Source organism: Micromonospora sp. WMMD1076 (genome assembly GCF_029581475.1).
Lineage (GTDB): Bacteria > Actinomycetota > Actinomycetes > Mycobacteriales > Micromonosporaceae > Micromonospora > Micromonospora aurantiaca.
Genome location: NZ_CP120862.1, coordinates 2,824,535 through 2,882,205, shown reverse-complemented (window position 1 = coordinate 2,882,205; position 57,671 = coordinate 2,824,535). Strand labels below are relative to the sequence as shown.

The window sequence follows — 57,671 nt, the reverse complement described above, 5'->3', positions numbered from 1 at the left end:
GGTTGCGGGAGCAGCTCAACCGCCGGGAGCTGCCCCCGCCCCGCTGAGCCGGGTCAGCCGGTGGCGAGCGCGCCGTCGACCAGCGCCTTGGCCTCCTCCTGGATCCGGGCCAGGTGCTCCGGGCCCTGGAACGACTCGGCGTAGATCTTGTAGACGTCCTCGGTGCCGGACGGGCGGGCGGCGAACCAGCCCGACCCGGTGGTCACCTTGAGGCCGCCGATCGCGGCGCCGTTGCCGGGTGCGGTGGTGAGGATCGCGGTGATCGGCTCACCGGCCAGTTCGGTGGCGGTCACCTGGTCCGGCGACAGCTTCGCCAGGACGGCCTTCTGCGCCCGGTCGGCCGGGGCGTCGATCCGGGCGTACGCCGGTGCGCCGAAGCGGTCGGCCAGTTCGGCCCAGTGCTCGCTGGGCGTACTGCCGGTGGTGGCGATGATCTCGGCGGCGAGCAGGCAGAGCAGGATGCCGTCCTTGTCGGTGGTCCAGGTGCCGCCGTCGCGGCGCAGGAACGACGCGCCGGCGCTCTCCTCGCCGCCGAAGCCGACGGTCCCGTCGAGCAGGCCAGGCACGAACCACTTGAACCCGACCGGCACCTCCAGCAGCGGGCGGCCGAGGTCGGCCGCGACGCGGTCGATCATCGAGGAGGAGACGAGCGTCTTGCCCACCGCCGCGGCCGGGCCCCACTGCTCCCGGGTACGGAACAGGTGGCCGATCGCCACGGCCAGGTAGTGGTTGGGGTTCATCAGGCCGCCGTCGGGCGTGACGATGCCGTGCCGGTCGGCGTCGGCGTCGTTGCCGGTGGAGACCGCGTAGTCGTCCCGGGCGGCGATCAGCGAGGCCATCGCGTTCGGCGACGAGCAGTCCATCCGGATCTTGCCGTCGCCGTCGAGCGTCATGAACCGCCAGGTCGGGTCCACCAGCGGGTTGATCACGGTGAGGTCGAGGCGGTGCCGTTCGGCGATCTCGCCCCAGTACGCCACGCTCGCCCCGCCCATCGGGTCGGCGCCGATGCGCACCCCGGCGTCGCGGATCGCGTCGATGTCCAGCGCGGCGGGCAGGTCGTCGACGTACCGGGCGAGGAAGTCGTACTCCCCGGTGGTGGCGACGGCGCGCGCCCGCGCGTACGGGATGCGTCTCACCTCCTTGAGCCCGGCGGCGAGGATGGCGTTCGCGCGGTCCTGGATCCACCTGGTGGCGTCGGTGTCGGCGGGCCCGCCGTGGGTGGGGTTGTACTTGAACCCGCCGTCGGACGGCGGGTTGTGCGACGGCGTGATGACGATGCCGTCGGCGAGGCCGCTGGTGCGCCCCCGGTTGTGGGTGAGGATGGCGTGCGAGACGGCGGGCGTCGGGGTGTAGCCGTCGCGGCTGTCGCGCAGCACCGTCACGTCGTTGGCGGCGAGCACCTCCAGCGCGTCGGCCTCGGCCGGGGCGGAGAGCGCGTGGGTGTCCCGGCCGAGGAACAGCGGCCCGGAAAGGCCCTGCTCGCGCCGGTAGTCGCAGAGCGCCTGGGTGACGGCGAGGATGTGGTCGGAGTTGAAGGCGTTGCGCAGGCTGGATCCGCGGTGCCCGGAGGTGCCGAAGGAGACCTGCTGCGCCGGGTCGTCCGGGTCCGGGTGCTCGGCGTAGTAGGCGGTGACCAGCCGGGGCACGTCGACCAGGTCGGCGGGCTGGGCGGGCTGGCCGGCACGGGGGTGGGCCACTGCGGGATCCTCCTCGGTGATGCGGTGCGGACTGCTCAGGGCTCGACGCGCTGGCCCTTGCCGATGACGACGATGCCGTTGTCGGACACGGTGTAGCGCTGGCGGTCCTTCTCCAGGTCGACGCCGATCTCGGCGCCCTCCGGGACGTGGACGTTCTTGTCCAGGATCGCGCGCCGGACGACCGCGTGGCGGCCGATCTGGACACCCTCCATCAGCACGGCGCCGTCGACGTGCGCCCACGAGTGGACCTTCACCTTCGGCGCCACGATCGAGTTCTCCACCAGCGAGCCGGAGATCACCGAGCCGGGCGAGACCATCGAGCTGACCGCGCGGCCCACGCGCTCGCCCCAGGCGTGCACGAACTTGGCCGGCGGGTACGGCGGCTGCTCGGTGTAGATGGGCCACTCGAAGTTGTAGAGGTTGAACACCGGATGCACGTTGATCAGGTCCATGTGGGCGTCGTAGAACGAGTCGAGCGTCCCCACGTCCCGCCAGTAGCCGCGGTCGCGGTCGGTGCTGCCGGGCACCTCGTTGTCCTTGAAGTCGTAGACGTTGGCCTCGCCGCGCTCGACGAGCATCGGGATGATGCTGCCGCCCATGTCGTGCTTGCTCGTCTTGTCCGCCGCGTCGCGCTCGACCGCCTCGCACAGCGCCCGGGTGCTGAACACGTAGTTGCCCATCGAGGCGTAGATCTCGTCCGGCGCGTCGGGCAGCCCGACCGCGTCGGTGGGCTTCTCCCGGAACGCGCGGATGCGCTTGCCGTCCTCGCCGACCTCGATCACGCCGAACTGGTCGGCCGTCGACAGCGGCTGCCGGATGCCCGCCACCGTCACCCCGGCGCCGGAGGCGATGTGGTCCTCGACCATCTGCCGGGGATCCATCCGGTAGATGTGGTCGGCGCCGAAGACGATCACGTGGTCGGGCTGCTCGTCGTTGATCAGGTTGAAGCTCTGGTAGATCGCGTCGGCCGAGCCGGCGAACCACCACGGGCCGCGGCGCTGCTGCGCGGGCACCGGCGTGACGTAGTTGCCGAGCAGCGTCGACATCCGCCAGGTCTTGGTGATGTGGCGGTCCAGCGAGTGGGACTTGTACTGGGTCAACACGACGATCTTGAGGAAGCCGGCGTTCGCCAGGTTGGACAGGACGAAGTCGACCATGCGGTACATCCCGCCGAAGGGGACGGCGGGCTTCGCCCGGTCGGTGGTCAGGGGCATCAGGCGCTTGCCCTCCCCGCCGGCCAGGACGATCGCGAGCACCTTGGCAGCCATGCTCAGACGCTAACGACCCGGAACCGACTTCACCACTCGGACGCCCACACTTGCGCACCGGGTGCGAGGTGGCGCTCTGCACTAGGGTGCGGGCATGGCACCGATGCGCGTCGACCTGCTCACCCGCGAGTACCCGCCGGAGGTGTACGGCGGCGCCGGGGTGCACGTGGAATACCTCGCCCGCGAACTGCGCCGGCTCGCCGACGTGCGGGTGCACTGCTTCGGCGCGCCCCGCGACGAGCAGGGCGTCACCGCGTACACCGAGCCGGCCCCGCTCGCCGCCGCGAACGCCGCGCTGCGGGTCATGGGCGTCGACCTGGAGATGGCCGCCGGCACGGCCGGCACCGACGTGGTGCACAGCCACACCTGGTACGCCAACCTGGCCGGGCACACAGCGAAGCTGCTGCACGGCGTACCGCACGTGGTGACCGCGCACAGCCTGGAGCCGCTGCGCCCGTGGAAGGCCGAGCAGCTCGGCGGCGGGTACGCGCTCTCCTCCTGGTGCGAGCGGACCGCGTTCGAGGCGGCCGACGCGATCATCGCGGTGAGCGCGGGCATGCGCCGCGACGTGCTCACCGCGTACCCGGCGGTGAACCCCGACCGGGTACGCGTGGTCTACAACGGCATCGACACCGCGCAGTACGCCCCGGACCCGGGCACCGACGTGCTCGACCGGCTCGGCATCGACCCGGCGCGACCCAGCGTGGTCTACGTCGGGCGGATCACCCGGCAGAAGGGCCTGCCGTACCTGCTGCGGGCGGCCCGGGAACTCCCCGCCGACACCCAGCTCGTGCTGCTCGCCGGCGCGCCGGACACCCCGGAGATCGCCGCCGAGGTGGAGGGTCTCGTGGCGGAGCTGCGGGCCACCCGGTCCGGGGTGATCTGGGTGGCGGCGATGCTGCCCAAGCACGAGGTGATCCAGGTGCTCACCCACGCCACCGTGTTCGCCTGCCCGTCCGTCTACGAGCCGATGGGCATCGTCAACCTGGAGGCGATGGCCTGCGAGACCGCCGTGGTGGCGACCGCCACCGGTGGCATCCCGGAGGTGGTCGCCGACGGCGAGACCGGGCTGCTGGTGCCGATCGAGCAGGCCGGTGACGGCTCGGGCACCCCGCTGGACCCGGAGCGTTTCGTGGCCGACCTGGCCGCACGCATGAACGAGCTGCTGGCCGACCCGGAGCGGATCGCGGCGTTCGGCGCGGCGGGGCGGCGGCGAGCGGTGGAGCACTTCTCCTGGGACGCGATCGCCCGGCAGACGATCGAGGTGTACCGCTCGGTCGGCGTGTAAGGAAGGGCACCTTCTTAACGCCTCCGGTAGAGGAAGGGCCCCTTCTTAACAGCCCGCCCGAGGCACGCCGCAGACGTCGCCCGCTCGCGGGCGGCGGGCCGTACCGTCGTGGGCGTCGACCCGGCCGGGGCGTCCCTCGCCGTCGCCCGGTCGGAGGGACCGGGAAGGCCGCGTCCGCTGGATCCACGGCGACGCCACGACGCTGCCGCCGCTGCGCGCCGACCCGGCCGTGATGACCGGCAACGTGGCGCAGGTCTTCCGCACCGACGACGACTGGGCACGCACTCCCGGGCGGACCAGCCGCGCGGAGAGGGTGCATCCGGGTCGCAGCCGAGCGCGAGAGGATCTCGCGCAGTAGGTTGAGCGGGTGACTGGACGGTTCCCGATCGAAGACGTCTCCCCCGTCGTCTCCTGCGGTCGCTACCCGGCCAAGGCGGTGGTCGACGAGGTCGTGCCGGTGTCGGCGCGCGCCTACCGCGAGGGCCACGACGCGCTCGGGTGCAACGTGGTCTGGCTCGGCCCGGACGGCGCGGCCCGCCCGTTCACCCGGATGCGCCCGGGTGAACCCGGGCAGGACCGCTGGCACGCCACCATCCGCCCGGACACGGTGGGCCTGTGGCGCTTCGCCGTGGAGGCGTTCCAGGACCCGTACCTCACCTGGCAGAACGCCGTCACCAAGAAGCTCGCCGCCGGCCAGGGCGCGGCCGAACTGGCGAACGACCTGGCCGAGGGCGTACGGGTGCTCACCGCCGCGCTCGACCTGGTGCCGAGGGCCGACCGTGCTCGCGTACACGAAGCCGTGCGGACCCTGGCCGACGACGGCCTGGACCTGCCGCGGCGGGTGAGCGCGGCGCTGGACCTGGCCGACCTGCTCTGGGAGCATCCGGTGCGCGAGCTGGTCACCACCGGCGAGGAGCGCACGCTGTGGGTGGACCGGCCGCGGGCGCTCTTCTCCGCCTGGTACGAGTTCTTCCCCCGCTCCGAGGGCGCGATCCCGGCGACTGTCGACGCGCCCGCGCGTTCCGGCACGTTCGCCACCGCGACGGAACGGCTGCCCGGTGTCGCGGCGATGGGTTTCGACGTGCTCTACCTGCCGCCGATCCACCCGATCGGCCGGGTCAACCGCAAGGGCCGCAACAACGCGCTCACCGCCGGGCCGGACGACGTGGGCTCGCCGTGGGCGATCGGCGCGGCCGAGGGCGGCCACGACGCCATCCACCCCGATCTGGGTACGCCGGAGGACTTCCGTGACTTCGTCGCCGCCGCCGCCGAGCAGGGGCTGGAGGTGGCGATGGACCTGGCGTTGCAGTGCGCGCCGGATCACCCGTGGGTCACCGAGCACCCGGAGTGGTTCACCACCCGGGCCGACGGCAGCATCGCGTACGCGGAGAACCCGCCGAAGAAGTACCAGGACATCTATCCGCTGAACTTCGACAACGACCCGGAGGGCATCCGGGCCGAGGTGCTGCGGGTGGTGCTGCACTGGGTCGGCGAGGGCATCCGGATCTTCCGGGTCGACAACCCGCACACCAAGCCGTTCGACTTCTGGCACTGGCTGATCGGCGAGGTCAAGAAGGTCGACCCGGACGTGCTGTTCCTGGCCGAGGCGTTCACCCGGCCGGCGATCATGCACGGGCTCGGCAAGATCGGCTTCACCCAGTCGTACACCTATTTCACCTGGCGCACGACGGCGGCCGAGATGCGCGAGTACTGCGAGGAACTGGTCGCCTCGGTCGACTGGATGCGGCCGAACTTCTGGCCCAACACGCCGGACATCCTGCACTCGTCGTTGCAGCACGGCGGCCCGCCGATGTTCAAGATCCGGGCGGTGCTGGCGGCGCTGCTGTCCCCCTCCTGGGGCATGTACGCGGGGTTCGAGCTGTTCGAGCACGTGGCGCGGCCGGGCGCCGAGGAGTACCTGGACAACGAGAAGTACGAGTTGCGGCCCCGGGACTGGGACGCCGCGCTGGCGCAGGGCCGGTCGCTGGCGCCGTTCGTCACCACGCTGAACCGGGTACGCCGGGACAACCCAGCCCTGCACCGGCTGCGCAACCTGCGGTTCCACGACATCGACAACCCGGCGCTGCTGTGCTGGTCGAAGCACGACCCGGAGACCGGCAACACGGTGATCGTGGTCTGCTCGTTCGACTCCCGCGAGGTGCAGTGGGGCAACACCACGCTCGACATGCCGGCGCTCGGCCTGGACTGGCACGAACGGTTCACCGTGCGCGACGAGCTGACCGGCGCCGAGTACGACTGGGGGCAGCGCAACGCGGTACGCCTCGACCCGTACCTGCAACCCGCGCACGTGCTCACGGTGCGCCGCCCGGCCGCACCGGAGGCCGTCGCCGAACCGGAGCACCCGGCGGCGCCCGACCTCACAGTCGAAGACGTACCCGCCGACCTCTCCGGCGGCACCGCCCCGACCGCACCGCCCGACAAGGACGACGCCCGATGGACCAGCTGATCACCGGCGAGGTACACGACCCGCACGCCGTGCTCGGCGCGCACCCGGCCGACGGGAGCACCACGATCCGCACGCTGCGCCGGGGCGCGGGCGAGGTGGCGGTGCTCGCCGACGGCGAACGGCACCCGATGAAGCGGGTGCACGACGCCGGTGTCTTCGAGGCGATCCTCCCCGGCGAGGTGCTCGACTACCGGGTCGAGGTGGACGGCACGACGCACGACGACCCGTACCGTCATCCGCCCACGCTCGGCGACCTCGACCTGCACCTGATCGGCGAGGGCCGGCACGAGCGGCTCTGGGCGGCGCTCGGCGCCCGCGTGTCCGACGAGGGCGTCGCGTTCACCGTCTGGGCGCCCAATGCCCGCGCCGTGCGGCTCGTCGGCGACGTCACCGGCTGGGCGCCGGACGACGGGTGGCCGATGCGGTCGCTCGGGTCCAGCGGCGTGTGGGAGATCTTCGTGCCGGGCATGCCGGTGGGCAGCCGCTACAAGTACCGCGTCCTCGGCGCCGACGGCCGGTGGCGGGACAAGGCCGACCCGATGGCCGCGCGCACCGAGGTGCCGCCGGCCACCGCGTCGGTGGTGCACGAGTCACGGTACGAGTGGGGCGACGCGGACTGGCTCGCGCGCCGGTCCCGGCAGGCGCCGCACCAGGAGCCGATGAGCGTGTACGAGGTGCACCTGGGCTCCTGGCGGCCCGGCCTCGGCTACCGGGAGCTGGCCGAGCAGCTCACCGCGTACGTGCTGGAGATGGGCTTCACCCACGTGGAGTTCCTGCCGGTGATGGAGCACCCGTTCGGCGGCTCGTGGGGCTACCAGGTCACCGGCTACTACGCGCCGACCGCCCGGTTCGGCGACCCGGACGACTTCCGTCACCTGGTGGACCGGCTGCACGCCGCCGGTATCGGCGTGCTCCTGGACTGGGTGCCGGCGCACTTCCCGAAGGACGAGTGGGCGCTCGCGCGTTTCGACGGCACCCCGCTGTACGAGCACCCCGACCCGCGTCGCGGCGAGCACCCCGACTGGGGCACGTACGTCTTCGACTTCGGCCGCAACGAGGTGCGCAACTTCCTGGTCGCGAACGCGCTGTACTGGCTGGACGAGTTCCACGTCGACGGGCTGCGGGTGGACGCGGTCGCCTCGATGCTCTACCTGGACTACTCCCGGTCCGACGGGCAGTGGGCGCCGAACGTGCACGGCGGCCGGGAGAACCTGGAGGCCATCGCGTTCCTCCAGGAGGTGAACGCCACCGTCTACCGGCACCACCCGGGCGTGCTCATGATCGCCGAGGAGTCCACCGCCTGGCCCGGCGTCACCAGGCCGACGTCGGAGGGCGGCCTCGGGTTCGGGTTCAAGTGGAACATGGGCTGGATGCACGACACCCTGCTCTACACCTCGAAGGACCCGATCTACCGGCAGCACCACCACCATCAGCTCACGTTCTCGCTGGCGTACGCGTGGAGCGAGAACTACGTGCTGCCGATCAGCCACGACGAGGTGGTGCACGGCAAGGGCTCCCTCACGGGCAAGATGCCCGGCGACACCTGGCAGCGGCTGGCCACGGTGCGGGCGCTGCTGGCGTACATGTGGGCGCACCCGGGCAAACAGTTGCTCTTCATGGGCTGCGAGCTGGCCGACGACAGGGAGTGGAGCGAGGAACGCGGCCTCGACTGGTACCTGACGCACGATCCGGCCCGCGCGGGCGTGCAGCGGCTGGTCGCCGACCTGAACCGGGTCTACCGGGAGAGCCCGGCGCTCTGGGCGCAGGACACCGACCCGGCCGGCTTCCGCTGGATCGCCGGGGACGACGTCGCCAACAACACGGTGTCGTTCATCCGGATCGCCCCGGACGGGCAGACGCTGGTGTGCGTGGCGAACTTCTCCGCGCTGCCGCTGGAGGACTACCGGATCGGCCTGCCCGCGGCCGGTACGTGGGCCGAGGCGCTGAACACCGACGCGCACCACTACGGCGGGTCGGGCGTGGGCAACCTGGGCGAGGTGCACGCCGAGAACATCCCCTGGCACGGCCTGCCCGCGTCGGCGTCCCTGCGCATCCCCCCGCTGGGCGTCCTCTGGCTCACCCCCCGCTGACCCCCGGCTGACCCCCAGCCGGAGAGGCCGAGAGGCCGGGGGACGGGGAGGTCCGGGGGAGGTCAGACCAGGTCGGCTTCTCGGAGGAGCTTCCAGAGGCCGGCGCCGTCGGGGGCGCTCAGCCACTTCTGGCCTATCGGGCCCGACGAGGACCGGCCGGCCGGCGCCGGGAGGCTACCGGCCAGCACCGACTGGGTCGGGGACAGCCGCCGGATCGCCACCCCTGCCACGTTGTCCGGGTGCGCGGCGGCGAACTCCCGGTAGATCTCCGGGTCGTGCTGCCCGTCGTCGCCGATCAGCAGCCACCGCACCTCGGGGAACTCGCGGGACAGCCGGGCCAGCGTGGCCCGCTTGTGTTCCCGGCCGCTGCGGAACCACCTGTCGGCGGTCGGCCCCCAGTCGGTGAGCAGCAGCGGCCCGGCCGGGTAGAGGTGCCGGGACAGGAACCGGGTGAGCGTCGGCGCGACGTTCCAGGCGCCGGTGGAGAGGTAGAAGACCGGGGCGCCCGGGTGGGCGGTGGCCAGCCGCTCGTACAGCACCGCCATGCCCGGCACGGCGGTGCGGGCGTGCTCGTCCAGCACGAACGTGTTCCACGCGGCCAGCAGCGGCCGGGGCAGCGCGGTCACCATGACGGTGTCGTCGATGTCGGAGAGGATGCCGAAGCGGACCGCCGGGTCGAGGATGCGTACCAGCGCCTCCACGGGTTCGGCGCCGGCGACGCTGAGGCGTACGCACCCCCAGCCGGGAGCGAAGCCGGCCTCGATCACGGTGTCGACGAAGCCGCTGCGGTCGGCGGTCACCTCCTGGCGCACGCCGTCGGCCTCGATGGTCACCGTGATGTGCTTGGCGGGCAGCGTGGCGAAGCTGCGCCAGCCCCGCACCTTGTCCAGCCGGCCCCGCCGCCGCGTGTCCGGACGCCCGAGCAGCACCCGGCAGAGCACGCGCGCCCAGCCCGGGGCGCCGTAGCCCGCGTACGCGATGATGTTGGGCTGCCACCCGGTGCGCCGCAACCGGCGCTCCACCAGGCCGTGCACGGCGTCCTCGAAGCGCGCGGCGCGGTGCAGTTGCGGTACGGCCAGCTGGTCCGGTGGTGTGGGCGGCACACGGCAACAGTGCCACAACCGGCCCGGCCGGGCCACGCGAGTGATCCACGCCGATCCGCCCCGGCGCCGGGCGCCGCCGTGACAGACTGCGGTCGGGACGACGACGGGGGCGTTGGTCGTGTCGACGACGAAGCGGAACCCGGTACGACCGCGTCCGGACGCGCCGGCGCTGGTGGCGCTGCTGCTCGGCGCCGCGGGGGTCGGCTACCGGCTGGTGCTGACGCTGCTCACGGTGCCCGCGTCGAACAGCGACGAGGCCACGTTCGGCTTGGCCGCACTGCACATCGCCGCCGGTGGTGAGCGGCCGGTCTTCCTCTACGGCCAGCGCTACATGGGCGTGCTGGAGTCGTATCTGGCCGCGCCGCTCGTCGGCTGGGCCGGGCCGAGCTGGCCGGTGCTGCGGCTGCCGCTGCTCGCGCTCTTCGCGGTCTTCCTGTGGCTGGCGTACCGGCTGACCCGCGGCCTGTTCTCCCCCTGGCTGGCGGTCGCCGTGGTGGGCCTGCTGGCGCTCGGCTCGGAGCGGGTGGTCCGCGACCAGCTAACTGTGGTCGGCGGCCGCCCGGAGGCGAAGCCGGCGGTGCTGGCGATGCTGCTGATCGCGGTGGCCCTCGGCGGCCGGCGGATCCGGCACCGCTGGCTGGCCACCGGCGCGTTCGGGCTGCTCGCCGGGCTGGCGCTCTGGTCGGACTGGCTGATCGCGCCGTACCTGCTGGTGGCGGCCGTGGTGCTCGCGGCGGCGGTGCCCCGCGATCTGATCGGCTGGCCGGGCGTGCTGCTGGTGACGGGCTTCCTGGCCGGGATCGCCCCGGTGGTCAAGGACAACCTCGTCGCGCCACCAGGGCAGGACTCGCTGTCGGTGCTGCGCGAGATCAGCACCAAGGAGGGCGTCGCGCCGTCACTGGCCGAACGCCTGCGCGGCGGACTGCTGGAGGGGGTGCCGCTGGCGTCCGGCCTGTGCCCGATGGACGGCTGCGCGCGCTGGGCGCAGTGGTTCGGCGTGCTCTACCCGGTGCTGCTGGTGGCCGCCGCCGCGCTCGGGCTGCGCGCGTACCGCCGGGCCGCCGACCACGCCGCGCGGGTCCGCGCCGTGGCGATCCTCGCCCTGGTCGTGGGCGCGGCGCTGACACTTCTGGCGTACGTGCGCAGCCCGCTCGCCGCGACCGACCCGCTCGGCAACGCCCGCTACCTGTCGGTGCTCCAGATCTCGCTGCCGGCCGTGCTGTGGCCGCTCTGGCTGGCCGCCGCGCACGCGCTGCGGGCCACCACCGGGTGGGCGGCCCGGCTCGGCGGCACCGCGGCGGCGGTGGTGCTGGCCGGGCTGACCGCCGCCACGGTCGCCGGGACCGTGGCGTTCCTGACCGGTGTGCCGGGCGTACGGGACGAGGAGCGCACGGCCCGCCGCCTCGCCGACACGGTGCGGGAGGCCGGTCTGCACGAGGTGTACGGGGACTACTGGACCTGCAACCGGCTGATCTTCAACACCGGGGAGACCGTTGCCTGCGGTGTGCTCGACAGCGCGCTGACGCCGGGGCAGAACCGCTATCCGGCGTACTGGCAGCGGGTGGGGCGCGCGCCACGGCCCGGGTACGTGGTGACGGTCGGCTCCCCGGCCGAGCGCACACTGCGGCGGCTGCTGGGCGACCGTGCCGACGCGGCGGTGGTGGCCGAGGTGGGCGGCAGTCGCGTGTACCACCCCGACCGTGCCGTGCGGCCGTGGCGCTGACCCCGGCCCGTACGCTGTGCCGGTGCTCATCCTGCTGCCCCCGTCGGAGGGGAAGGCCGAGGCCGGCACCGGCCGCCGGCTGGACCTGTCCCGGCTGTCCCTGACCGAGCTGAACCCGGCCCGGGAGGCGGTCCTGACCGCGCTCGCCGACCTGTGCGCCGGGCCGGACGAGACGGCGGCCCGGACCGCGCTGGGCCTCACCGAGGGGCAGCTCGGCGAGCTGCGGCGCAACGCCCGGCTGCGGGAGGCGGCTACCGCACCGGCCGGACGCCTCTACACCGGGGTGCTCTACGAGGCGCTCGGCCTGGACACGCTGCCCCCCGAGGCGCAGCGGGCGGCCCGCCGCCAGGTGCTGATCAGCTCCGGCCTGTGGGGCGCGGTACGCCTCGCCGACCGGATCCCGCCGTACCGCTGCCCGATCGGGGCGCGGCTGCCGGGGCTCGGGGCGCTGTCGGCGTACTGGCGGGCGGCGCTCGGCCCGGTGCTGGAACCCGCCGCCGGGCGCGGCCCGGTGCTGGACCTGCGTTCCGGCGCGTACGCGGCCACCTGGACGCCGCGCGGCGCGCTCGCCGAACGCACGGTGACGGTGCGGGTGCTGCACGAACGGATCGTGGACGGCACGCCGGCCCGGTCGGTGGTGAGCCACTTCAACAAGGCCACGAAGGGCCGGCTGGTGCGGGATCTGCTGCTCGCCGACGCCCGGCCGCGCACCGCCGACGCCCTGGTGGGGGCGCTGCGGGAGCTGAAATACACGGTCGAGGAGGCGCCCCGGGCGGCCGGGCGGCCCCGGCAGGTCGACCTGGTGGTCACCGAACTCTGAGCCGCGGGCTTCCCGCAAATTTTGCTCAAGGCTGGGGCGCATCCGTTCCCGGCCCGGCGCTCGGCAGCGACGGTAGAGGCACCCCGACTCTGACCGAGGAGCCGCGCCGATGCCCACCACGCTGCTCGACCGCCCGCGCCCGTCGCCGCCGCTGGACTGGCTGACCCTGACCGACGCCTTCGAGATCGCCTGCATGGTGCGCTGCACGCCGCCGCCGGCCACCGACGTCCGCCGTCTCGACTCCGGACCGCACCGGGGCGGGATCGCCGAGTTCAACCGCGAGGACGCGGCGCAGCGGATGCGGCAGTTGCTGGGACGCCTCGACGTGCCGGTGGAACACGAGCTGACCACCGGTGGGCTGCGCCGCCGCTACGAGCTGCACCGGCTGTCCGTGCCGCCGCAGCACCGGACGGCGTACGCGAATCTGCTGACCGCGGGCTGGCGGCAGGGCCGCCGGGAGCTGCTCGGCGGGCCGTTCCCGGGCGCATCGGCGCCGCGGCGGCTCTGGCGGCCCCGGCTGGCGGCGGCGGCCTGGCGGGCGGCGCTGCTCGCAGGCGGCCGGCACGTACGCCGGCACTGCCTCGGCATCCGGCTCTCCGACCGGGACCTGGCGGCGGTGCTGGTACGCGGCGCGGCGCTGCTGGACGTGCCGGCGGCGCTGCGGCCCGGCTCGGGCTGTTTCCTCGTGGTGGTGCCCAACGGCGAGTACCGGGAGCGGATCACCGAGAGCGCGGAGCTGTCCGCGGCGAGCTGACCGGCCCGACCCGAGCCCGCGCGGCGGTGCGTGGGCTTGCGCCGCGGCGGGTGCACGGCGCAGAGTGCAGCCCGTGAGCCGACACTGGCCTGTGCGCGCCGCCGCCCCCGTGCTGGTGCTCCTGCTCGTCGCCGGGCTGGCCGGCTGCCGGGACGAGCCGTCCGAGGCGACCCGCATCCGCATCGCCACCGGCAGCCCGACCGCCGTCTACCACGCCTTCGGCCAGTCGCTCGCCGCGCTGCTCAACCGGGAGCTGCCCGGCGTACGGGCCGAGGTGGTGGTCACCGCCGCCTCGGCGCAGAACGTCCGGCTGGTCGGCGCCGGGGAGGCCGAGCTGGGCTTCACCCAGGCCGACGTGCTGCCGCCGCGCGAGCCCGAGCATCCGGCGGTGCTCGCGGTGGCCCGGGTCTACGACGACCTGCTGCACCTGGTCACCCGCGCCGGCGGGCCGATCCGCACGCTCGGCGACCTGCGCGGCCGGCGGGTGTCGGTGGGCGCCGACGGCTCCGGCACGGAGATCACCGCCACCCGCCTGCTGGCGGTGGCCCAGCTCGGCGGCGACCGGGTAGGCCAGGAACACCTGGGGCTGGACGACTCGGTGGCGGCGCTGCGCGAGGGGCGGATCGACGCGTTCTTCTTCTCCGGCGGGCTACCCGTGCGCGGCGTCGCCGACCTGGCCGAGCGGACCTCGCTGCGGATCGTGGACCTGGGCGACTGGACCGAGCCGCTGCGCCGGGCGTACGGGCAGGTCTACGTGACCCGGGACGTGCCGCGCTCGGTGTACCGGGCCGACCCGGTCAGCACGGTGGCGAACCCGAACTACCTGGTCGTCCGCGCCGACCTGCCCGCCGCCCTGGTGCGGGAGGTGACCCGGCTGCTGATGGACCGCCGGGAGGAACTGGCCGCCGCGCACCCGGCGGCGGGACGGATGAGTCCCCGGTCGGCGATCGTCACCACCCCGCTGCCGCTGCATCCGGGCGCGGCGCAGTGGTATCGCGCCGCGAAGCCCTGACGCGGGTCAGCACCGGACCGGCACGTCGGCGGGCGCCGGGAACCACAGCTCGGCGACCAGGCCCCGGGGCTCGCCCTGACGCATGGTGAGCCGGCCGTCGGAGGCGTCCACGAGCACCGCCGCGATGGTCAGGCCGAGGCCCGCGCCGTCCACGTTCTGTGCGTCCGGCGCCCGCCAGAACCGCTCGGTCGCCTGGTCGAGCTGACTGGTGGTCATGCCCGGGCCGGTGTCGCCGACGGTCAGCGCCGTCCCGCCGTCGGCGGCGCGTACGGTCACCGTCACCTCTCCCCCGCTGCCGCTGAACTTCACCGCGTTGTCGATCAGGGCGTCCAGCGCCTGGTCGATGGCGGTCGGCACGGTCCGGGCGTACACCGGCGCGGCCCCGGCGTCGAGGCGGAGCGTGACCTCGCGATGCCGGGCCAGCGGCAGCCAGGCCGACACCCGGGACGCGGCGGTGGCGGTGGCGTCCACTGTCACCCGCTCGTTCTCCTCCCGCTCGGCGCGGGCCAGGGTGAGCAGCGCGTCGAGCACCGTGGCGAGCCGGTCGGTCTCCTCCAGCGCCAGCCGGTGCTCGGCACGTCCGTCCGGGTCGGTGAGGCTGGAGCCCAGTTCCTCCACCCGCAACCGCAGCGCGGTGAGCGGATTGCGGAGCTGGTGGCTGGCGTGCGCGACGAAGGCGCGTTGCCGGTCCATCACGTCGGAGACGGCGTCGGCCATGTCGTTGAAGCTGGTCGCCAGCCGGCGCAGCTCCGGCGGACCGAGTCCGGCGCGGACCCGCGCGCCGCGGCGGCCCTCGGCGATCTCGTGGGTCACCGCGTCCAGCGCGGTGACCGGGCGCAGCACCCAGCCGGCCAGCCCGAACGCGGTCGAGACACAGGCCAGCACCGCCAGCAGGCCGATGCCCGCGAGCAGCAGCCACCACACGGCGACGGCGCGGCGGACCCCGTCCGCCGGGCTGGTTGTGACCACGGCGCCGAGCACCTCGCCGCCGTCGTTGATCGGCACGGCCGTCACCACCGGCCCGCTGACCCACGGCCACACCGGCTCCGGGCCGCTGAACTGCTGCCCGGACAGCGCGGTGTCGAGCGCCGGGCCGGTGCCCGGGCCCGGCTCCCACCCGGACGAGGCCACCACGGTACGGCGGTCCCGGTCCACCACCGCCGCGCCGATGCCGTAGAGCGCGTCGTAGGCGGCCAGTTCCCCGTCCAGCGGGCCGGGACTGCCACCGCGCAACGCCGGCCCGGCCAGCGAGGCGAAGCGGGTGGCGTCGGCGAGGCGGTCGGCGCGCACCCGGTCGGTCTCCCGGGTCGCGAGCGTGGCCGCCAGCGGGGTCTCCAGGGCGAGCAGGACCAGCACCATCAGCAGCAGGTAGCTGATCACCAGCCGGCGGCGCACGGGCCCCTCCTCACGCGTCGCGGAGCCGGTAGCCGACCCCGCGCACGGTCTCCACGAGCGTCGGGTCGCCGAGCTTGCCGCGCAGCGACCCGACGTGCACCTCCACCGTGTGCCGGTCGGCCCAGGTGGTGCCCCACACGTCGAGCAGGATCCGCTCGCGCGGCACCGCCACCCCCGGCTGACGGGCCAGGGACAGCAGGATGTCGAACTCCTTGCGGGTGAGCGTCACGTCGCGGCCGGCCACGTTCACAGTCCGGCCACCCACGTCGATGCGGACCGCGCCGGCCTCGATCAGGTTGCGCTGCGGCGCGGTGTGCGCGGCCCGGCGCAGCACCGCCTCGATCCGCGCCTGCAACTCCACCATCGAGAACGGCTTGACCACGTAGTCGTCGGCGCCCAGCCGCAGCCCCAGCACCCGGTCGCGTTCCTCACCGCGCGCGGTCACCGCGATGATGCCGAGCCGGCTGCTGCGCCGGCGCAGCTCGCGGCACAGGTCGGTGCCGTCGCCGTCGGGCAGGCCGAGGTCGAGCAGCACCAGGTCGCAGGGGGCGGCGGAGAGCGCGGCGGCCACTGTCGCGGCGTGTTCCACCTGGTAGCCGCGCCGGGTCAGCGCTGACGACAACGCCGCGGCGACCCGGAGGTCGTCCTCGACCAGGAGGATCCGCACCCGTGCCTCCCTCCGCTCGACGTGTTGCCCTGCGAATGGTGGCAGACGCGCCGCGCGGGCGCGAGGCCGCTCTAGGCTGCTGCCGTGATCTACAAGATTCTCTCCGACGACGAGTGGGCGCAGGCGCGGGCGGACGGGCGGTTCGCCGGCACCGCGATGGACCGGCAGGACGGCTACGTCCACCTCTCCGCCGTCGACCAGGTGGTGGAGACCGCCCGGCGCTTCTTCGCCGGGGTCACCGGCCTGACGGTGCTCGCCGTGGACGAGACCCGGCTCGGCGACGCGCTGCGCTGGGAGGTGTCCCGTGGCGGCGCGCTGTTCCCGCACCTGTACGGCGCACTGCCGGTGGACGCGGTGGTCGCCGCGCACCCGCTGCCGGCCGATCGCCCCGCCGCCGACGCGGTGGCCGAACTGCTCGCGTGAGCGCTCGTTATGCTGCGTCGAGCCCGCCCGACGGCGCGACGCGCCCTGGCATGATGCGAGTAGAGATGACTGACAGCAACGACCGGTCCGCCTCCGTCTTCGTCCACCCGACGGCCGACGTGGAGTCCGGCGCCCAGGTCGGCGACGGCACCAAGGTCTGGCACCTGGCGCACATCCGGTCCAGCGCCCAGGTCGGCGCCGGCTGCGTGATCGGCCGCAACGTCTACGTCGACGCGGGCGTCACGGTCGGCGACCTGGTGAAGATCCAGAACAACGTCTCGGTCTACCAGGGCGTGACCATCGAGGACGAGGTGTTCGTGGGCCCGTGCGCGGTGTTCACCAACGACTTCCGCCCGCGCGCCCAGAATCCGGACTGGACGATCACCCCGACGCTCGTCCGCCGGGGCGCGTCGATCGGCGCGAACGCCACGCTCGTGTGCGGCATCGAGGTCGGCGAGTACGCGATGATCGCCGCCGGCTCGGTGGTGACCCGCGACGTCGAGCCGTACCAGCTGGTGGCCGGCAACCCGGCCCGCCCGAAGGGCTGGGTCGACGCCAGGGGCGAGGTCGTCTCCCGCGACGTCGACAACCCGCCGCACCAGGGCTGACCAGACGTGCAGGGGCGACGACCGGCGCGGTCGTCGCCCCTGCTCCGTCGGTGAGCCTCAGCCGCAGAGCCGGCCGATCTCGTCCCGGAACCGGTCCATCGGGTTCGACCCGGCCGGGCCGAGCAGGTACTCCTTCAGCTCCCGCCGCGCCCCGGTCATCGGGTCGTCCCCGGCCCGGGTCACGTCGAGAATCTTCGTCAGCTCGCCGCAGTCCGCCGAGAGCAGGTACGCCGCCCGAGCGGTCGGGAACTGCCGCCGGAACTCGTCCTCGGGCAGGCCGGCCGGATTCGCCACCACGTACGGGCGCTCGCTCTGCACGAAGTCGGAGACCACGCTGGACACGTCGCTGACCAGCAGGTCGGTGACGTTGAAGCAGTCGAACAGCCCCGGCGTGCGGCCGGTGACCACCAGGTGCGCGGTGCCGTCCAGCGAGGACGGATCGGTCTCACCGCCGGCGGCCTTGAGCCGGGACACGATCCGCTCGTGCACGGCGCGGGCCCTGGGCGAGCGCGTTCCGGTCAGCGGGTGCGGCTTGTAGATCACCCGCACGTCCCCGGCTGCGAGCAGGCCGGACACGATCCGTTCACCCATCAGCACGAGCGACGTGTGGTACGGGTCGTCGTCGAGCCAGCCCTCCCAGGTCGGCGCGTACAACACGGTGAAGCGGTGGTCGGCGGCGCCGGAGCCGAACGTGTGCACCCCGGCGAGCTGCGGGCGGCCGACCTCCACGATGTCGCGGTCCAGCACGCCGACGTCGGCCCGGGCGTACCGTTCCCGCCCGGCCGGCCCGGCCACCCAGACCTCGTCGTACACCTTGCTGTACGGGTTGACGCTCGCCTGCTTGTCGCTGTCGCCGTGGCCGACGAAGACGTGCTTCACGCCCGGCTCCCGCAGCAGGTGGATGTTGGCGCCGACGTTCGCGGCGTACAGCGCCACGCGCAGCGAGCCCAGGTCCAGGTTCATGAAGTCGACGCCGGCCGGCACGCAGATCACCGGCAGCCGGGTGTCGGCGAGCTGCTCGAACGCGTCCGCGGCGCGCAGCAGCACGACCGCGCGACGGCCGGTCGCCTCCACCGGCGCGAGCCACATGTTGGCCTGGTAGACGTCCTTGGCCGGGCCGGCGAAGTAGAGCGCCACCTCGGGCCGTTCCCGGGCCATCCAGTCGTGCACGGCGGGCAGCACACCCGGGGCCTTGCCCCGGCCGCGCAGCGCGGTGAGCGCCAGCACCGCGGCGGTGACCAGGCCGACGGCGAGTGTGACCAGGGCGGTGAGCACCACCGGGGCGACCCGATCGAGCGCGGCGGCCACCACTGCGGCGGGCACCAGCAGCACGTTCAGCAGCGGCATGCGCAGCCCGGCCAGCCGCCGTGCCCAGGCCGGCGGCACCGGAACCCGCCGCAGCGCGCCGAGGTCGATGTTGCGGGTGTACGCCGGGGGGTCGACCCGGCCGTCGATCACCTTGGTCACCGCGTTGGTGGCGACGGCCACGGTCCACAGCGCGGCGGGCAGCAGCAGGACGGCGACGGTGCCGGCCACGCCGGGACGCACCGCGGCGACCACGAGCAGGACCACCGACAGGTCCCGCACCAGCCGCCGGAACGTCTCGCCCAGACCGGCCTTGTCGAGCAGCGTGGCGGTCTCGGTGTGCCGCCCGGCCAGGGCCAGCTCACCGGCGACGGCGACCACCGCGGCCACCGCGTACGGGACCACCAGGCCGAGGACTCCGGCGAGGACCATGACCGCGTAGCCGAGGAGTGTCGCGCCGACCGCGGCGAGACCCTGCTGGCTGCGTACTCTGCTGAACAACGACACGCTCCCTTTCTGCCCCACCGATGTCGGTGCGAGTCGATTTCCGACGGCTGCGACCCTAAACGGATCACATGACACAAGTATTGCCGGGGTGTCCGGCAGGTGAACTCCGCACGGCGTGATCCCGGTTCATTCCGGCGGCGGAACGCGACGGGCCCCGGCCGTTCGAGACGGCCGGGGCCCCGTGGAGCCGGTGGCGTCAGCCCCCGATGACCACCCGGCGCACGCCGGTCCAGCGCGCCGGGTCGGTGACCCGGCGGCCGTCGACCAGCACCGTCACACCCGGCAGGTCGGCCGGGGCGAGGGTACGGTACTCGGCGTGGTCGGCCTGGATCACGGCGGCGCCGACCGGCTCACCGTCGTACCCGGGCAGGCCGTGCGCGACCAGTTCCTCGTTGGTGTACATCGGGTCCGAGACGTACGGCACCGCACCCCGGCGGCGCAGCGCGTCCACGGTCGGGAAGACGCCGGAGAACGCGGTCTCCTTGACGCCACCCCGGTAGGCGGCGCCCAGCACCAGCACGCCCACGCCGGTCAGGTCGCCGTACGCGGCGGCGAGCAGGTCGACCGCGTACTCCGGCATGGCCGCGTTGGCCTCGCGGGCCGAGCGGACCACGGTGGCGGCCGGGTCGTTCCACAGGTACATGCGCGGATAGATCGGGATGCAGTGGCCGCCGACCGCGATGCCCGGCGAGTGGATGTGGCTGTACGGCTGCGTGTTGCACGCCTCGATGACCTTGGTGACGTCCACGCCGACGGTGTCGGCGAAGCGGGCGAACTGGTTCGCCAGGCCGATGTTCACGTCCCGGTAGGTCGTCTCGGCGAGCTTGGCCAGCTCGGACGCCTCGGCCGAGCCGAGGTCCCACACGCCGTTCGGGCGGTCCAGGTCGGGGCGCTCGTCGAAGTCGAGCACCGCCTCGTAGAACCGCACGCCGTGCGCGGCCGACGCCTCGTCGATGCCGCCGACCAGCTTCGGGTAGCGGCGCAGGTCGGCGAAGACCCGCCCGGTGAGCACCCGCTCGGGGCTGAACACCAGGTGGAAGTCGGTGCCGGCGGTCAGGCCGGAGCCCTCGGCGAGCATCGACGCCCACCGGTCACGGGTGGTGCCGACCGGCAGCGTGGTCTCGTAGCTGACCAGCGTGCCCGGCTTCAGCCCACGGGCGATGGACCGGGTGGCGTCGTCCATCCAGCCGAAGTCCGGCACGCCCTCGGCGTCCACGAACAGCGGCACGACCACGACGACCGCCTCCGACTCGGCGACCGCGGCGGCGGTGTCGGTGGTGGCCGACAGCAGGCCGGCGGCCACCGTCTCCTTGAGCTTGACGTCCAGGTCGGCCTCACCCGGGAAGGGCACGGCACCGTCGTTGACCAGCTGGACGACCCGCTCGGAGACGTCGGCGCCGATCACCCGGTGCCCCTTGGACGCGAACTGCACGGCCAGCGGCAGACCGATCTTGCCGAGCGCGACGACGCAGATGTTCATGAACTACTTTCCTCCAGAGGGCCAGATTCGGCGCAGGCGGGCAAGGAACCGACCGGGGGTCACCGGCGTGATCGCGACGATCACCTGGCCCTTGTGGTTCGTGGTGGGTGTGACGAGGTGCCAGCGGACACCGCGCCGGGCCACCAGCCGGGGTGCGGCGACGGGGCGGTCGGTGCGCAACGGCGCCGAGCCCGTCCCGCCCAGGGCGGAGACCTCGGCGCGTACGATACGACGCTCGCCTGTCCCCGCGACGACCGCCAGCAACCGGTCCACCGCGAAGTCCGTTCGTACGACGGTACCGCTGCCGGAGGACTCGGCCGACGTGACGCCCGTCAGATCGCCCACACTGACCCGCAGCGCCTCCGCGCTCAGCTCGGCCAGCTCGGCCCAGCGGCTGCGGGCGGTGACCACCAGGGCCCGCGCCCCGGCGGCGTCGCGTCCCCAGGCCAGCCCGGTCGCGGTCAGCTTGGCCAGTATCGCGGCGGCCCGCTCGGTGACGTCGTACCAGTCGTCCGGGTAGCCGAACGCCGGGTCGCGGAAGCCGACCTGGTCGGCGTACCAGCGGTCGCCGTCGACGACCACCTCGGGCAGCGACCGGTCGGACTGCTGGCCGATGAGCGTGCACAGCGCGTCCAGGTCGCCGTCGCGCGCCACCGCCACCCGCAGCCGCTCCTCGGACGCCATCCGGGCGGTCACCCCGTCGGTCAGGTACGCCTCGGCGAGCTTGCGGATCCGGTCGTGGACGTGCCGCTGCACGTCCGGGGCGAGGGCGAGGAACTCCGCGCGGAGCAGCTTCGCCACCTCCCAGGTGAAGTGGCGCACCAGCACCGCGTCCCGCCGCGGGCCGGGCTCGATCAGGCCGGCGACGAACCCGACGAGTTCCTCGGCGCAGCGCAACCGCTCCTCGAACCGGCTGGCGTACGTGATGTTCTGGGCGTTGTCCCGCTTGACCGCGTAGTAGAACTCGTAGTCGCCGAGGACCGACACCTTCTTCGCCCGGAAGCACGCCTCCAGCGTGAACGGCTGGTCGCTGCCCATCCGCATGTCCGTACGGAACCGCAGGCCGTGCCGCTCGATCAGGTCCCGGCGGAACAGCTTGGTGTTCGACAACGACCAGGGCAGGTCGCTGTCGAACAGGTCGAGCCGCTCCCGGGTGGTGGCGTAGACGGCCTGGTGCACGTAGCGCTTGTTGGTGCCGACCATCCGGCCGAGCACCACGTCGGAGTCCCACCGGTCGGCGGCGTCGACGAGGCGCTCCAGCGCCTCCGGGCCGAGGTGGTCGTCCGAGCCGATGAAGAAGACGTACCGGCCGCGGGCGTGGTCGAGCGCCAGGTTGCTCGGCGCCGCCGGGCCACCGGAGTTGGCCTGGTGCAGCACCCGGACCGTGCCCGGGTACCGCTCGGCGTAGCGGTCCAGTTCCGCGCCGCTGCCGTCGGTGGAGCCGTCGTCGACGGCGACGACCTCCAGCCGGTCCCGGCCGATGGTCTGCCCGACGAGCGAGTCGAGGCAGGCGGTCAGGTACGGCATGGTGTTGTAGACGGCGACCACCACCGTCACGTCCGGCCCGTTCACGCGCCCACCTCCACCTGTGCCGGCTCCACCGCGGCGTGCGCCGGCGGCGTCGGCCGGGGCGGCGCGTCGGGCAGCAGCCGGGAGTAGACCTCGTCGAGCACCCGCGCCTGCGCCTCCCAGGTCCAGCCGGCCAGCAGGCCCGGCCGGTCGTACGCGGCGCGGTACCGCTGCGGGTCGGCGAGCACCGCGGTGACCGCGCGGACGAAGTCGGCCACGTCCTCGGCGCGGAACACCTCGCCCTGACCGGTCTCCCGGACGGTCTCGGCCATGGTGCGCACGTCGGAGACGACCAGCGGCAGGCGGGCGTGTGAATACTCGAAGAACTTGGTGATCAGCGCGATCTCGTGGTTCGGCCAGTGCTGGATCGGGATGACGCCGACCTGCGCGCCGCCGAGGTACCGGACCACCTGGTGGTGCGGCACGTACGGCAGCACGTGCACCCGGTCCACCACGCCAAGCTCGCCGGCCCGGGTGACCAGGCCCCGGACGTACGCCGAGTCGGGCTTGTTGACCACGAACGCGACGTGCGCGCCGGGCAGCCGGGGCAGCGACTCGACCATCACCCCGAGACCGCGCTTGGCGGCGGCCACCCCGCTGTAGACCAGCAGCGGCTCGTCCGGCCCGAGCCCGCAGCGGGCGCGGATGTCCGGCGCCGGCCCGGCCGGATCCGCGGGCAACTCATCCACAGCCGGGGCGTTGAGCACGACCGCCGGCCGCTCGGTCAGCCCGTGCTCGCTGCGCAGCAGGTCGGCCAGGCCGCCGGAGACGGTCATGGTGGCGTCGGCGTACGGCACGTACTCCCGCTCGTGCGCCACGTTGCCGGGCAGCCAGCGGGCGTTGTCGCGCCACGGCTGCACGCCGGGCAGGTACTCGTGGGCGTCCCAGAGCAGCGCGATCCGCCGGCCCTTCGCGGCGGCCCGGACCTTCGCGCGGGCGCCGACGCCGAGCATCCGGAAGTCGTTGGCGTGGATCAGGTCCGGCGCCAGCTCGTCGACCACCGGGCCGTAGGCCAGCTCGTAGTCCCACAGGCCCGGTTCCAGGCGCCGCCACGCGCCGTCGCCGCGCAGCTTGCGCCAGAACAGCGTGTACGCGCGGTCCCAGGGGCCGTCCAGCTTGCGGCCCTTGCGGGCCCGGGTGAGCTGGCGGTTGCGGAAACCGACCCACTTGCGGGTCAGGCCGGACAGCTTCTCCTCGGCGCGCAGCGCGACCCAGGGCAGCCCGCCCGGCCGGCCCGCGCCGGACCCACTGGCCGCGACGGTGAGCGCCGCCCGGCGGACCGCCAGGTCCGCGCGCCAGGCCTTCACCGCCTGGGTACGCTGCGCCGCGATGCCGCTGGGCGGATAGGCAAGCGGGTGCCGCAGCCAGGCCCGGCGGAACTCGTGCCGGCGGCGGGCCAACGGCTCGGGCATCGGCACGAGGCGTACCTCGGCGGCGCCGAGGCGCCAGCTCTGCGGGCTGCCGACCGGCGCGCGGCCGAGCAGCACGACGTCCCAGCCGGCGTCGGCGGCGGAACGGGCCGCCTTCTGCACCCGGGAGTCCCCGATGACCCCGTTGTCCACCAGCATCACGACCCGTCCCCGGGTGCCCGCCGCTGCGGTCGTGCCGTCAGATCCCATTCCTGCCCGTTTCGTCGTCGCCAGCACCGCGCCCGCGGACCCGAGCGAGTCTACGACAGCGGATCGGGCTCGAACGCCCGCCGCCGCCGGTGCCCCACGACCTGGTGTGACGGTTGCTACCCTCCATCCTGTTCAACGACCGGCGCCCGCTCCGGGTCGTTCGCCGGGTCGCCGGCCGCGCCACGCGGGCCGCCGGACAATCGCAGCTCAGCGCGAACGGGACCGCACAATGGACGTGGTGACCACCGAGGAACCCAGCCGGCCCGCACCAGCCCCGCCGACCGGCCCGGCCCCAACCGCCCGCGTCCGGCCCGGCCCCGTCCGGCGGCTGCGCGACGCCGCCCGGGACGCGACGCCCGCGCTGGCGTTGTACACGGTGATCCGGCTGATCGGCGTGCTGACCGTGTACGTCTGGGCCCGGTCGCTGAACCTCTCCCCGGTGCGCGAGCTGACTCTGTCCGACGCGACGTACTACCTTGCCATCGCCCAGCGGGGCTACGACGGGTACGAGCAGGTGCAGAGCGACTTGGCGTTCTTCCCGCTGTACCCGGCCCTGATCGGCGTGGTGGAACGGCTCACCCCGCTCGGCCCGCGCACCGCCGGGCTGGCGGTGGCCACGCTCGCCGGCGTGGCGGCGGCCTGGGCGCTGTACGCGATCGGCTCGTACCTGCACGACCGCCGCACCGGCGTACTGCTCGCCGCGCTCTGGGCGGCGCTGCCGCACGCCGTCGTGCAGTCGATGGCCTACAGCGAGACGCTGTTCACCGCCCTGGCCGCGTGGACGCTGTACGCGCTGCTGCGCCGCCACTGGCTGACCGCGGGCGTGCTCTGCCTGTTCGCCGGCCTGACCCGGCCCACCGCCTCGTCGCTGATCCCGGTGGTCGGCCTGGCCGCGCTGCTGGCTGTGGTCCGGCGCCGGGACGGCTGGCGGCCATGGGTTGCCATGCTGCTCGCCCCGGCCGGATGGCTCGGCTACCTGACCTGGGTGGGCGTCCAGACCGGGCGGCCGGACGGCTGGTTCCACATCCAGTCCGCCGGCTGGCGCAGCCACTTCGACTTCGGCGTCGACACGTTCCAGCGGGGGCGCGAGGTGCTGGCGATGTCCGCGACGCCGCAGATGTTCGTGGTGAGCGTGGTGCTGCTGCTGGCACTGATGTTCTTCGTGCTGAGCGTGATCGACCGCCAGCCCTGGGAACTGCTGCTGTTCAGCGGGCTGATGCTCGTCACCACGCTCGGCGCGGCGGGCTACTACCACTCGAAGGCGCGGTTCCTGCTGCCGGCGTTCGCGCTGCTGCTGCCGGCCGCCGTCGGCCTGGCCCGGGCGGGTCGGGCCCGGGCCGTCACCGTTCTGGTCACGCTCACCGCGTTCTCGACCTACTTCGGCGGCTACCTGCTGCTCATCTGGACCAGGTCGCCGTGACGCTCAGCGGGTGAGCGGGCGGACGTCCCACAGCCACACGTCCGCCACCCGCCGGCCCGGCCCGTACAGCGCGTCCAGCACCACCTTGAGGTCGTCGTGGCGGCGTGCCCGGTCCGGCAGCGCCACCGCGTCGGCCTTCCAGTGCCGCACGTCGGCGCGGGCCTGCTCGACGTCGGCCGGGCCGACCGCGGTGTCCCGCTGGCCCCGCGACACGGCGGTGAGCAGCTTCGCGGTCGGCTGCGGCTCGACGCCCCACCGTCCGGTGTTGTCGGTCTTGGAGACGGGTGCGAGGAAGTACCCCTCCGGGACGGCGAAGCCGGCCAGCGCGGCGGAACTCCAGTACAGCGACGTCATGCCGTCCACCGGAACCGGCACCAGGGTGCGGCCGGGGGCGACGTGGTCCTTCCAGACGCCGGCGGTGACGAAGTCCGGCACCGGGTTGCGCCCGCGCGCCTCCAGCGGGGTGGGCAGGATCGGCAGCAACGCGGCGAGTAGCGCGACCGCGGCCAGGCGGGGAACCAGCCGGGACCGGCCGGCCTCGCCTGCCCGTACCCGGGTCACCCGGTCTCCGGCGACCGCGAACAGCACGCCGAGCGCCACCGTGGTGATCAGCGCGAACCGGGAGACCACCACCGAGTCGAACACCGGCAGCTCGGACACCAGCGCGAACGGCGCCGGCACGTCGGTGCGCCGGGTACCGGCGGTCCAGGTGGTGCCGATCGAGAACACGGCCGAGATCAGCGCGACCACGGCGAGCACCCGGACCACGACCTCGCGGCGCAGCCACCAGGCGGCGCCCAGCGCGAGGATCACCACCGACCAGCCGTAGAAGCTGGCCTGCTCGGTGGTGTTCGGGCCCCAGCGCAGGGCACTGGTGGGGCTGCCGGCCACGGACTCGGTGGCGTACCGCACGAACGACCCGAGGGTCAGCGCGTAGACGTCCGGGTTGCCCGGGTGACCGACCCGGTGCTGCGGGCCGGCGAACTGCATCCACAGCGGGTACGCGGCGGCAGCCCCGACGAGCACACCTGTCACGGCGAGCCCGCCGAGCATCGGCCCGGCCCGGCGCAGCGCCTCGCGCGGCCGGAAGATCACGTAGCCGATCACCATCATCAGACAGCCGAGCGCGGTCAGGAAGAGGATCTCCAGACTGACGAAGAACTGCGCCACCACGAGCGCGCCCAGCACCAGGCCGTTGCGCACCGGGCGGCCGTCCCGGGCCAGCCTGACGACCTGCCACAGGATGAACGGCACCAGCCACTGGGCCGTGATGTGCGGGTGGCCGTTGCTGTGCGACACCAGCGCCGGCGCGAAGGCGCAGAACAGGCCACCGGCGAACGCCGCCGCCCGCGACGAGACCAGGTTCCGGGACAACACGTGGTACCAGGCGTACGCCGTACCGGCCAGGTTGAGCGTGATGAACAGCAGGTACGCGAACGGCGCGCCGAACAGCAGGGTGACCGGGGACAGCACCAGCCCGGGCAGCTGCATGCCGACGTTGGTCATCAGGTTCACGCCGTCCGGGGCGTTCTGCAACGTGGTGAAGAACGGGTTCTCCAGGTTGCTGACCGCGTGCGCGGCGTACGCCAGCATCCACTCGTTGAAGCCCTGGTCGTTCGGGCGGCTGCCGAGGAGCCGGCCGTCGGGGTTCATCCAACCCCGCGCGGTCACCCAGAACGCGCCGGCCAGGTAGATCGCCGCGACCAGCAGGTCCGGCCGCATCCGGTGCCACCGCCCCGGGCGGTCGGCGCGCTCCGGCGCGGCCGCCTGCGCCTGCTGCTGCGGCGCGGCGTCGGCGGGCCGGTCCGCGCCCTCGGAGGCCGGCGGCTTCGGGGTCTCGTCAGTGGCGTCGGCCACCGACCCACCTGCGTCTGCGGTGCGGGTACGGGTCTCGGGCCCGGGGGCGGTCATGGCGCCGTAGTGTACGCAAGCCGGACCGCGGCCCCGGGCCAGGCTCGCCCGGCCCGGTGAAGAGTCGGCGACGATCCACCGACGGCGGGACGTCCCCGCGGTGACCGGGCGGCGCCGCCGCGGGCACCCGCCCCCGGCCGGGCACCCGGCGGATCGGGGTGATCCGGCCGGTTCGGTTAGGCTGGTCCCTCGTGTCCCGTTCCACGCCACCGGTCACCGTGCTCCCCGTCGGGGCGGCGGCGTCCGGTGACGAGGGGTGGCCCGGCCCACCATCACGTGCCGGCCACGTCCGCGTACGTCGTCCGGTGCCGGACGGGGCACTACTATTCCTAGGGCCTGCGGGCACCGGCCCGGCCACGTGGCCGGGGTCCACGGCCTCCCGACTCGGGCAGCGGCCGGTCCGCACCGAGAATCCGTCGCAGATCACGAGGAGTCACGTGTGAAGGTCGTCAGCATCGTCGGCGCCCGACCGCAGTTGGTGAAGCTGGCGCCCATCGCGGCGGCGTTCGCCGAGGACGGGTGCGAGCACGTGATCGTGCACACCGGTCAGCACTACGACGCCGACCTGTCCGACGTCTTCTTCTCCGGTCTCGGCATCCCCGACCCGGACGTGCACCTGGGGATCGGCTCCGGCAGCCACGGCGTGCAGACCGGCAACACGCTGGCCGCCCTGGACCCGGTGCTCGCCGCCGAGGCGCCGGACTGGGTGCTGGTGTACGGCGACACCAACTCGACGCTGGCCGGCACTCTGTCGGCGGTGAAGCAGCACCTGCGGGTGGCGCACCTGGAGGCCGGACTGCGGTCGTTCAACCGGCGGATGCCGGAGGAGCACAACCGGGTGCTCACCGACCACGCCGCCGATCTGCTGCTGGCCCCCACCGAGGAGGCCGTCCGGCACCTGGCCACGGAGGGCCTGGCCGCCCGTACCGAGCTGGTCGGTGACGTCATGGTGGACGTCTGCCTGCGGGTCCGCGACGACGTGGCGCGGGGCGGACAGCCCCGCCCGGCGCTGCCCGGCGGCATCGACCCGGACGCGCCCTACCTGCTCGCGACACTGCACCGCGCGGAGAACACCGACGACCCCAAGCGGCTCGCCATGCTGCTCGACGCGCTCGCCGACCTGCCCGTGCCGGTCGCGCTGCTGGCCCACCCGAGGCTGGTCGCCCGCGCCGACGAGCACGGGCTGAAGCTCAACCGGGGCGCGCTGCACGCCGGCCGGCCGCTGCCGTACGCCGCGATGGTGGCCGCGGTGGTCGGCTCCACCGGCGTGGTCACCGACTCGGGCGGCCTGCAGAAGGAGGCGTACCTGCTGGACCGGCCGTGCACCACGCTGCGCACCGAGACGGAGTGGGTCGAGACGCTGGCCGACGGCTGGAACGTGCTGGTGCCGGATCCGCGCGAGCTGGGCAACCGGTGGGCGGCCACGGCGACCCGGCCCGTCCCGGAGGTGCCACGCGGCACCCCGTACGGTGACGGCCGCGCGGCCCGGCGGGTCGCCGAGACGCTGCGGCGGCACCTGGCATGACGACCCGCGCCCTCCTCACGATCGGTTATCCGCGATGACCAACCGCACCGTCCCGCTCTCGCGCTCGCGCGGCGGGAAGCGGCCGCACGCCATCTACCTCGCCATCGGCTTCCCGCCCGCGGCGAAGAGCAGCGCGTACCGGCTGCGCGAGACGGCGAACCAGTTCGTCGCCCAGGGCTGGGACATCACCGTCATCACGATCTGCCAGCAGGCGTGGGAGCGGGAGTACGGCCTGGACCACACGCTCTCCGAGAAGGTCGACCCGCGGGTGCGGGTGGTCGAGTTGCCGCTGATCCGGGAGGACCTGGAGACCGACATCCGGGTGTTCTCCGAGGAGCGCTCGCTGGACCCGGCGGGCTGGATCAAGCGGTTGCGCAAGCGCGAGCAGAAGGCGTTCCCGGAGCCGGTGTTCGGCGGCTGGCGGTACGAGCTGGAGAAGGCGGTGCTGCGGCTGCACCGCGAGCATCCGGCCGACCTGCTGCTCGCCTCCTGCGCCCCGTACGTGAACCTGGCGGCCACCTGGAAGCTGTGGGAGGAACACAAGATCCCGTACGCGGTCGACTTCCGCGACGGCTGGTCGCTCGACGTGATCGGCGGCGGCGAGGCGTTCACCCGCGACTCGGTGTCCGGCCGGTGGGAGTCCACGGTGCTGGAGCACGCGCAGGCGGTGTGGTGCGTCAACGACCCGATCGCCGGCTTCTACCGCGAGCGGTACCCGCGCCTGGCCGAGCGGGTGCACGTGGTGCGCAACGGCTACGACGAGGACAGCCTCCCGGACATCTCCGGCCGCTCGCCGGACCCGGCCGCCGGGCTGACCTTCGGCTACCTGGGCTCGGTCAACTTCAGCCCGGCGTTCCTGGAGTCGGTGCTGGACGCCTGGCGGATCGCCCGGCGCGACGACCCGCTGCTGGCCCGGTCCCGGTTCGAGGTGCGCGGGCACATCGGCGCGGGCGCGGCGCGTGAGGCCAACCGGCACATGGACCTGCTCAAGGAGGCAGCTGTCGACGGGGTCAGCTTCGGCGGCCCGGTGCCGAAGGCCGAACTGGCGGCGACGTACGGCTCCTGGGACGCGCTGGTGCTGATGCTCGTCGGCGGACGCTTCGTCACCTCCGGCAAGGTGTACGAGTTCATGGCCAGCGGCCTGCCCGTGCTCTCAGCCCACGACGTCGACCACGACGCGAGCAACGTGCTGGCCGGCCATCCGCTGTGGACCGGGGCGGTCGGGCTCGACCCGCACCGGCTCGCCGGCTCCTTCGTCGAGGCCGGCCGGATGGCCCTCAAGGCGACGGACGCGGACCGGGCCGCCGCCCGGGAACTGGCCCGCCGCTTCGCCCGGCCGGCCGTGCTGGCCCCGGCGGTCCGCCGCCTCACCGAACTCGTCCGGCCGAGCGGCGCCGGCGCGGCCACCCCGGCCACGACCCCCTCGACGGGAGATGCCCGACCGTGACCACAGTGCTCATCGTGGCCGCCGCCGCGCCGAAGCAGCCGGCCGTGCTGATCGAGGCGTTGGAACGCTTCCGCAGCCGCGGTGCCCGCGTCACAGTGGCCTGTTTCTTCGACGCCGAGGAACTCCCGATCGACCCGGCGCTGGCCGAGGTACGGTCGTTCGTCGTACCCGCCGAGAAGCGTGACGCCCGGCTGCGGCGGGCGCTCGGCCGGGCGCAGGCCAACCGCAAGATCTGGCTACACGCGCAGCGTCACGCGTGGCTGCGGCAGCGTTTCCGGTCCACCGACCTGCTGGTGGCCCTCGACCCCCGGTCGGTCTACACGGTGTGGGAGATGGCCCAGCGCAACACCCGGGCCGGTGCGCACTACGGGCTCGTGCCGGCGCAGCGGGCGCTCGACGCGCCCCGTGCCGAGCCGGTCGGCAAGCGGCTGGAGCGGCAGGTCGCGGCGGCCGCCGGCATCGGCACCCGGGGCGCCAAGCGGGCGGCGGTGGAGACCGTGCGCACCACCGTCCAGAAGGCGACCGGCCAGCGGATCATGAGCAACCCGGCCGGCGCCTGGTTCTGGTCCCGCGCGGTGGCCGCGCCCCGCGTACCGGACCGGCTGCGCAGCAAGCTCGCGGTACGGCTGCACGACAGCGCGGTCAAGGCGGGCCGCCCGGCGGTCGCCGCCCGGACCGCCGCGGCCGCGGTCAGCCGGATCAACAGCGCCGCCACCCGGGCGGACGTGCTCACCAAGGCCGCGCAGGGCGAACTGGCCCTCGGGCACGTCCCGTCCGGCCTGCACGACGCGATCCGCGCCCAACTCGCGCTGGCCGACGCCCGGCTGGCGAAGGACCCGAAGAAGGCCGCCGCGGCGGTGTCGCGGGCGTGGAGCCTGGCGTCCAACCGGGTGCTGCACTTCGACCGGCTCTCCTCGCCGATGAGCGACGATCCGGGCGCCTTCCTGGCGCCGTTCCGGGAGAGCGCGGCGGCCCGGAAGCTGTCCGAGCCGCGAGGCCGGCTCGCCCCGGCCGCCCCGGCGCCCACCGACCGGCCGCTGCGGCTGCTGGTCACCACGCTGATCAACGACAACTTCCTCCAGGAGATCCTGGAGCGCTACCGGGCCATGCCGAACGTGGAGGTCCGTTTCCTGGATCTGTACGAGGACCCGGTGACCCGTCCGCTGGCGCTCAGCGGCAGCACCGTGATGGAGTACCTGCTCGGCGCCGAGTCGACATACGGGGCCAAGATCGAGGAGTGGCTGCGGCCGCACCTGGACTGGGCCGACACCGTCTTCGTCGACTGGTGCCAGGCCACCGCCGCGCTGTTCACGCTGCACGACCCGGGGACCGCCCGGATCATCGTCCGGCTGCACAGCTTCGAGGCGTTCAACTTCTGGCCCCACGTGGTGGACTTCTCCCGGGTCGACGACGTCGTCTTCGTCTCCGAGCACCTGCGGGACCTGTCCACCGCCGTGCTGCCGCAGCTCGCCGGCGAACGCGCCCCGCGCCTGTGGGTGGTCGACAACGCGATGGACCTGCAGCGCTGTCCCCGGGCCAAGTCGGCCGACGCCCGGTTCACGCTGGGGCTGGTCGGGTTCAGCTCGGTGGCGAAGGACCCGCGGTGGGCGATCGACGTCCTGCGGAAGCTGCGCGAGCACGACGAGCGGTACCGCCTGACGCTGATCGGCAGCAACTTCAACAACCGGACCAGCAAGCCGGCGAAGGACTACGGCCGGCTGCTTGCCAAGGACCTGGCCGAACTGGAGCCGCTGGGCGCGGTCCGGCGTTACGGGCAGACCGACGACGTGCCGGGCGCGCTCCAGGAGGTCGGCGTCATCCTCAGCACCTCGGTGCGGGAGAGCTTCCACTGCGGTCTGGTGGAGGGCGTGGCGAGCGGCGCGGTGCCGGTGGTGCGGGACTGGCCGTTCTTCGCCGGCAAGCCGCACGGCGCCCGTACCCTGTTCCCCGCTGACTGGATGGTGGACAGCCCGGCGGAGGCGGCGGAGCGGATCCTGGCCGTCACTGCGACCGAGCAGGCGTGGGCGGAGGCCGGCCGGGCCGCCTCGGAGCACGTGCTGAAGACCTGGGACTGGGCCGTCACCCAGGCCGACTACGACCGGCTGCTGCTGGGCGACTGAACACGGTGACGCAGCGGGGCCCGGCCGACCGGCCGGGCCCCGCTGTCGTTCCCCGCCGGTCAGCGCACCGGCACCGCCGTCCGCTGGTTCGGCACCGCCGTGACGGCCGTGTCCGCCTCCGCCGGCCGCACCGGCCCGGGGTGGTTCGGCAGCAGCCGGGTGTAGACCTCGTCCATCACCCGGGCCTGCGCCTCCCAGGTCCACTGCTCCAGCACGCCCGGCCGGTCGTACGCGGCCCGGTACCGCTGCGAGTCGGCCAGCACGGTACGCACCGCCCGGACGTAGTCGTCCAGGTCCTCGGCCCGGAAGACCTCGCCGTGCCCGGTGGCCCGGGTCGCCTCGGCCATCGTCCGCACGTCGCTGACCACCATCGGCAGGCCACCGTGGGCGTACTCGAAGAACTTGGTGATCAGCGCGATCTCGTGGTTCGGCTTGTGGTGGATCGGGATGACGCCGAGGTCGGCCGGGGAGACGAACGCCGACACCTGCCAGTGCGGCACGTACGGCAGCAGGTGCACCCGGTCGGCCACGCCCAGCTCGGCGGCCAGCTCCTCCAGCTCGTCCATGATCGGGGCCCTGCCGTTGGGGTGCACCGAGACCAGCGCGACGTGTGCCTCGGGTATCTCGGTGAGCCCACGGATCATGATGTCCACGCCGCGCGACGGGTTGATGCCGCCACAGTAGACGAGCAGCGGTGTGCCGGCGTCGATGCCGCACATCGCCCGGATGTCCGGTACCGGCGTGGCCCGCTGTTCGGCGGTGAGCGACCGCGGCGGCGCGTTCAGCACCACGGCCGGCCGCTCGGGCAGGTCGTGGCTCTCCCGCAGCAGGTCGGCAAGGGTGGACGAGACGGTGATGACCGCGTCGGCATACGACGCGTGCTCCCGCACGTAGGCGATCTGGGCGGGCAGCCAGCGCAGGTTGGCCGGCCGGCCGATGATGCCGGGGACGAACTCGTGCGCGTCCCAGAGAAGCTTGACGTCCCGGCCTCCGGCCCGGGCCCGCACGACCGCCCGTGCGCCGACGCCGAGCATCCGGAAGTCGTGCGCGTGGATCAGGTCCGGCCGCAGCTCGTCCACCACCGAGGCGAAGGCCAGCTCGAAGTCCCACAGTTCCGGATCCAGCCGGCGCCAGGCCCGGTCGCCGTGTACCCGCTGCCAGAACCGCAGCGCGGCGCGGTCGAGCCGCGAGTTCGGGTCCTGCTGGCTCTCCTGGAGCCGCTGCAGCTCCGCCGAGCGGAACTTGACCCACTGGAACGCCGTCTTGTTGAGGAAGTACGGCACGGCCAGCCTGGCCTTGCCGGCCAGTTCGGCCCAGCGGGGGCCGCCCGCCGCCCGGTTAACCTTGATCTCGGAGAGACGGAACGTCAGGTCGTCCCGGCGGGCCCGCAGCGTGTTCAGCCGCCGCTTGGCGTCCGGACCCGGCTTGTACGCCAGCGGCCGGCGCAGCAGCGCCCGGCGGTACGCGACCGGGTGCGTCAGCCGCCGGGGCATCCGGATCAGGCGGACCTCGGCGTCGCCGATGCGCCAGGTGTCCTCGGTCACCGCGCCCTTGAGTATGCCGACCAGGATCACCTCCCAGCCGGCCTCGGCGGCGGAGCGGGCGGCCTTCTGCACCCGGGAGTCGCCGTTGACCCCGTTGTCGACCAGCATCACCACCCGTCCCCGGGTCGGTCGGGCATCGCTACTCGGGACAGCTTGCATCGGGTGCTTCTCCTCGTTGGCGGGGCGGTGCACGGACGGTCGGCGGGTTACCGGAGGAAGGCGTCGAATGCCTCGGCGGTCCGCCGGCCGTCGTGGTGGTCACGGACGTAACGCGCGCCCTCCGCGGCCAGGGCGACCGCGGCGGGCCTGTCGTCGAGCAGCGACTCGATCGTCTTGACGAGCGTGCCGGGTGTGGCGTTGGCGATCGGCGGCCGGACCCCGGCGGCCCGGTGCGGTCCTTCGCTCACGTACGCCACCACGACCTTGCCGGCGGCCATCCCCTCACAGGAGAAGGTGCCGTAGCTGCCCATCACCAACTGGTCGACCACGATGTCGCAGTCCTGCACCAGGCGGTGCATCTCGCTGTGCGGCAGACCCTCCACCAGGCGCAGTTCGATGATCCGTCGATCGTGCAGCTCCTGCAACCGGGGCAGGAGCCGGTCGGTGCCCTTGGTCCAGCGGTTGGACGGGGCGTGCAGGACCACCGGCCGGGTGCGTTCCAGTACCGGGCGGTCGCAGGCCCAGGCGTCCACGTCCACGATCAGCGGCGCCCAGGTGGCGAACGGCACGTCGTCCAGCAGGTCCGGCGTGGTGACGAAGAACGGCAGGCCGCTCTCCTCGGCGGTGCGCCGGTTCCGCTCGGCCACCACGGTGAGCCGCTCGCGCAGCTCCTCCGGCGCGTCCCGGAACGCGGACTCGGCGTGCCGTTCCAGGTGCGCGCCGGGGTGGCGGATCTCACTGCCGTGCGCCAGCAGCGCGACCTTGAGCCGGGCCCGGCGCAGCGCGGGCAGGTCCGCGGCGATGTCGTCGCCGTTGAGCCGGCCGAGCACCGGCCGGAACGCGTCCACGATCAGGTGCGTGTACCAGCCGAGCACCCGCGCGGCCTGCTGCACCTGCACGTCGAGCCGGTGCTCGCCGGGGAAGTGCAGATACCGGTCGGCCGGGTACCGGTAGGTGGCCGGTGGCTTGGCCACGACCAGCTCGATGCCGACGTCTGCCCGCGCGGCGCTGATCGCCATCGCGAGGGCGGAGAGCTGCCCGGCGTAGTTCGCCGTGCCCAGACCCAGCCGGACCGGTCCGGCGCCGAGCGCCCGCCACCGGCCCGGGGTGCCGGCCTCGACCGGCGCGACCGCCGGCTCCTGCGGCTCCGGCACGTCGTCGCCCCGTTGCCAGGCCCGTTCGACCGCCTTGGCGAAGGAGGGCACCGAGCCGGGCGCGTAGAAGTCACCGGCCCGGTGGCGGGCCAGGTGCTCGCGGACCACCCGGTTGTCGGCGGCGACCACCCGCAGCCCGGCGGCGAGGCAGGTGTCGAGCAGCCCGAGACCGGCGTCCGGGGCGAACCCGAACACGGCCACGTCCCCCGAGGCGAGGAACGCGGCCGTCATCGTACGGGGGCGCGGAACAGGGTGGACTCGGCGTCGGGCCTTGCCGGCCCGGCGGACCAGGTCCTGGGCGGCCGCCTGCTCCGCCGGGTCGCAGACCAGCGCCAGGTGGAACTCGGGCAACCGGGCCAGGGCGCGCAGCACGCCGGCCAGCGCCCGGTCGCCGGTGATCCCGCCGGCGTGCACCAGCAGCGGCGTGCCGGCGGGAAGTTCACACAGTTCACGTACCGAAGGGGTCTCCCAGGGGCGCGTGCCGGCGGCGGCCCGGCGGAGCGCGATGCGCCACCGCCGGGGAATCCGCCGCCGTACCGCGGAGACCGTCCGCCGCACCGGCGCCGGGCTCATCGCAGTGCCGGCTCCGCGTCGCTGCCGCTGGCCGCGACGGACACGACCTTGCCGTCGGCGGACGACTCCAGCAGGGCGGCCGCGACCTGCACGGTACGCAGACCCTGCCGCAGCGTGACGATATCGCTCTGCTTGCCCTCGACCGCGTCCCGGAAGCGCTCGTGCTCGACCAGCAGCGGCTCCCGCTTCGGGATCGCGTAGCGGACCATGTCGCCCTCGGCCACGCCGCGGAACGCGCGCAGCGCCTCCCACTCGGTGTCGATGGCGGCGTTGGCGTAGAAGGTCAGGTCGGCGGTGAGCGTGTCGGCCACGAAGCAGCCCTTGTCACCGGTGACCACGGTCGACCGCTCCTTGAGCGGGCTGAGCCAGTTCACCAGGTGGTTGACCATCGTGCCGTCGGCGAGCTGGCCGACCACGGCGACCATGTCCTCGTGCAGCCGGCCGCTGCGCGAGACCGTGCGGGCGGCGACCGAGCTGTACTGCTGGCCGGTCACCCAGGCGGTCAGGTCGATGTCGTGGGTGGCCAGGTCCATCACCACGCCGACGTCGGCGATCCGGTGCGGGAACGGGCCCTGGCGCCGGGTCACGACCTGGAACACCTCGCCCAGCTCGCCCGCCTCCAGGCGGGTGCGCAGGCTCTGCAGCGCCGGGTTGTAGCGCTCGATGTGCCCGACGCCGGCGACCAGGCCGGCGTTCTCGAACGCCTCGACCAGCCGGGTGGCGGCGTCGACGGACTGGGCGAGCGGCTTCTCGATGAGCGCGCAGACGCCGTTGGCGGCCAGCTCCATGCCGATCGGTTCGTGCAGCGCCGTCGGGCAGGCCACCACCGCGTAGTCGACGCCGAGGGCGAGCAGGTCGCTCAGCTCGGGTACGACGGGCGCGCGCAGCGTGCCGGTCACGTCGCCGGCCGGGTCGACCACGCCGACCAGCTCGACGCCGTCCAGGTTGGACAGCACGCGGGCGTGGTTGCGGCCCATCGCGCCGAGGCCGATCAGGCCGGCCCGCAGCTTCCGTCCGCCGCCGCTCATCGGGCACCGCCGGCCAGGTTCGCGCCCTCGGCGATCCGCTCCAGGTCGGCGGGACTCAGCGACGGGTGCACCGGCAGCGAGACCACCTCGGCGGCGGCCCGCTCGGTCTCCGGCAGGTCCCACGCGCCCGGCTTGCCGTCGGCGTCGAGGTACGGCTTGAGCCGGTGGATCGGGGTCGGGTAGTAGACCGCGTTGCCGATGCCCAGCTCGGTGAGGCGGGCCTGGGCGGCGTCCCGGTCGCCCCGCACCCGCACGGTGTACTGGTGGTAGACGTGCTTGGCGCCGTCGGCGACCGGCGGGGTGACCATGCCGGTGATCGCCGAGTCGAGGAACTTGGCGTTGGCGCGGCGCTGCTCGGTCCACTCGGCGAGCTGGGTGAGCTGCACCCGGCCGATGGCGGCGGCCACGTCCGTCATCCGCATGTTGGCACCGACGATCTCGTTGGCGTACCGCTGCTCCATGCCCTGGTTGCGCAGCAGCCGCAGGGTGCGGGCGAGGTCCGCGTCGGCGGTGGTGATCATGCCGCCCTCGAGGGAGTGCATGTTCTTCGTCGGGTAGAAGCTGAAGCAGCCGGCGGTGCCGAACGCGCCGACCGGGGTGCCGTTCAGCTCGGCGCCGTGCGCCTGCGCGGCGTCCTCGACCACGGCGAGGCCGTGCTGCTGCGCGATCGCCATGATCCGGTCCATCGCGGCCGGGTGGCCGTAGAGGTGCACCGGCATGATCGCGACCGTCTTCGGCGTGATCGCCGCGGCGACCGCCTCCGGGTCGACGCAGAAGCTGCCCGGCTCGATGTCCACGAAGACCGGCTCGGCGCCGACCAGCCGGACCGCGTTGCCGCTGGCGGCGAAGGAGAAGGACGGGACGATGATCTCGTCACCCGGGCCGAAGCCGAGCGCCATCAGCGTCAGCTGGAGCGCGGAGGTGCCGGAGTTGACGGCGACGCAGTGCCGGCCGCCGACCAGATCGCCGAACTCCTCCTCGAACGCGGCGACCTCGGGGCCCTGCACGACCCGGCCGCTCCGCAGCACCCGGACGGCCGCCTCGATCTCGGCCTCGCCGATGATCGGCCGTGCGGGGGGAATGAACTCTGGATGCGGCCCGACCATGGGGCTTCCTCCTGTCGACGCGTGGCTCATGAGAGAGACATTTCGGGGGATGGTACCGGTCTGTCGGGAAGACCAGTGGGTTGCACTGATTGTCCGACCGGATGTGACCTTCTGTTCATGATCGACGACGGCCCTCCGGGGGTGGTCCGGGGTTCAGACTTCCACCTCGTCGCGTACAGGCCCCACGCATGCTACCCGCAGGGCGGCGACGATCGCGGCCGCCATCCGGGGCACCTCGGTGGGCTCCAGCGGGGCCCGGGAGATCGCCATCCGCCAGTAGACCGGGCCGACGATGAGATCGACGGCGGCGCGCCGGTCGGTGTCCGCGGACAGCTCACCGCGCTCGACCGCCCGGCCGATCAGGATCCGGCCGATGGCCTGCTGGTAGTCGTCCAGGGCGGCCTGCAGCTTCTCCGCGATCTGCGGGTTGCGGGCCGCCTCGGCCAGCAGGTCCGGGATGATCTGCGCGGCCAGCCGGTGACGCAGTGCACGCGCCATCACGTGCAGCAGGATCTCCAGGTCGCCGAGGAGGCTGCCGGTGTCCAGCAGCGGGATGTTCCGGCCCGCCACCGCCGAGACCATGTCCAGCACCAGATCGAGCTTGGAACGCCAGCGGCGGTAGATGGCGGTCTTGCTCACACCGGCCCGGCGGGCCACCGCCTCGATGGAGAGGCGACCGTAGCCCACCTCGGCCAACTCCTGCATCACGGCGGCGCGGATGGCACTGGTGATCTCCCCGCGCAGCACCGCCGCGCCGGCCGGGGCACGCCTCTTCTCGGTCGTCACGTGGAACAATGTAGCGCAACGACGGTACGGTTGCGTCCCGACGTTCGGTGGACTACCTTCCATGCAGCAGCGAGGCGGCTCCTCCCCGCCCGGCCACGCTGGATCTCATTCACCGCACTGCTCCCCATCAGCACGAAAGATCGGAGCGCCTGAACATGGCCAACACCGCGGTGGCCGACCCCGAATCCGGACTGACCCGGGCCCAGCTGGCCCAGCGGTACGGACTGCGGGTGGCCGGGGAACGACCGCCCCTGGGCGAGTACGCCCGCCGGTTGTGGGCGTACCGGCACTTCATGACCGCGTACTCGCGGGCGAAGGTCGCCTCCTCGCTGAGCAACACCCAGCTCGGCCAGCTCTGGCAGGTGCTGACACCGCTCACCAACGCGGCCGTCTACTTCCTGATCTTCGGCGTCATCCTGGGCCAGCACCGGAACGTGCCGAACTTCATCGCGTACCTGTGCACCGGCGTCTTCATCTTCATCTTCACGCAGACCGCGGCCTCCAACGGCGTCAGCGCGATCACCGGCAACCTGGGCCTGATCCGGGCGCTCCAGTTCCCCCGGGCGGCGCTGCCGATCACGGTCACGCTGGTGCAGCTCCAGCAGCTGCTCATGTCGATGGTGGTGCTGGCCGGCATCGTGCTCGTCACCGGCGAGCCGCTCACGTTCCGCTGGGTCCTGGTCCTCCCGATGCTGCTGCTCCAGACGATCTTCAACGTCGGGCTGAGCATGGTCATGGCCCGTCTCGGCTCCAAGGTCACCGACCTCAAGCAGGTCATGCCGTTCGTGATGCGCACCTGGCTGTACGCCTCCGGCGTGCTCTACCCGGTGACGCTCATCCGCGAGCACCTGCCGCCGTGGGCGGCCAACATCCTGGAGTGGAACCCACCGCTGGTCTTCATCGAGCTGGCCCGCTACGCGCTGCTCGACTCGCACCAGGCGCACCTGGTGAGCTCCCCGGCGAAGCTGTGGGCGCTCGGGGTGTTCTGGGCGGTCGTGATGGGCGTCGGCGGGTTCGTCTACTTCTGGCGCGGAGAGAAGGAGTACGGCCGTGGCTGAGCAGACCCTGCCGCTGAACGCCGGCCCGGTGACCGACTCGGGCCGCGTCCCCACAGTGGTGGTGGACGACGTGCACGTGATCTACCGGATCCACAAGGGCGCGACCGGCGGCACCACCCCGGTCTCCGCGCTCAAGCGCATCGTCTCCCGCACCAAGGCGCCGAACATCCGCGAGGTGCACGCGGTCAAGGGCGTCAGCTTCACCGCGTACGAGGGTGAGGCGATCGGCCTGATCGGCAGCAACGGCTCCGGCAAGTCCACACTGCTGCGGGCCATCGCCGGGCTGCTCCCGCCGGCCCGCGGCGCCGTCTACACCCAGGGCCAGCCGTCGCTGCTCGGCGTCAACGCCGCACTGCTCAACGACCTGTCCGGTGAGCGCAACGTGGTGCTCGGCTGCCTCGCCATGGGCATGCACCCGGACGAGGTCAAGAAGATCGCCCCGGAGATCATCGAGTTCTCCGGGATCAACGAGCGGGGCGACTTCGCCTCGCTGCCGATGCGCACCTACTCGTCCGGCATGGGCGCACGGCTGCGCTTCGCGATCTCCTCGGCGAAGAAGCACGACGTGCTGCTCATCGACGAGGCGCTGGCCACCGGCGACCGCAAGTTCCGGGTCCGCAGCGAGCAGCGGGTCCGCGAGCTGCGCGACAGCGCCGGCACCGTCTTCCTGGTCAGCCACTCGATCGGCTCGATCCGGGACACCTGTGAGCGGACCATCTGGCTGGAGAGCGGCGTCCTGAAGATGGACGGCCCCACCAAGGAGGTCTGCGACGCGTACGAGAACCAGAAGTAGCGCCCTGGAGCGCACCGCACCGGGTTCCGCCCGGGGCGGTGCGCTCCGGGGTACGCGTTAAGGTTTTCGGATCCATCCCGTTTCACCCAGAGTGAGGTACGGCAATGACGCAGGACCACACCACCGCACCGGACGCCGCGCCGGCGAGCCCGGCACCCTGGCGCCCCGCGCGTACGGTGGCCGTGATCCTCGCCGGGGGGACCGGCACGCGCCTCGGGCTGGGCATCCCGAAGCAGCTCCTCAAGATCGCCGGTAAGCCGATCATCGAGCACACCCTCGCCGTCTTCGAGGCCGCGCCGGAGATCGACGAGATCATCGTGCTGATGGCCACCGGTCACGTCGACGACGCTCGGCGCATCGTCGCCGACGCCGGCTTCCGCAAGGTCACCAAGGTGATCGAGGGCGGCGAGACCCGCAACGACACCACTCGGATCGCGCTCGACGCGGTCGGCGAGGGCGACGTCAACATCCTCTTCCACGACGCGGTCCGCCCGCTGGTCAGCGCCCGGATCGTGCGCGAGTGCGTGAACGCGCTCTGGACGTACTCGGCTGTCGACGTGGCCATCCCGTCCGCCGACACGATCATCCAGGTCGACGCGGACGACTGCATCACCGACATCCCGGTCCGCTCCCGGCTGCGCCGCGGCCAGACCCCGCAGGCGTTCCGCTCCGGCACCATCCGCGAGGCGTACCGCCGCGCCGAGGGCGACCCCGACTTCGCCGCCACCGACGACTGCGGCGTGGTGCTGCGCTACCTGCCCGGCACGCCGATCAAGGTGATCGACGGCTCGGACGAGAACATCAAGGTCACCCACCCGGTCGACGTGCACCTGGCCGACAAGCTGTTCCAGCTCGCCGCCGCCCAGGCACCCCGGCTGACCGACCACCGCAGCTACGCCGAGGAGCTGACCGGCCGGACCGTCGTGGTCTTCGGCGGCAGTTACGGCATCGGCCACGACCTGGCCGAACTGGCCCGCGGCTACGGCGCCCAGGTCTTCCCGTTCAGCCGCTCCACCACCGGCACGCACGTCGAGCGCGCCGAGGACGTGGCCGCCGCGCTGAAGACCGCCTTCGAGGCGACCGGCCGGATCGACCACGTGGTGGTCACCGCCGGCATCCTGGAGAAGGGCGCGCTGGCCGAGATGGACTCCGAGACGATGGACCGCCTCCTGCACGTCAACTTCGTCGGCCCGGTCACCATCGCGCGCCAGTCCCTGCCGTACCTGCAGCAGACCAAGGGCCAGTTGCTGCTCTACACGTCCAGCTCGTACACCCGGGGCCGGGCCCGCTACGCGCTCTACTCGGCCACCAAGGCCGCGCTGGTCAACCTGACCCAGGCGCTCGCCGACGAGTGGGCCGAGTTCGGCGTACGGGTCAACTGCGTCAACCCGGAACGCACCGCGACTCCGATGCGGACGCGGGCGTTCGGCGAGGAGCCGGAGCACACGCTGCTCTCCTCCGAGGCGGTCGCGCAGGCGTCCCTGGACGTGCTGATCTCCGACCTGACCGGCCAGGTGGTCGACGTACGCCGGTCCCCCGGCGAGCAGGTGGCCGCCGTACCGGCCCAGCCGGGCCCGCACCGGTCCGAGCTGTCCGCCGACGCCTGAACCCGACGGGACGTACCAGATGCGTGGTGACCTGGTCCGCAAGCTGCTCGCCCGGGGGCTGACCACCGGGCTGGCGGTGCTGGCCTTCCTCGTCGTGGCGCTCACCGGCGCCACCGGCTGGGGCCTGGCCCTGGCGGTCGCGGCGCTCGCCGCCACCGCCTGGGAGCGCCGGGTCCGGCCGTCCGCCGACGGCCTCGCCGAGACGGTGCTCGTCGCCGCCGGCATCCTGGTCGGCTACGCCCGGCGCCTCGACGACGGGTTCGACCCGGCGCTCACCGCCACCGCGCTGGTCCTGCTCGGCCTGGTGCTGCTGGTCGGGCCGCTGCGGCAGGCCGGCGCGCTGGAGATCCGGGCGGCGAACCTCCCGGTCCGCGCGTGGACACCTGTGGTCGCCGCCCGGCTCGGCGACGCGCTGCTGGTGCTACTCGCCCTGGTGGCGCTCTCCGCCGCCCTGACGCTGCCGGCCTGGACGGCGCTCGCCGCCACGCTGCTCGTCGGCGCCGGATGCGGGGCGGTCGCGCTGGACCTCGCCCGGCGCCGGTTCCGGCCGCCCGCCGGAGGCGGCCCGGTCGGCCGGGCACTGCGCCGCCACCGGCCCGAGTTCGTGCTGCACTTCTCCGCGCCGCCCGGCTCGGAGTACCAGGTCACCATGTGGCTGCCCTACCTGGAACGGATCGGCCGCCCGTTCGTGGTGGTGCTGCGCGAGCCGGAGCTCCTGCCCGCGGTGGCCGCCGCCACCAGCGCGCCGGTGGTCCTCTGCCCCACACTGAAGGCGCTCGACGAGGCGCTGGTGCCCAGCCTGCGGGTCGCGTTCTACGTCAACCACGGCGCGAAGAACGCCCACGTGATCCGGTTCAACCAGCTCACCCACGTGCAGCTGCACCACGGCGACAGCGACAAGGCCCCCAGCGCCAACCCGGTCTCGGCCATCTTCGACAAGATCTTCGTGGCCGGGCAGGCCGCGATCGACAGGTACGCCCGCGCCGGCGTGGAGATCCCCGCCGACAAGTTCGTCGTGGTCGGCCGGCCCCAGGTCGAGGCGATCGAGGTACGCCGGGAGCCGGTCACCCCGGCGGCACACCCCACGGTCCTCTACACCCCGACCTGGACCGGGCACCACGCCGACGCGAACTACTGCTCGCTGCCGGTGGCCGAGACGCTGATCCGCCGGTTGATCGACCGGGGCGCCGCGGTGATCCTGCGCGCCCACCCGTACACCGGCAAGAACCCGGCCTCGGCCCGCCAGCTCGCCCGGCTCACCGAACTGCTCGCCGCCGACCGCGCCAGGACGGGCCGGACGCACCTGTGGGGTGCCGCCGCGGCCCGCGAACTGACGCTCACCGAGTGCGTCAACCGCGCCGACGCGCTGGTCTCCGACGTGTCAGGGGTCATCTCCGACTGGCTCTACTCCGGCAAGCCGTACGCGGTCACCGACACCGGCGCCGACGGCGAGCACTTCGTCGAGCGGTTCCCGCTCGCGGCGTCCGGCTACGTGCTGCGGCGCGACATGTCCAACGTGGACGAGGTGCTCACCGGCCTGCTGGACGCCGACCCGAAGGCGGCGCAGCGCTGGGCGGCCCGGACCCGTTACCTGGGCGACTTCCCCGCCGACGGGTACGCCGAGGCGTTCCTGTCCGCCGCCCGCCGGGAGCTGGAACCCGACTGGGCGGTCCCGGTGCCGCGCGCGGCCGGCTAGAAACGCGGGCGGCCCGGCCCGTCGCGCGCCCGGCTCGCCCGCTCAGAGGTACGGGTCGAGCAGGGCGAGCACCGCCTCCGGGTCCTCGACGTGCGCGTTGTGGCCCAGCCCGGGCAGCGTGGCCACCGGCACGCCCAGTTCCTTGAGCTGCGCGTCGGTCACCATCGGGTCCAGCTCGCCCCGGGCCAGCAGCACCGGCACATCGGTGGTGTCCAGCAGCACCGGCAGCCGGGGCTCCCCGACCGCGAACGCCGCCGGGTCCATGGCGAGCCGCCAGCGGCCGTCCTTCCGCCGCAGTCCCGCCTCCACCACCGGATGGTCCGGGGCGAACAGCCCGGCGAGCCCGGAGACCCGCAGGTAGCGGCGGGCCGCCTCGTCACGGGTGGCGAACCAGGTGACCGGCCGGGCAGCCAGTTCCACCGACTTCGCCAGCTCGGCCGGGGACCAGACCGCCTTGATGCCGAGCCCGACCACCGCGTCGACCGGAAGCCCTCGCTGCCGGGCCGCGAGCGCCAGCGCCACCACCCCGCCGAGCGAGTGCCCGAGCAGCACCAGCCGGTCCTCGGGGCCGAGCCGGACCGGGCCGAGCCCGTCGACCACGCGCTGGGCCAGGGCCTCGAACGAGTAGCCGTCGAGCGGCGGCGACCAGCCGTGACCCGCCAGGTCGGGAGCGAGCCAGCGGCCGGGCCAGCGGCGCTCCAGCAGCGGCGCCCAGGGCAGCCACACCTCGCCGGTGGCACCCATGCCGTGCAGGAGAATCAGGTGCCGCTTCCCCGTCGCATCGCCCATTGGCGCAGTCTGCCACCGCCCGCCCCGCCCACGCGAGACCGAACCCCCACCCCCCTCGCCCCCTCGATCTTGCAGTTGCGGCCCCAAGGATGCCCGGCTCGTCCGCTATGACAGGGCCACAAGTGCAAGGTCAGCGAGCCGAGGGCCCCGGGGGCGAGGGCGGAGCGGGGGCGGGGAAGGCCGGCACCCCGGGGTGGGGTGCCGGCCTTCGGAGCGTGCGGGACTTCTCAGGCGGAGTAGCCGCGGCTGGCGATCCAGTGCGCCAGGTCGATCGTGGTGACCCAGTACGAGGGCAGCGACGGGTCGGCCGAGTCGGCGATCCGTACGGTCCGGCCGTCGTCCTTGTAGCCGACCACCGCGACGTAGTGGCCGCCCGGGAACGAGTGCCAGCCACCGTTGGTGTCGGTGGCCGTACCGGCGACGTTCGCGACGACCCCCCGGCCGTTGCTGATCGCCTCGACCACGTCGGCCTGGAGGCGGTCCATCTGGGCCGGGGTGGCCGAGCCGGGAATCATCCGGGTCCGGTACGGGTTGCCCTTGACCTGCTGGTTGAGCACACGGGTGGTGTCCTCGGCCGAGTTGGTGCCCATCTCGGTGGTGCCGAGAGGGCCGGCGAGCGCATCCTGGCTGCGCTCGATGCCGGCGGCGCTGAGCGCGTTGCGCACGGCGGCCGGGCCGCAGTAGAAGTAGTTGATCTGCGCCTGGTAGTCGTAGTCGAGCGACTTGCTCGACGGCGGCTTCGGCTTGGCCTTGGGCGTGGTGTCCGGGTCGGCCGTGACCTTCGCGGACGGGGAGGCGCTCGGCGACGCGCCGGCCGTGGCGGAGACGCTTGGCGGCGCCTGCGGTACGGCGATGCGGGCCTCGCTGCGGCTGGCGGGCTGCTCGCCGAGGCGGGCGGCGCCGAGCTCGGCGACCGCCGCGGTGTTCTCCTGGACCGGGGCGTCGTCACCGGCGGTGGCGACGGTGCCGGCACCGGCGGCCAGCACGAGCGCGGCGGCCGAGCCGGCGATGATCTGGTACGGGCGTTCGGTGACGATCCGTCGCAGCTGACGCTTCAGGTGGTGCTTCACGAAATCCTCCACGGGGCGTGAGCGGCGCACGCCGGCCCGGCACGCGGAGGAACTCACACGTGCTGGCGGGCCGGATGGCCGGGGGATCGGGAACGCCCGTGATGCCGGGCGCCCAAGGGGGCGGTTGCCGGTCGCGCGTCAGGCGCGCGAGGGCACCGCGGTGCCGTGGAGGCGGGGGGACGATCGAGGGGTGGGCACGAGGGGTACTCCTTCCGTGGCCGCCGACCGGGTTAGCTGACGGATTCGGGCGGGAAGTACGCCCTACCGCGGGCCGTGGGCTCGCGGATTCACCCCGATGTTGCTCATGGGTCCCCGGTTCGTGGAACACGATTAGGCGGGTCGGTGCGGCGTCGCCGTCGGCGATCGATTACCGCATCGGACGCGCCGACACTACCGGTGGGTATGTCCCCTGCCAAGCGCCCCGACCTGCGTAAACATGATCCTTGGTAACGGATTTCGGAACACCCGGTTACTGACTTCACTCAATGGGACAAGCAGTTTCGACGGCACCCGGCGGCGGAAAGCGGACAGACGGCGAGGACCCCGCGCGCAATTGCGCAACTCGGTGACCTGTTCTGCGCCCGACGCCCGTTTCGGCGGCCCGGGTGACCGGGTTCACCACGTTCCGGGTAACGATTCGGTCGAGACGGCCGTCTCAGCCGACCCGGGCCGGTCGCCACCGCGCGTTCCGGACCGACGCGGGCACCGGCGAGGCGCTCGGCGTCGCGCTCCGGTACGCCGGGACGGGCCGCAGCGCCGCAGTGGCCGCGTACGCCTCGGCGGCGAGCGTCCGGGCGGCCTCGGCGGCCAGTTCGGCGTCCCGCCAGGCTGCCCGCTCCCGCGCGGCGGCGCTCTCCCATCCGGCCCGGCGCCCGTCCCGGACGGTGCGGGCCAGCACGATCTCCTGCGCGGCCGGGTGCCGGCGCGGATCCCACCCGTTGCGGCGCGCCAGCACGTCGGCGAGCTGACGGGCGGTCAGGTCGCCCCGCCAGTGCGCCGTCATGGCGGCGTGGTGCAGCCAGCGCTCCCGGGCCGCGTACTCGGCAGGGGTGCGTGGCGTGCGCGGGGCGGGCAGCGCGGCGGCGCCGGCGAGGCGGCGGGCGGCGGTGTCCGCCTCGTCGTACGCGGTCCAGGCCCGGTCCGCGTCGTCCTGCGCGGCCAGCCACCGCTCCCGGCGGCGACGTGCCGTCTGGGCGGCCCCGGCGGCGGCCACCGCGACCTCCTCGGCGTACCGGATCAGGTCGTCGCGGCGGGCGGCGTCGGCGTCGGCCGGTTCGGGGGCCGCCTCCGGCGCGGGGTCGCGTTCGGGCCGGGCGACGAGCACGGCGAGCAGGCCCAGCGCGAGCAGCAGCAGGAAGGACCAGATGGCGGCGGCCTCGGGCACGGAGGTGAGGAAGTGGTACAGAGCGGTCTGCGACATGGTCGGCACCTCACGGGAAGGACCTGGCGGGAGGGCCCGCACGACCTCGCCGGGGCGAGCCGGTGGAGAGGGCCGCCGGGGCGGGTGCGGGGATGACGTGCGGTGGGTGCGGGGAACGGGCGCGGCCCGTGAGCGGGTCAGCGGGCGGGCGGGGCCCGCGGGCCGGCCGGTGCGGCGGCCCGTCCGGCCGGGACCGGCTCCGCGACGGCCGGGACGGCCGCCCGGGGCTCGGGCGCCGGCACCTCGGCGGGAGGGGCCTGCCGCTCGGCCACGCGGTCGGCCTCCGGCCGCGTCGCGGTCGAGGCGCCGGTGACCGTGTACGTCGAGGCGGCGACCGCCGGAGCCGGGGCGGCAGCGGCGACACCGGACGGCAGCGTGGCGGCGCCGAACGAACAGGCGACGACCACGGCGAGACTGGCGAGCATCCGGGCGGTCCAGCGCGCCACCCACCAGACGGGGCAGGTGAGCGCGATCGGAAGCACGGGTACAAATTACCGCCGAACCCCCCACTAACGCACCGCCGCACGGCGTGTCGCGGATCGACCGGCGGACGTGTGCGCGTGTCAGTCCGGGCGACGCCGCCCGGCGTACTCGATGTCCTCGGCCGGACCGGTGACGGGCCTCGCGCCGCCGTCGGCGACCGGGCCGGCGGCGGTCTCGGCGGGCCTGCGCGGAGCCGGCACGGCCGGTGCGCGCGACGCCGCGCGGGCCCGGCGGGACGGGCCGAGCAGGCGCATCATCGGTGTCTCCACCCAGCGGTGCAGCGCGGCGGCCAGCGCGAGCGTGACCACCAGGAAGCCGAGCACCGCGACCGGGCCGCGCCAGCCGGGCAGGCCGTTCCCCCAGTGCCCGGTCAGCCGCAGCACTGTGACCATGACCAGCACGTGGACCAGGTAGAAGGCGAACGAGACCTCACCGAGCCAGACCATCGCCCGGGACCGCCAGGGGGTGGGGCGGCCGCGCACGTCGGCGTCCGCCGCGGCGGCGATGACCAGCAGGTACGCGACAGCGAGCAGCGCCGCCCAGAACTCGGCCGGGATCCACAGCGCGGCGATCACCCAGGTGGCGACGAAGATCCCGGTGGCAGCGGCGAGGTTCGGTCCGCGCCAGCGGTGCCGGCGCATCAGCTCGGCGGCGGCCACGCCCATCCAGAACTCCAGCGACCGGGTCACCGGGAGGATCTGGGTGAACCACCACCGCTGCTCCTCCGGCACCAACTGCTGGCCGGGCCACAGCGCCAGGATGAGCAGCGGCGCCGCGACCAGGACGGTCCGCAGCACCCCGGTACGGGCCCGGCGCAGCCACGGCACCACGAGCGGCAGGCACAGGTAGAAGGCCAGCTCGCAGGAGAGCGACCAGCTCACGTTGTTGACGCTGTAGAAGTAGCCGCCGATCGGGATCCACGCCTGGACCAGGAAGAGGTTGGCGATCGCGGCCCACGGCACGACCGGGTCGGCGAACCAGGCCGCGACCGCCAGCGCCGCGACGAACGTCACCACGTGGTTCGGGTAGATCTTGGCGAACCGGCGGCGCAGGAACGTCCACGCGCGCTCACCGTCCCGGTACGACCAGACCAGCACGAAGCCGCTGAGGATGAAGAAGAACTCGACGCCGGACAGGCCCAGGCTGAACGCCTTGTCCACCATTGTCTTCAGGTGCGGCTCGGCGATGATCCCCATGGTGCCGGCGTGGAAGGCGAAGACCAGCAGCGCGGCGACCCACCGCAATCCGGTCAGCGACGGCAGTCGTGGGGCACGGGTGACGGTCGGCGCGCTGGTCATTCCGGGCACCCTACCCCGGGGAACCGGGACGTTCCCGGCGAGCCGACGTCCGGTCGGCTCCGCTGGGCCGGCGGATAGGATTTCCGTTCTGCACGCGCGGGCACCCACCCGGCTCCGCCCGCACGCCGTGCCGTACGGAAGGTGAGCGAACCGGATGCACCAGCGGATCCTGCTCCGCGCCCGCAAGGGCCCGTTCGACGTCCTCACGCCCGAGGAGACGTTCGCCGGCAACTGGATCGGCGACAACAGCGGCAACCTGGTCTTCAGCCACGCCGCGCACAAGCTGCTCGCCACCTCCACGGCCGAGATCACACCGACACGCACCCCGGCCGACCCGCGCCTCGCCGACGAGATCAACGAGCGGCACGACGTGTTCGTCGTACCGCTGGCGAACGCGTTCCGGCGCAGCTTCGTGCACCGGCTCACCCCGCTGACCCGGCTGATCGAGCGGCTGAAGATCCCGGTGGTGGTGCTCGGCGTCGGCGTGCAGACGAACGTCGACGGCGACCGCGAGTACCTGCGGCCGATCGACGAGCCGGTCCGCGCGTTCTGCAAGGCAGTGCTGGACCGCTCGCACAGCATCGGCGTACGCGGCGAGGTGACCGAGAGCTACCTCAACGCGCTGGGCTTCTCCGCCGTGGAGCAGATCGGCTGCCCGTCGATGTTCCTGCACGGCGACACGTTCCAGCTGGAGAAGAGCCGCCCGGAGCTGACCGCCGATTCGAAGGTCGCGCTCACCATCTCCCCGTACGTCCGCTCGATGGCCTCGGTGGTCCGCCACCACCAGGAGCGCTACCCGAACCTCTGCTACGTGCCGCAGGACCTGCGGACGCTCGGCACCCTGCTCTACGGCGACGCGCCCGAGCACCGGGGCCAGAGCAGCGACATCCCGCTGCACACCTCGCACCCGCTGTTCGCCGAGGACAAGGTGCGCATGTTCGTCGACCCGTGGACCTGGATGTCGCACCTGTCCGGGTACGACTTCGCGTTCGGCACCCGCATCCACGGCACCATCACCGCGCTCGTCGCCGGCACGCCCGGCTACCTGTTCGCGCACGACTCGCGCACCCTGGAACTGGCCCGCTACTTCGGCATCCCGCACCGGATCATGCGGGACGTGCCGGCCGACGTCGACGCCGCCGACCTCTACGCCGAGGCCGACTACACAGCGCTCAACGACGGCCACAAGGCCCGCTTCGAGACCATCACCGCGTTCCTGGCCAAGCAGGGCCTCGGCACCTCGTTCGCCGACGGCGACAGCGCCACGCGCTTCGACCGGCGGGTCGGCGAGACGGTGTTCCCGCCGGCCGTCCGGCCCGCCGCCGCCACCACGCCGGCCGAACTGCTGACCCGCATCGAACGGCTGCGCGACGAGAACGCCCAGCTCACCGCCGCCATCGACGCGATGCGCTCGCAGCAGCTCCGGGAGCGGATCAAGCAGGCCGTCCCGGGCAAGGTCCGCCGGATGCTGCGGCGCTGACCGTCGTACGCCTGTTCGAGAGCGGGGTACGATCGGCTGCGTGTCCGACGCGTACCAGCCCTCGATGCTCGACCTGGCCGAGCAGGGCCCGACCCTGGGCCCGCTCGCCGGGGCGCTGCGCCGGCATGAACTGAGCCGGGGCGCCTGGGTCGACCACCTGCCCGGCTGGGTGCGCGGCTCCGACGAGGTGCTCGACACGCTGCGCCACGACGTGCCCTGGCGGGCCGAACGCCGCACCATGTACGACACCGAGGTCGACGTGCCCCGGCTGCTCTGCTGGTACGCCGCCGGCCGGCCGCTGCCGCACCCGGTGCTCACCGCGGCCCGGGACGCCCTCACCCGGCACTACGCGCCCGAACTGGGCGAGCCGTTCGTCACCGCCGGCATGTGCCTCTACCGCGACGGCCACGACAGCGTGGCCTGGCACGGCGACACCCTGGGCCGCTCCGCGCACACCGACACCATGGTGGCGATCGTCTCGTTCGGCTCCCCGCGCGCGCTGCTGCTACGCCCCCGCGGCGGAGGCGGCGGCAGCCTGCGGTTCCCGCTCGGCCACGGCGACCTCGTGGTCATGGGCGGCTCCTGCCAGCGCACCTGGGAACACGCGGTGCCGAAGACCACCCGGCCGGTCGGCCCCCGGGTCAGCGTCCAGTTCCGTCCCACAGGCGTCGCCTGAGCCCGGGGCGGGCCCACGTCTCGCCAGGGCACGTGCTAGAAACAACTCCCAGGGTCGATCACGCCCCCGTCACCCGATGACGCGAAGGGCGACCGATGACCCAGTCCCCCACCTCCCGCTGGTCCCCGTGGACCCTGCACGGCGACGGCCGCCGGGTACGCCCCGGCGACGTGGTCCAGCCCGACGAACGGCTCTCCTGGCCGCGCACCATCGGCGTGGGCGCGCAGCACGTGGTCGCCATGTTCGGCGCCACCTTCACCGTCCCGCTGATCACCGGGTTCCCGCCCGCCACCACGCTGCTGTTCTCCGGGCTCGGCACGCTGCTGTTCCTGCTGATCACCGGCAACCGGCTGCCCTCGTACCTCGGCTCGTCGTTCGCGTTCATCGCGCCGGTCCTGGCGGCGAAGACCGACGGCGGCATCGGCGCGGCCCTCGGCGGCATCGTGGTCGCGGGCGTCGCGCTGGCGATCGTCGGCGTGGTGGTGCAGGTGGCCGGCTCCCGCTGGATCGACGCGCTGATGCCGCCGGTGGTCACCGGCGCGATCGTCATGCTGATCGGCCTCAACCTCGCGCCCGTCGCCTGGGACGGCGACGGCTCCGGCACCGGCGTGAAGGCGCAGCCGCTGATCGCCGTGGTCACCCTCGTCGCGATCCTGCTCACCACTGTGCTGTTCCGCGGCTTCGTGGCGCGGCTGTCGATCCTCGTCGGCGTCGTGGCCGGCTGGGTGCTCGCCGCGCTCACCGGCAACCTCGACCAGCAGGCCGTCCGCGGGCTGCGGCAGGCGGCCTGGATCGGTTTCCCCGAGTTCCACACGCCGAGCTTCGACGCGCGCGCCGTCGTGCTCGTCATCCCGGTGATCCTGGTGCTGATCGCGGAGAACGCCGGGCACGTCAAGGCAGTCGCCGCGATGACCGGCCGCAACCTGGACCGCGACATGGGCCGGGCGCTGCTGGGCGACGGCGTCGCCACGGTGCTGGCCGGCTCCGGCGGCGGTTCCGGCACCACCACGTACGCGGAGAACATCGGCGTGATGGCGGCGACGCGCGTCTACTCCACGGCCGCGTACTGGGTGGCCGGCGCCACGGCGATCCTGCTCGGGCTCTGCCCGAAGTTCGGCGCGCTGATCCTGACCGTGCCGGCCGGCGTGCTCGGCGGCGCCACCACCGCCCTGTACGGCCTGATCGCCATTCTGGGCGCCCGGATCTGGATCGAGAGCCGAGTCGACTTCCACGACCCGATCAACCTGTTCACCGCCGCCGTGGCGGTGATCATCGGCGCCGCCAACTACACGCTGACCGCGGGCGACCTGTCGTTCAACGGCATCGCGCTCGGCACTGCTGCCGCCCTGGTCATCTACCACGGCATGCGCCTGATCGCCCGCCTGCGCGGCACGACCCCCGAGTCCCGCCAGTCCCCCACCCCCGAACTCTGACCCACCCACCCCACCCCACGGCCCCACCCCACGGCCCGCCCGCGGGCCCCACCCCGTTGATCATGAAGTTAGCGGCACACATTGCCCGATTCACGCCCGCCAACTCCATGGTCAACAGGCGGTGGGGGTGCGATCGGGGCACCCGGAGGCCCGAACTGCAAGATCACGTGAGCCGGGCCGCGCGGCGCCCCGCTCCCACCCCGGGCCAGCCCTGCCCCGGCTGCGTCGATCATGAGGTTGACGGCGTTCGGTGTCCGTTTTGTCGCCGCTAACCTCATGATCGACCGGGCAGGACGGGCGTCTCTGCCCAGACGGTCCAGGAGTGCGCCAGCAGGCCGGCATGCCCTGTCCGCGAGGGCACCCACGCTGCGGTGATCAAGGGGTTTGCGGCCGGTGGGAGGCGTGAATGGGCCGCAAACTCCTTGATCAACCGGGTCGAGCGCCCCGACGACGCGCCGGAGGGCGGCCGAGAGGGGCGGCCGAGCGGGACTGACCGTCAGGGGCGGGTGGGGTGGGCCGCCCCGCCCCTACCCGTCAGTCGCGGTCGATGTGGTGGCCCACGACGGCCGGGCCGAGCATCACGGCGAAACCGGAGCCGTCTCGGCGCGGGTCGGCCGGGGGCAACTCCACCGGATCGCCGGTGGCGGTCGCGCCCACCGGCCGCGGGCCGATCCAGGCCACCGACAACTCCACCTCGCCCTTGAGGAACCGCTGCGCGCGTACGCCGCCGGTCGCCCTTCCCTTCGCCGGATACGCCTTGAACGGCGTCACCTTCACTGTGGCTCCGGTCGACGTGACCACCATCGGCTCACCGTGCTTCGAGTCGTCGGTGCGGATCGCGCCGAAGAAGACCGCACGCGCGCCGCCCGGCAGGTTGATACCGGCCATGCCGCCGCCCCTGAGCCCCTGCGGGCGCACCACGGATGCGGCGAAGCGCAGCAGCGACGCCTCCGACGAGACGAACGCCAGCGTCTCGGCGCCGTCGGTCAGCCAGGTCGCGCCGACCACCTCGTCGCCGTCACGCAGCGAGATCACCTCGAACTCGTCGGAACGGACCGGCCAGTCCGGGGCGCACACCTTCACCACACCCGCCCGCGTGCCGAGCGCCAGGCCGGGCGACCCCTGCGCGGACGGGCCCAGCGGGGCGAGCCCGACCACCGTCTCGCCCGGCTCCAGCGGCACCAGTTCCGCCGCCGACATGCCGCCGCGCAGCGACACCGTGCCGGACTGCTCCGGCAGCACCGGCAACGGCAGCACGTCGATCTTGAACGCGCGGCCGGCGCTGGTCACCAGCAGCACCCGGCCACGGGCGGTGGAGTGCACGAGCGCGCGTACCGCGTCGTGCTTGACCCGGCCGCTGCGCCGGCGCGCCTCGGCGGCCTCCTCCGACTCGGCCGCGGTCCGCGCCACCAGTCCGGTGGCGGAGAGGATGACCTGGCACGGGTCGTCGGCGACCTCCAGCGGACCGGCGGGCACCGAGGCGGCGAGCACCTCCTTGAGGTCGCCGTCGACGAGCGTGGTGCGTCGCGGCGCACCGAACTGCTTGACCACGGCGGCCAGCTCGTCGGAGACCACCTTCCGCAGCACCTTCTCGTCGTCCAGGATCTTCGACAGCTCGGCGATCTCGCCGCGCAGCTTCTCCTGCTCGGCCTCCAGTTCCAGCCGGTCGTACTTGGTCAGCCGGCGCAGCGGAGTGTCCAGGATGTAGGTCGCCTGGATCTCGGAGAGCTTGAACCGCTGCATCAGGCCGTCCTTGGCGGCCTGGGCGTCCTCGCTGGCGCGGATCAGCTTGACCACCCGGTCGATGTCGAGCAGGGCGATCAACAGGCCGTCGACCAGGTGCAGGCGCTCCTCCCGCTTGCGCTTGCGGTACGCGCTGCGCCGGGTCACCACCTCGTAGCGGTGGGCCAGGAACACGTCGAGCAGTTCCTTGAGCCCGAGCGTGCGGGGCTGGCCGTCGACGAGCACCAGGTTGTTCACGCCGAAGGACTGCTCCAGCGGGGTGAGCCGGTAGAGGTCGGCCAGCAGCGCCTGGGGATTGACCCCGACCTTGCACTCCACCACCAGGCGGGTGCCGTTCTCCCGGTCGGTGAGGTCCTTGACGTCGGCGATGCCGGTCAGCCGCTTGGTCTTGTTCACCTCGTTGGTGATGGCCGCGATGACCTTCTCGGCGCCGACACCGTACGGCAGCTCGGTCACGGTGATGGCCTGCCGGCCACGGCTGCCCTCCAGCGGGCCGATCTCCACCCGGCCGCGCATGCGCACCACGCCGCGCCCGGTCTCGTACGCGCGGCGCACCTCGTCCAGGCCGAGCAGCACCCCGCCGGTCGGCAGGTCGGGGCCGGGCACGAACTCCATGAGCTTGTCGAGCGTGGCGTCCGGGTGGTTGATCAGCCACCGGGCCGCCTGGACCACCTCGCCGAGGTTGTGCGGAATCATGTTCGTCGCCATGCCGACCGCGATGCCGGACGCACCGTTGACCAGCAGGTTCGGGAACGCCGCCGGCAGCACAGTGGGCTGGGTCAGCGAGCCGTCGTAGTTCGGCTCGACGTCGACTGTGTCCTCACCCAGCTCGCCGACGAGCAGCATCGCCTCCCGGGACATCCGGGCTTCGGTGTTGTGGTTGACGAAACCACCGGCCAGGAAGGAGTGGTCGGCGGATTCGACTCGAACGGAATAGACCTCCGCCGGCTCGTCGGGAGAGACCGCGACGACCTTCTCGTATCGATAGCCCGCATCCATGACGGGCAGGATCGTGGCAAGGATCTCGGTGTCCTTGATGCGGTCGATGATGCGGAGTCGTTCGGTCTCCCACCGCTCGACACGATCGAAGTTGTGGCTGGTGAGCCACTTTCGTCCGCTGCCCCGACGATCGAAGTCGATGCTGCTGCGCACGTAGTCGGCCACAAAGGGGACATGGTCCTGGCTGAGCCGATGCGGGCGCAGCGGCGCGTGCCGCAACATCTCGGCCAGCACCGCCTGCTTGGTACGGAGGAAGCCGACACGAGTTGCGAAAGCTCTGATATTTCGCGTCCCGGATATCACCAAGCGGTGCTCCACCGAGCCACTGGGCCGGGTGTAGTGGCGTCGGCAGGCGATCACACCGAACTCCGCGAGCAGTTCTTGCACCTCCCGAGCCAGACGCTCGCTGTAGCTGGTGTACTGGATGGTGAAGCTGCTGTCGGCGACGCGGACTCCGCCGTCACCTTCGAAGAGGGCCATCAGGAAGGCCCGCTTGATGCCCCACCCCCCTGCCCAGACGAATTCGGGCACGAACTTGTCCCTCGCCTGGTGACCGATGAGCTCGGCGAGTGGACTCGCCCGGAAGGCGTCCATCCCGCCGGCGACGTCCTGGACGTCAAGTTCGTGTATGCGGCGACGGTCTCGGCGCGTGTGCCGTTCGTTGACGTAGCGTCGTCCAGCCACGACCCGGTCGTAGGCATACAGGACCTCGCCGAAGAAATGCTCGTCGGTATTGCTGAATCCTGCCCGCGACTCGCTCGCGAAGCCTTCAGAGACCCACGCACCACCGAGCACGCCGAGCATGTACTCACGGGCGGTGGGAACGACCTGGTTCCATGCGTTCCGAGCGATACAGACCACCAAGCCCGGCGTTACCTCGTCGAGCCGACGCCACTGAAAGACAGGGACGCCCACCGGGGCTTCGAGGCAGAGAACCAGATGATTCTCACTACCCCGCAGGGAGAATCCGGTCTCAGTCGTGATCCGGAGCGTCGGGTGGACGCCCGAGTTGAAGACCTTGTTGACGCGAACCGCTTTGCCGTCCTTGTCGAGGACTTCGAAATCGGCCTCCGCCTCGCTGTTCGGCGGCAGGTCGACCACATCACCGATCCGAGGGCTGCTGCCATCGGCCAGGCGGATCCGGGTGTCACCCACGACGCAGTAGCGCGCCGCGGCCGGTCCGTCGTCCGGCGAACCGAAGTTGCCGTGCCCGTCGATGAGTGGGACGTTCAGCGAGAAGTCCTGCGCCAGCCGCACCATCGCGTCGTAGATCGCCGTGTCGCCGTGCGGATGGTACTTGCCCATCGTGTCGCCGACGATCCGGGCGCTCTTGACGTGGCCCCGGTCCGGGCGGTGGCCCTGCTCGTGCATCGACCAGAGGATGCGCCGGTGCACCGGCTTGAGCCCGTCGCGCGCGTCGGGCAGGGCGCGGGAGTGGATGACCGAGAACGCGTACTCCAGGTAGGAGTCCGAGACCTCGGTGACCAGCGGGTTGTCGAAGACGCGGGCGCCGGCCTGGTCGAAGGCGGCCAGGTCAGCCTTGGCGCGGTCGTCCTTGCGGCGTGCCATGGTGCGGTTTCCTTCCGAGACGAACCCGTTGGTCAGGCGTCGATGGCGTCGCGGTCGACCCGGTCGGCGGAGTCGATCAGCCAGTTGCGGCGGGGCTCGACCTTCTCCCCCATGAGCAGTTCGAGGATCCGCTCGGCGGCCTCGACGTCGTCGAGCGTGATCCGGCGGACCGCACGGGTGGCCGGGTTCATGGTGGTCTCCCACAGCTCGTCGGCGTCCATCTCACCGAGTCCCTTGAAGCGCGGGATGGGCGTGACGATCTGCTTGCCGGCCTTCCCCAGCTTGCGCACGGTCGCCTCCATCTCGGCCTGGGTGTAGGTGTAGACGGTCTGCGGGTTGCGCCCCTTCGTGGTGATCTTGTGCAGGGGCGGCATCGCCGCGTAGAGCCGCCCGGCCTCGATCAGCGGCCGCATGTAGCGGGCGAACAGCGTGATCAGCAGGGTACGGATGTGCGCGCCGTCGACGTCCGCGTCGGCCATGATGAGAACCCGGCCGTACCGCAGGGTGGACAGGTCGAACGTCCGCCCGGAGCCGGCGCCGAGCACCTGCACGATCGCGGCGCACTCGGCGTTGTCCAGCACCTGCTGGAGGTTGGCCTTCTGCACGTTGAGGATCTTGCCGCGGATCGGCAGCAGCGCCTGGTACTCCGACGTCCGTGCGACCCGTGCACTGTTGTGCACGAACACACCGGCTTCCAGGGCGAAGTTGTGGTAGCCCTCCACCGTCAGGTCGTACACGTCGGCAGTCTCACTCAGACGCTCGACCGAAGCGACGCTGTGGTTGACGAGCGCGACGGCATCGCGCACCCGCTCGTAGTCGCCGCCGTGCAGGGCCAGAAGCCGGTCGAATCGCAGACCGGTCCGTGCGCTCCGCTTCCGCTCGGCCTCATACGCGGCGGCCATCTCCGCATCGGCTAGGGACACCAGCGGCGCGAGGCGCCGCAAAGCGGCCATCCGTCGCCCCTCGTTCTGCTGTGCGACCCGCTCGGC

Annotated in this window: 42 protein-coding genes, 3 pseudogenes and 1 riboswitch (2 of these 46 running past the window's edge); of the genes and pseudogenes, 21 read left to right on the top strand and 24 right to left on the bottom strand. The window is 73.1% G+C overall.

The genetic code is table 11. The annotated features are described in order from the left end of the window. Nucleotides 1-47, top strand: the final stretch of a protein-coding gene (locus O7622_RS13925) for an NAD(+)/NADH kinase (RefSeq protein WP_282313737.1). Its footprint begins 883 nt before the window's first position; only the last 47 of its 930 coding nucleotides appear in the window; its start codon lies beyond the left edge, outside the window; it ends in the stop codon at nt 45-47. A 6-nt stretch (nt 48-53) separates the two neighbouring features. Here the strand turns inward: O7622_RS13925 and pgm are convergent, their stop codons facing one another. Both pgm and glgC read right to left on the bottom strand, forming a co-directional pair. Beyond that, nucleotides 54-1,697 carry a phosphoglucomutase (alpha-D-glucose-1,6-bisphosphate-dependent) gene (pgm, locus tag O7622_RS13920; RefSeq protein WP_282313736.1) on the bottom strand — a complete coding sequence of 548 codons (1,644 nt, stop codon included), beginning with the start codon at nt 1,695-1,697 and terminating at the stop codon, nt 54-56. A 35-nt stretch (nt 1,698-1,732) separates the two neighbouring features. After that, the gene (gene glgC / locus O7622_RS13915) at nt 1,733-2,965 is read right to left on the bottom strand and encodes a glucose-1-phosphate adenylyltransferase (protein ID WP_282313735.1); all 1,233 of its coding nucleotides are present in this window, start codon (nt 2,963-2,965) and stop codon (nt 1,733-1,735) included. Between the two features lie 94 nt (nt 2,966-3,059). Between glgC and glgA the strand changes: the two genes are divergently transcribed. The 3 genes from glgA to glgB all read left to right on the top strand — a co-directional run bounded on the left by glgA (nt 3,060) and on the right by glgB (nt 8,810). After that, nucleotides 3,060-4,253, top strand: a complete 1,194-nt coding sequence (glgA, locus tag O7622_RS13910) for a glycogen synthase (RefSeq protein ID WP_282313734.1) — start codon at nt 3,060-3,062, stop codon at nt 4,251-4,253. Nucleotides 4,254-4,620: 367 nt separating this feature from the next. After that, the gene (locus O7622_RS13905) at nt 4,621-6,720 is read left to right on the top strand and encodes an alpha-1,4-glucan--maltose-1-phosphate maltosyltransferase (protein ID WP_282313733.1); all 2,100 of its coding nucleotides are present in this window, start codon (nt 4,621-4,623) and stop codon (nt 6,718-6,720) included. Further along, complete coding sequence (gene glgB / locus O7622_RS13900) at nt 6,708-8,810, top strand: 1,4-alpha-glucan branching protein GlgB (RefSeq protein ID WP_282313732.1); 2,103 nt, start codon at nt 6,708-6,710, stop codon at nt 8,808-8,810. The genes O7622_RS13905 and glgB overlap by 13 nt, the downstream gene beginning before the upstream one ends. Nucleotides 8,811-8,872: 62 nt before the next feature. Here glgB and O7622_RS13895 read toward each other — a convergent pair whose 3' ends face one another. Beyond that, nucleotides 8,873-9,913, bottom strand: a complete 1,041-nt coding sequence (locus O7622_RS13895) for a phosphatase domain-containing protein (RefSeq protein WP_282313731.1) — start codon at nt 9,911-9,913, stop codon at nt 8,873-8,875. 118 nt (nt 9,914-10,031) lie between these two features. Here O7622_RS13895 and O7622_RS13890 point away from each other — a divergent pair, with 118 nt between their 5' ends. The 4 genes from O7622_RS13890 to O7622_RS13875 all read left to right on the top strand — a co-directional run bounded on the left by O7622_RS13890 (nt 10,032) and on the right by O7622_RS13875 (nt 14,222). Further along, on the top strand, nt 10,032-11,636 hold the full coding sequence (locus O7622_RS13890; protein WP_282313730.1) for a hypothetical protein: 1,605 nt from the start codon (nt 10,032-10,034) through the stop codon (nt 11,634-11,636). Between the two features lie 16 nt (nt 11,637-11,652). Beyond that, on the top strand, nt 11,653-12,456 hold the full coding sequence (gene yaaA / locus O7622_RS13885; RefSeq protein ID WP_282313729.1) for a peroxide stress protein YaaA: 804 nt from the start codon (nt 11,653-11,655) through the stop codon (nt 12,454-12,456). A 109-nt stretch (nt 12,457-12,565) separates the two neighbouring features. Further along, nucleotides 12,566-13,210, top strand: coding sequence for a hypothetical protein (locus O7622_RS13880; RefSeq protein ID WP_282313728.1), 645 nt, complete (start codon nt 12,566-12,568; stop codon nt 13,208-13,210). A 73-nt stretch (nt 13,211-13,283) separates the two neighbouring features. Beyond that, nucleotides 13,284-14,222: a TAXI family TRAP transporter solute-binding subunit gene (locus O7622_RS13875; protein WP_282313727.1), complete on the top strand. Its 939-nt coding sequence runs from the start codon at nt 13,284-13,286 to the stop codon at nt 14,220-14,222. A 6-nt stretch (nt 14,223-14,228) separates the two neighbouring features. Here the strand turns inward: O7622_RS13875 and O7622_RS13870 are convergent, their stop codons facing one another. After that, nucleotides 14,229-15,617, bottom strand: a complete 1,389-nt coding sequence (locus O7622_RS13870) for a HAMP domain-containing sensor histidine kinase (protein WP_282313726.1) — start codon at nt 15,615-15,617, stop codon at nt 14,229-14,231. Nucleotides 15,618-15,627: 10 nt separating this feature from the next. Continuing rightward, nucleotides 15,628-16,284, bottom strand: a complete 657-nt coding sequence (locus tag O7622_RS13865; RefSeq protein WP_282313725.1) for a response regulator transcription factor — start codon at nt 16,282-16,284, stop codon at nt 15,628-15,630. Nucleotides 16,285-16,368: 84 nt separating this feature from the next. On the opposite strand from O7622_RS13865, the gene O7622_RS13860 reads away from it, so the two are divergent. Then, nucleotides 16,369-16,707, top strand: a complete 339-nt coding sequence (locus tag O7622_RS13860) for a DUF952 domain-containing protein (RefSeq protein ID WP_282313724.1) — start codon at nt 16,369-16,371, stop codon at nt 16,705-16,707. Between the two features lie 65 nt (nt 16,708-16,772). Beyond that, the gene (locus O7622_RS13855; RefSeq protein ID WP_282313723.1) at nt 16,773-17,315 is read left to right on the top strand and encodes an acyltransferase; all 543 of its coding nucleotides are present in this window, start codon (nt 16,773-16,775) and stop codon (nt 17,313-17,315) included. Between the two features lie 57 nt (nt 17,316-17,372). On the opposite strand, the gene O7622_RS13850 is transcribed toward O7622_RS13855, so the two are convergent. From O7622_RS13850 to O7622_RS13835, 4 genes are all read right to left on the bottom strand, one after another. After that, nucleotides 17,373-19,121, bottom strand: a complete 1,749-nt coding sequence (locus O7622_RS13850) for a CDP-glycerol glycerophosphotransferase family protein (RefSeq protein ID WP_282313722.1) — start codon at nt 19,119-19,121, stop codon at nt 17,373-17,375. A gap of 202 nt (nt 19,122-19,323) precedes the next feature. Further along, entirely contained in the window at nt 19,324-20,607 is a 1,284-nt protein-coding gene (locus tag O7622_RS13845; RefSeq protein ID WP_282313721.1) for a nucleotide sugar dehydrogenase, read from the bottom strand. 3 nt (nt 20,608-20,610) lie between these two features. Beyond that, nucleotides 20,611-22,179, bottom strand: coding sequence for a glycosyltransferase (locus O7622_RS13840; RefSeq protein WP_282313720.1), 1,569 nt, complete (start codon nt 22,177-22,179; stop codon nt 20,611-20,613). Beyond that, nucleotides 22,176-23,744: a glycosyltransferase family 4 protein gene (locus tag O7622_RS13835; protein WP_282314136.1), complete on the bottom strand. Its 1,569-nt coding sequence runs from the start codon at nt 23,742-23,744 to the stop codon at nt 22,176-22,178. The genes O7622_RS13840 and O7622_RS13835 overlap by 4 nt, the downstream gene beginning before the upstream one ends. A 280-nt stretch (nt 23,745-24,024) precedes the next feature. Between O7622_RS13835 and O7622_RS13830 the strand changes: the two genes are divergently transcribed. Further along, complete coding sequence (locus O7622_RS13830; RefSeq protein WP_282313719.1) at nt 24,025-25,215, top strand: hypothetical protein; 1,191 nt, start codon at nt 24,025-24,027, stop codon at nt 25,213-25,215. 3 nt (nt 25,216-25,218) lie between these two features. Here O7622_RS13830 and O7622_RS13825 read toward each other — a convergent pair whose 3' ends face one another. Further along, a complete protein-coding gene (locus O7622_RS13825; RefSeq protein ID WP_282313718.1) occupies nt 25,219-27,126 on the bottom strand; it encodes a hypothetical protein in 1,908 nt (635 codons plus the stop codon). A gap of 439 nt (nt 27,127-27,565) precedes the next feature. On the opposite strand from O7622_RS13825, the gene wecB reads away from it, so the two are divergent. From wecB to O7622_RS13810, 3 genes are read left to right on the top strand one after another with little or no spacing between them, the layout of a single operon-like run. Then, nucleotides 27,566-28,651, top strand: a complete 1,086-nt coding sequence (gene wecB / locus O7622_RS13820; protein ID WP_282313717.1) for a UDP-N-acetylglucosamine 2-epimerase (non-hydrolyzing) — start codon at nt 27,566-27,568, stop codon at nt 28,649-28,651. 34 nt (nt 28,652-28,685) lie between these two features. Then, nucleotides 28,686-30,098, top strand: a complete 1,413-nt coding sequence (locus tag O7622_RS13815) for a glycosyl transferase (protein ID WP_282313716.1) — start codon at nt 28,686-28,688, stop codon at nt 30,096-30,098. After that, a complete protein-coding gene (locus O7622_RS13810) occupies nt 30,095-32,218 on the top strand; it encodes a glycosyltransferase family 1 protein (RefSeq protein WP_282313715.1) in 2,124 nt (707 codons plus the stop codon). The genes O7622_RS13815 and O7622_RS13810 overlap by 4 nt, the downstream gene beginning before the upstream one ends. A 59-nt stretch (nt 32,219-32,277) precedes the next feature. Here O7622_RS13810 and O7622_RS13805 read toward each other — a convergent pair whose 3' ends face one another. The 5 genes from O7622_RS13805 to O7622_RS13785 all read right to left on the bottom strand — a co-directional run bounded on the left by O7622_RS13805 (nt 32,278) and on the right by O7622_RS13785 (nt 38,568). Beyond that, nucleotides 32,278-33,870 carry a glycosyltransferase gene (locus O7622_RS13805; RefSeq protein ID WP_282313714.1) on the bottom strand — a complete coding sequence of 531 codons (1,593 nt, stop codon included), beginning with the start codon at nt 33,868-33,870 and terminating at the stop codon, nt 32,278-32,280. Nucleotides 33,871-33,968: 98 nt separating this feature from the next. Continuing rightward, on the bottom strand, nt 33,969-35,648 hold the full coding sequence (locus O7622_RS13800; protein ID WP_282313713.1) for a glycosyl transferase family 1: 1,680 nt from the start codon (nt 35,646-35,648) through the stop codon (nt 33,969-33,971). Then, the gene (locus O7622_RS13795) at nt 35,645-36,676 is read right to left on the bottom strand and encodes a Gfo/Idh/MocA family oxidoreductase (protein WP_282313712.1); all 1,032 of its coding nucleotides are present in this window, start codon (nt 36,674-36,676) and stop codon (nt 35,645-35,647) included. The genes O7622_RS13800 and O7622_RS13795 overlap by 4 nt, the downstream gene beginning before the upstream one ends. Beyond that, entirely contained in the window at nt 36,673-37,782 is a 1,110-nt protein-coding gene (locus O7622_RS13790; protein ID WP_282313711.1) for a DegT/DnrJ/EryC1/StrS family aminotransferase, read from the bottom strand. The genes O7622_RS13795 and O7622_RS13790 overlap by 4 nt, the downstream gene beginning before the upstream one ends. Before the next feature lie 153 nt (nt 37,783-37,935). Continuing rightward, nucleotides 37,936-38,568 carry a TetR/AcrR family transcriptional regulator gene (locus tag O7622_RS13785; protein ID WP_013285261.1) on the bottom strand — a complete coding sequence of 211 codons (633 nt, stop codon included), beginning with the start codon at nt 38,566-38,568 and terminating at the stop codon, nt 37,936-37,938. A gap of 155 nt (nt 38,569-38,723) precedes the next feature. Here O7622_RS13785 and O7622_RS13780 point away from each other — a divergent pair, with 155 nt between their 5' ends. The 4 genes from O7622_RS13780 (at nt 38,724) to O7622_RS13765 (ending at nt 43,722) form a co-directional block, all read left to right on the top strand. Beyond that, nucleotides 38,724-39,626, top strand: a complete 903-nt coding sequence (locus O7622_RS13780) for an ABC transporter permease (protein WP_282313710.1) — start codon at nt 38,724-38,726, stop codon at nt 39,624-39,626. Next, nucleotides 39,619-40,419 carry an ABC transporter ATP-binding protein gene (locus O7622_RS13775; RefSeq protein WP_135239213.1) on the top strand — a complete coding sequence of 267 codons (801 nt, stop codon included), beginning with the start codon at nt 39,619-39,621 and terminating at the stop codon, nt 40,417-40,419. Before O7622_RS13780 ends, O7622_RS13775 begins: the two co-directional genes overlap by 8 nt. A 104-nt stretch (nt 40,420-40,523) precedes the next feature. Continuing rightward, nucleotides 40,524-42,026 (top strand): bifunctional cytidylyltransferase/SDR family oxidoreductase, encoded by a 1,503-nt coding sequence (locus O7622_RS13770; protein ID WP_282313709.1) that lies wholly within the window; start codon nt 40,524-40,526, stop codon nt 42,024-42,026. A gap of 19 nt (nt 42,027-42,045) precedes the next feature. Then, complete coding sequence (locus O7622_RS13765) at nt 42,046-43,722, top strand: CDP-glycerol glycerophosphotransferase family protein (RefSeq protein WP_282313708.1); 1,677 nt, start codon at nt 42,046-42,048, stop codon at nt 43,720-43,722. A 42-nt stretch (nt 43,723-43,764) separates the two neighbouring features. Here the strand turns inward: O7622_RS13765 and O7622_RS13760 are convergent, their stop codons facing one another. The 5 genes from O7622_RS13760 to O7622_RS13740 form a co-directional block, all read right to left on the bottom strand. Further along, on the bottom strand, nt 43,765-44,511 hold the full coding sequence (locus O7622_RS13760; protein WP_282313707.1) for an alpha/beta fold hydrolase: 747 nt from the start codon (nt 44,509-44,511) through the stop codon (nt 43,765-43,767). A gap of 227 nt (nt 44,512-44,738) precedes the next feature. Further along, nucleotides 44,739-45,593: a C39 family peptidase gene (locus O7622_RS13755; protein ID WP_282313706.1), complete on the bottom strand. Its 855-nt coding sequence runs from the start codon at nt 45,591-45,593 to the stop codon at nt 44,739-44,741. A 192-nt stretch (nt 45,594-45,785) separates the two neighbouring features. Next, a riboswitch (cyclic di-AMP (ydaO/yuaA leader) is annotated at nt 45,786-45,928 on the bottom strand. A 308-nt stretch (nt 45,929-46,236) separates the two neighbouring features. Continuing rightward, nucleotides 46,237-47,001 (bottom strand): hypothetical protein, encoded by a 765-nt coding sequence (locus O7622_RS13750; RefSeq protein WP_282313705.1) that lies wholly within the window; start codon nt 46,999-47,001, stop codon nt 46,237-46,239. 137 nt (nt 47,002-47,138) lie between these two features. Beyond that, nucleotides 47,139-47,483, bottom strand: a complete 345-nt coding sequence (locus O7622_RS13745; RefSeq protein ID WP_282313704.1) for a hypothetical protein — start codon at nt 47,481-47,483, stop codon at nt 47,139-47,141. Between the two features lie 81 nt (nt 47,484-47,564). After that, entirely contained in the window at nt 47,565-48,782 is a 1,218-nt protein-coding gene (locus O7622_RS13740; RefSeq protein WP_282313703.1) for an acyltransferase, read from the bottom strand. 154 nt (nt 48,783-48,936) lie between these two features. Between O7622_RS13740 and O7622_RS13735 the strand changes: the two genes are divergently transcribed. From O7622_RS13735 to O7622_RS13725, 3 genes are all read left to right on the top strand, one after another. Then, a complete protein-coding gene (locus O7622_RS13735) occupies nt 48,937-50,262 on the top strand; it encodes a polysaccharide pyruvyl transferase family protein (RefSeq protein ID WP_282313702.1) in 1,326 nt (441 codons plus the stop codon). 40 nt (nt 50,263-50,302) lie between these two features. Continuing rightward, entirely contained in the window at nt 50,303-50,938 is a 636-nt protein-coding gene (locus tag O7622_RS13730; protein WP_282313701.1) for an alpha-ketoglutarate-dependent dioxygenase AlkB, read from the top strand. Nucleotides 50,939-51,033: 95 nt separating this feature from the next. Then, nucleotides 51,034-52,371, top strand: coding sequence for a solute carrier family 23 protein (locus O7622_RS13725; protein ID WP_282313700.1), 1,338 nt, complete (start codon nt 51,034-51,036; stop codon nt 52,369-52,371). 534 nt (nt 52,372-52,905) lie between these two features. On the opposite strand, the pseudogene O7622_RS29230 reads toward O7622_RS13725, so the two are convergent. From O7622_RS29230 to O7622_RS29215, 4 genes and pseudogenes are all read right to left on the bottom strand, one after another. Next, nucleotides 52,906-54,987: pseudogene (locus tag O7622_RS29230) on the bottom strand (DNA gyrase subunit A); the annotation flags it as partial. 393 nt (nt 54,988-55,380) lie between these two features. After that, nucleotides 55,381-56,268, bottom strand: a pseudogene (locus tag O7622_RS29225) (LAGLIDADG family homing endonuclease); the annotation flags it as partial. Between the two features lie 6 nt (nt 56,269-56,274). Then, a pseudogene (locus O7622_RS29220) lies at nt 56,275-56,682 on the bottom strand (DNA gyrase subunit A); the annotation flags it as partial. Between the two features lie 32 nt (nt 56,683-56,714). Then, on the bottom strand, nt 56,715-57,671 hold the 3' portion of the coding sequence (locus tag O7622_RS29215) for a toprim domain-containing protein (RefSeq protein WP_348774075.1). 768 nt of this gene lie beyond the right edge of the window; 957 of the gene's 1,725 nt are visible here — the last part of the coding sequence; its start codon lies off the right edge, out of view; its stop codon occupies nt 56,715-56,717.

Excerpts from the sequence above, each read along its gene's own strand:
- O7622_RS13845 (WP_282313721.1), bottom strand. The coding sequence starts at position 20,607 with ATGAACATCTGCGTCGTCGCGCTCGGCAAGATCGGTCTGCCGCTGGCC.
- O7622_RS13880 (WP_282313728.1), top strand. The coding sequence starts at position 12,566 with ATGCCCACCACGCTGCTCGACCGCCCGCGCCCGTCGCCGCCGCTGGAC.
- glgB (WP_282313732.1), top strand. The coding sequence starts at position 6,708 with ATGGACCAGCTGATCACCGGCGAGGTACACGACCCGCACGCCGTGCTC.
- glgA (WP_282313734.1), top strand. The coding sequence starts at position 3,060 with ATGGCACCGATGCGCGTCGACCTGCTCACCCGCGAGTACCCGCCGGAG.
- O7622_RS13735 (WP_282313702.1), top strand. The coding sequence starts at position 48,937 with ATGCACCAGCGGATCCTGCTCCGCGCCCGCAAGGGCCCGTTCGACGTC.
- O7622_RS13740 (WP_282313703.1), bottom strand. The coding sequence starts at position 48,782 with ATGACCAGCGCGCCGACCGTCACCCGTGCCCCACGACTGCCGTCGCTG.
- O7622_RS13760 (WP_282313707.1), bottom strand. The coding sequence starts at position 44,511 with ATGGGCGATGCGACGGGGAAGCGGCACCTGATTCTCCTGCACGGCATG.
- O7622_RS13795 (WP_282313712.1), bottom strand. The coding sequence starts at position 36,676 with ATGAGCGGCGGCGGACGGAAGCTGCGGGCCGGCCTGATCGGCCTCGGC.
- O7622_RS13770 (WP_282313709.1), top strand. The coding sequence starts at position 40,524 with ATGACGCAGGACCACACCACCGCACCGGACGCCGCGCCGGCGAGCCCG.
- O7622_RS13815 (WP_282313716.1), top strand. The coding sequence starts at position 28,686 with ATGACCAACCGCACCGTCCCGCTCTCGCGCTCGCGCGGCGGGAAGCGG.
- glgC (WP_282313735.1), bottom strand. The coding sequence starts at position 2,965 with ATGGCTGCCAAGGTGCTCGCGATCGTCCTGGCCGGCGGGGAGGGCAAG.
- O7622_RS13750 (WP_282313705.1), bottom strand. The coding sequence starts at position 47,001 with ATGTCGCAGACCGCTCTGTACCACTTCCTCACCTCCGTGCCCGAGGCC.
- O7622_RS13725 (WP_282313700.1), top strand. The coding sequence starts at position 51,034 with ATGACCCAGTCCCCCACCTCCCGCTGGTCCCCGTGGACCCTGCACGGC.
- O7622_RS13835 (WP_282314136.1), bottom strand. The coding sequence starts at position 23,744 with ATGCTGGTGGACAACGGGGTCATCGGGGACTCCCGGGTGCAGAAGGCG.
- O7622_RS13790 (WP_282313711.1), bottom strand. The coding sequence starts at position 37,782 with ATGGTCGGGCCGCATCCAGAGTTCATTCCCCCCGCACGGCCGATCATC.
- O7622_RS13830 (WP_282313719.1), top strand. The coding sequence starts at position 24,025 with ATGGACGTGGTGACCACCGAGGAACCCAGCCGGCCCGCACCAGCCCCG.
- O7622_RS13805 (WP_282313714.1), bottom strand. The coding sequence starts at position 33,870 with ATGCTGGTCGACAACGGGGTCAACGGCGACTCCCGGGTGCAGAAGGCC.
- O7622_RS13855 (WP_282313723.1), top strand. The coding sequence starts at position 16,773 with ATGACTGACAGCAACGACCGGTCCGCCTCCGTCTTCGTCCACCCGACG.
- O7622_RS13765 (WP_282313708.1), top strand. The coding sequence starts at position 42,046 with ATGCGTGGTGACCTGGTCCGCAAGCTGCTCGCCCGGGGGCTGACCACC.
- O7622_RS13780 (WP_282313710.1), top strand. The coding sequence starts at position 38,724 with ATGGCCAACACCGCGGTGGCCGACCCCGAATCCGGACTGACCCGGGCC.
- O7622_RS13825 (WP_282313718.1), bottom strand. The coding sequence starts at position 27,126 with ATGACCGCCCCCGGGCCCGAGACCCGTACCCGCACCGCAGACGCAGGT.
- O7622_RS13800 (WP_282313713.1), bottom strand. The coding sequence starts at position 35,648 with ATGAGCCCGGCGCCGGTGCGGCGGACGGTCTCCGCGGTACGGCGGCGG.